Origin of the sequence: Virgibacillus subterraneus (assembly GCF_900110695.1) — a bacterium.
Taxonomy (GTDB): Bacteria; Bacillota; Bacilli; order Bacillales; family Amphibacillaceae; genus Lentibacillus; species Lentibacillus subterraneus.
This window is the reverse complement of record NZ_FOEH01000006.1, coordinates 57,672-115,342: the sequence shown is the minus strand read 5'-3', so window position 1 is coordinate 115,342 and position 57,671 is coordinate 57,672. Positions and strand designations below refer to the sequence as shown.

At 38.3% G+C, this 57,671-nt stretch carries 56 protein-coding genes, 1 pseudogene and 1 riboswitch (2 of these 58 cut by a window edge); of the genes and pseudogenes, 6 read left to right on the top strand and 51 right to left on the bottom strand.

Going from position 1 to position 57,671, the window contains the following annotated elements; all coding sequences use genetic code 11:
* From BMY13_RS15995 to BMY13_RS15940, 12 genes are all read right to left on the bottom strand, one after another.
* Positions 1-586, bottom strand: partial view of an RluA family pseudouridine synthase gene (locus tag BMY13_RS15995; protein ID WP_092494345.1) — the 5' portion only. Its footprint begins 317 nt before the window's first position; only the first 586 of its 903 coding nucleotides appear in the window; the start codon lies at positions 584-586; its stop codon lies off the left edge, out of view.
* A gap of 29 nt (positions 587-615) precedes the next feature.
* Positions 616-846 (bottom strand): excisionase family DNA-binding protein, encoded by a 231-nt coding sequence (locus BMY13_RS15990; RefSeq protein WP_092505816.1) that lies wholly within the window; start codon positions 844-846, stop codon positions 616-618.
* Positions 847-872: 26 nt separating this feature from the next.
* Positions 873-1,259: a UPF0158 family protein gene (locus tag BMY13_RS15985; protein ID WP_092505814.1), complete on the bottom strand. Its 387-nt coding sequence runs from the start codon at positions 1,257-1,259 to the stop codon at positions 873-875.
* Between the two features lie 36 nt (positions 1,260-1,295).
* The gene (locus BMY13_RS15980) at positions 1,296-1,574 is read right to left on the bottom strand and encodes a GNAT family N-acetyltransferase (RefSeq protein WP_092494348.1); all 279 of its coding nucleotides are present in this window, start codon (positions 1,572-1,574) and stop codon (positions 1,296-1,298) included.
* The gene (locus BMY13_RS15975; RefSeq protein ID WP_092505812.1) at positions 1,574-2,221 is read right to left on the bottom strand and encodes a transporter; all 648 of its coding nucleotides are present in this window, start codon (positions 2,219-2,221) and stop codon (positions 1,574-1,576) included. The genes BMY13_RS15980 and BMY13_RS15975 overlap by 1 nt, the downstream gene beginning before the upstream one ends.
* A gap of 154 nt (positions 2,222-2,375) precedes the next feature.
* Entirely contained in the window at positions 2,376-2,858 is a 483-nt protein-coding gene (locus BMY13_RS15970; protein WP_175476835.1) for a transposase, read from the bottom strand.
* A gap of 92 nt (positions 2,859-2,950) precedes the next feature.
* Positions 2,951-3,868 (bottom strand): heme o synthase, encoded by a 918-nt coding sequence (gene cyoE / locus BMY13_RS15965; RefSeq protein ID WP_092505808.1) that lies wholly within the window; start codon positions 3,866-3,868, stop codon positions 2,951-2,953.
* 361 nt (positions 3,869-4,229) lie between these two features.
* Positions 4,230-4,958: a DUF5694 domain-containing protein gene (locus BMY13_RS15960; RefSeq protein ID WP_245736131.1), complete on the bottom strand. Its 729-nt coding sequence runs from the start codon at positions 4,956-4,958 to the stop codon at positions 4,230-4,232.
* A 224-nt stretch (positions 4,959-5,182) separates the two neighbouring features.
* Entirely contained in the window at positions 5,183-5,443 is a 261-nt protein-coding gene (locus tag BMY13_RS15955) for a hypothetical protein (protein WP_092505806.1), read from the bottom strand.
* Between the two features lie 262 nt (positions 5,444-5,705).
* Positions 5,706-7,100: a hypothetical protein gene (locus BMY13_RS15950; protein ID WP_092505804.1), complete on the bottom strand. Its 1,395-nt coding sequence runs from the start codon at positions 7,098-7,100 to the stop codon at positions 5,706-5,708.
* 179 nt (positions 7,101-7,279) lie between these two features.
* Positions 7,280-7,420: a YpzI family protein gene (locus tag BMY13_RS15945; RefSeq protein WP_092494353.1), complete on the bottom strand. Its 141-nt coding sequence runs from the start codon at positions 7,418-7,420 to the stop codon at positions 7,280-7,282.
* A gap of 80 nt (positions 7,421-7,500) precedes the next feature.
* Positions 7,501-8,094, bottom strand: a complete 594-nt coding sequence (locus BMY13_RS15940; RefSeq protein WP_092505802.1) for a vWA domain-containing protein — start codon at positions 8,092-8,094, stop codon at positions 7,501-7,503.
* Between the two features lie 98 nt (positions 8,095-8,192).
* Between BMY13_RS15940 and BMY13_RS15935 the strand changes: the two genes are divergently transcribed.
* The gene (locus tag BMY13_RS15935; protein WP_092505800.1) at positions 8,193-8,699 is read left to right on the top strand and encodes a hypothetical protein; all 507 of its coding nucleotides are present in this window, start codon (positions 8,193-8,195) and stop codon (positions 8,697-8,699) included.
* A gap of 21 nt (positions 8,700-8,720) precedes the next feature.
* Here the strand turns inward: BMY13_RS15935 and BMY13_RS15930 are convergent, their stop codons facing one another.
* The 5 genes from BMY13_RS15930 to BMY13_RS19280 form a co-directional block, all read right to left on the bottom strand.
* On the bottom strand, positions 8,721-9,425 hold the full coding sequence (locus BMY13_RS15930; protein ID WP_092494356.1) for a hypothetical protein: 705 nt from the start codon (positions 9,423-9,425) through the stop codon (positions 8,721-8,723).
* Between the two features lie 1,184 nt (positions 9,426-10,609).
* Positions 10,610-11,203, bottom strand: coding sequence for a hypothetical protein (locus tag BMY13_RS15925; RefSeq protein ID WP_092505798.1), 594 nt, complete (start codon positions 11,201-11,203; stop codon positions 10,610-10,612).
* A gap of 344 nt (positions 11,204-11,547) precedes the next feature.
* Positions 11,548-12,549 (bottom strand): tRNA dihydrouridine synthase, encoded by a 1,002-nt coding sequence (locus BMY13_RS15920; protein WP_092505796.1) that lies wholly within the window; start codon positions 12,547-12,549, stop codon positions 11,548-11,550.
* 381 nt (positions 12,550-12,930) lie between these two features.
* The gene (locus BMY13_RS15915) at positions 12,931-13,020 is read right to left on the bottom strand and encodes a YjcZ family sporulation protein (RefSeq protein WP_092494359.1); all 90 of its coding nucleotides are present in this window, start codon (positions 13,018-13,020) and stop codon (positions 12,931-12,933) included.
* A complete protein-coding gene (locus BMY13_RS19280; RefSeq protein ID WP_139184834.1) occupies positions 13,013-13,219 on the bottom strand; it encodes a staygreen family protein in 207 nt (68 codons plus the stop codon). The genes BMY13_RS15915 and BMY13_RS19280 overlap by 8 nt, the downstream gene beginning before the upstream one ends.
* A 260-nt stretch (positions 13,220-13,479) precedes the next feature.
* Here BMY13_RS19280 and BMY13_RS19645 point away from each other — a divergent pair, with 260 nt between their 5' ends.
* From BMY13_RS19645 to BMY13_RS15900, 4 genes are all read left to right on the top strand, one after another.
* Positions 13,480-13,611, top strand: coding sequence for an alkyl sulfatase dimerization domain-containing protein (locus BMY13_RS19645; protein WP_245736130.1), 132 nt, complete (start codon positions 13,480-13,482; stop codon positions 13,609-13,611).
* Positions 13,612-14,230: 619 nt separating this feature from the next.
* Positions 14,231-14,467, top strand: coding sequence for a hypothetical protein (locus BMY13_RS19270; protein WP_139184833.1), 237 nt, complete (start codon positions 14,231-14,233; stop codon positions 14,465-14,467).
* 227 nt (positions 14,468-14,694) lie between these two features.
* On the top strand, positions 14,695-15,252 hold the full coding sequence (locus tag BMY13_RS15905) for a hypothetical protein (RefSeq protein WP_092505794.1): 558 nt from the start codon (positions 14,695-14,697) through the stop codon (positions 15,250-15,252).
* Between the two features lie 146 nt (positions 15,253-15,398).
* Positions 15,399-16,751 (top strand): hypothetical protein, encoded by a 1,353-nt coding sequence (locus tag BMY13_RS15900; RefSeq protein ID WP_092505792.1) that lies wholly within the window; start codon positions 15,399-15,401, stop codon positions 16,749-16,751.
* A 31-nt stretch (positions 16,752-16,782) separates the two neighbouring features.
* On the opposite strand, the gene BMY13_RS19265 is transcribed toward BMY13_RS15900, so the two are convergent.
* From BMY13_RS19265 to BMY13_RS15755, 31 genes and pseudogenes are all read right to left on the bottom strand, one after another.
* On the bottom strand, positions 16,783-16,962 hold the full coding sequence (locus BMY13_RS19265) for a hypothetical protein (RefSeq protein WP_139184832.1): 180 nt from the start codon (positions 16,960-16,962) through the stop codon (positions 16,783-16,785).
* 294 nt (positions 16,963-17,256) lie between these two features.
* Complete coding sequence (gene rlmD / locus BMY13_RS15890) at positions 17,257-18,657, bottom strand: 23S rRNA (uracil(1939)-C(5))-methyltransferase RlmD (protein WP_092505790.1); 1,401 nt, start codon at positions 18,655-18,657, stop codon at positions 17,257-17,259.
* Between the two features lie 110 nt (positions 18,658-18,767).
* Positions 18,768-19,676 carry a diacylglycerol kinase gene (locus tag BMY13_RS15885; protein WP_092494365.1) on the bottom strand — a complete coding sequence of 303 codons (909 nt, stop codon included), beginning with the start codon at positions 19,674-19,676 and terminating at the stop codon, positions 18,768-18,770.
* Between the two features lie 152 nt (positions 19,677-19,828).
* Positions 19,829-21,259: an Asp-tRNA(Asn)/Glu-tRNA(Gln) amidotransferase subunit GatB gene (gene gatB / locus BMY13_RS15880; protein WP_092494366.1), complete on the bottom strand. Its 1,431-nt coding sequence runs from the start codon at positions 21,257-21,259 to the stop codon at positions 19,829-19,831.
* Complete coding sequence (gene gatA / locus BMY13_RS15875) at positions 21,259-22,725, bottom strand: Asp-tRNA(Asn)/Glu-tRNA(Gln) amidotransferase subunit GatA (protein ID WP_092505788.1); 1,467 nt, start codon at positions 22,723-22,725, stop codon at positions 21,259-21,261. Before gatA ends, gatB begins: the two co-directional genes overlap by 1 nt.
* Before the next feature lie 12 nt (positions 22,726-22,737).
* Entirely contained in the window at positions 22,738-23,028 is a 291-nt protein-coding gene (gatC, locus tag BMY13_RS15870) for an Asp-tRNA(Asn)/Glu-tRNA(Gln) amidotransferase subunit GatC (RefSeq protein ID WP_092494368.1), read from the bottom strand.
* A gap of 155 nt (positions 23,029-23,183) precedes the next feature.
* Positions 23,184-24,704, bottom strand: coding sequence for a sodium/proline symporter PutP (gene putP, locus BMY13_RS15865; RefSeq protein WP_092494369.1), 1,521 nt, complete (start codon positions 24,702-24,704; stop codon positions 23,184-23,186).
* Between the two features lie 640 nt (positions 24,705-25,344).
* A complete protein-coding gene (locus BMY13_RS19565) occupies positions 25,345-25,485 on the bottom strand; it encodes a hypothetical protein (RefSeq protein ID WP_175476834.1) in 141 nt (46 codons plus the stop codon).
* A 12-nt stretch (positions 25,486-25,497) separates the two neighbouring features.
* A complete protein-coding gene (locus BMY13_RS15860) occupies positions 25,498-26,763 on the bottom strand; it encodes a helix-turn-helix domain-containing protein (RefSeq protein ID WP_092505786.1) in 1,266 nt (421 codons plus the stop codon).
* A gap of 235 nt (positions 26,764-26,998) precedes the next feature.
* Positions 26,999-28,546: an L-glutamate gamma-semialdehyde dehydrogenase gene (pruA, locus tag BMY13_RS15855; protein ID WP_092494371.1), complete on the bottom strand. Its 1,548-nt coding sequence runs from the start codon at positions 28,544-28,546 to the stop codon at positions 26,999-27,001.
* A 245-nt stretch (positions 28,547-28,791) separates the two neighbouring features.
* Positions 28,792-30,024, bottom strand: a complete 1,233-nt coding sequence (locus BMY13_RS15850) for a CamS family sex pheromone protein (RefSeq protein WP_092505784.1) — start codon at positions 30,022-30,024, stop codon at positions 28,792-28,794.
* Between the two features lie 13 nt (positions 30,025-30,037).
* A complete protein-coding gene (gene ligA, locus BMY13_RS15845) occupies positions 30,038-32,041 on the bottom strand; it encodes an NAD-dependent DNA ligase LigA (RefSeq protein ID WP_092505782.1) in 2,004 nt (667 codons plus the stop codon).
* A 14-nt stretch (positions 32,042-32,055) separates the two neighbouring features.
* Positions 32,056-34,266 (bottom strand): DNA helicase PcrA, encoded by a 2,211-nt coding sequence (pcrA, locus tag BMY13_RS15840; protein ID WP_425445166.1) that lies wholly within the window; start codon positions 34,264-34,266, stop codon positions 32,056-32,058.
* 21 nt (positions 34,267-34,287) lie between these two features.
* Positions 34,288-34,980, bottom strand: a complete 693-nt coding sequence (pcrB, locus tag BMY13_RS15835; RefSeq protein WP_245736129.1) for a heptaprenylglyceryl phosphate synthase — start codon at positions 34,978-34,980, stop codon at positions 34,288-34,290.
* Between the two features lie 658 nt (positions 34,981-35,638).
* Entirely contained in the window at positions 35,639-35,938 is a 300-nt protein-coding gene (locus BMY13_RS15830) for a YerC/YecD family TrpR-related protein (RefSeq protein ID WP_092505778.1), read from the bottom strand.
* Between the two features lie 21 nt (positions 35,939-35,959).
* Positions 35,960-37,024 carry a DUF3048 domain-containing protein gene (locus tag BMY13_RS15825; protein WP_092494376.1) on the bottom strand — a complete coding sequence of 355 codons (1,065 nt, stop codon included), beginning with the start codon at positions 37,022-37,024 and terminating at the stop codon, positions 35,960-35,962.
* A 48-nt stretch (positions 37,025-37,072) separates the two neighbouring features.
* Entirely contained in the window at positions 37,073-38,815 is a 1,743-nt protein-coding gene (locus BMY13_RS15820) for an adenine deaminase C-terminal domain-containing protein (protein WP_092505776.1), read from the bottom strand.
* Positions 38,816-38,977: 162 nt separating this feature from the next.
* Positions 38,978-40,225: a phosphoribosylamine--glycine ligase gene (gene purD / locus BMY13_RS15815; RefSeq protein ID WP_092505774.1), complete on the bottom strand. Its 1,248-nt coding sequence runs from the start codon at positions 40,223-40,225 to the stop codon at positions 38,978-38,980.
* Positions 40,226-40,243: 18 nt separating this feature from the next.
* Positions 40,244-41,767: a bifunctional phosphoribosylaminoimidazolecarboxamide formyltransferase/IMP cyclohydrolase gene (gene purH, locus BMY13_RS15810; RefSeq protein ID WP_092505772.1), complete on the bottom strand. Its 1,524-nt coding sequence runs from the start codon at positions 41,765-41,767 to the stop codon at positions 40,244-40,246.
* Positions 41,768-42,027: 260 nt separating this feature from the next.
* Positions 42,028-42,597 carry a phosphoribosylglycinamide formyltransferase gene (gene purN, locus BMY13_RS15805; RefSeq protein WP_092505770.1) on the bottom strand — a complete coding sequence of 190 codons (570 nt, stop codon included), beginning with the start codon at positions 42,595-42,597 and terminating at the stop codon, positions 42,028-42,030.
* Positions 42,594-43,613, bottom strand: a complete 1,020-nt coding sequence (purM, locus tag BMY13_RS15800; protein WP_092505768.1) for a phosphoribosylformylglycinamidine cyclo-ligase — start codon at positions 43,611-43,613, stop codon at positions 42,594-42,596. The genes purN and purM overlap by 4 nt, the downstream gene beginning before the upstream one ends.
* 27 nt (positions 43,614-43,640) lie before the next feature.
* On the bottom strand, positions 43,641-45,050 hold the full coding sequence (purF, locus tag BMY13_RS15795) for an amidophosphoribosyltransferase (RefSeq protein WP_092505916.1): 1,410 nt from the start codon (positions 45,048-45,050) through the stop codon (positions 43,641-43,643).
* A complete protein-coding gene (purL, locus tag BMY13_RS15790; protein ID WP_092505766.1) occupies positions 45,026-47,254 on the bottom strand; it encodes a phosphoribosylformylglycinamidine synthase subunit PurL in 2,229 nt (742 codons plus the stop codon). The genes purF and purL overlap by 25 nt, the downstream gene beginning before the upstream one ends.
* The gene (purQ, locus tag BMY13_RS15785; protein ID WP_092494384.1) at positions 47,238-47,921 is read right to left on the bottom strand and encodes a phosphoribosylformylglycinamidine synthase subunit PurQ; all 684 of its coding nucleotides are present in this window, start codon (positions 47,919-47,921) and stop codon (positions 47,238-47,240) included. Before purQ ends, purL begins: the two co-directional genes overlap by 17 nt.
* Positions 47,918-48,169: a phosphoribosylformylglycinamidine synthase subunit PurS gene (gene purS, locus BMY13_RS15780; RefSeq protein ID WP_092505763.1), complete on the bottom strand. Its 252-nt coding sequence runs from the start codon at positions 48,167-48,169 to the stop codon at positions 47,918-47,920. Before purS ends, purQ begins: the two co-directional genes overlap by 4 nt.
* Complete coding sequence (gene purC / locus BMY13_RS15775) at positions 48,166-48,879, bottom strand: phosphoribosylaminoimidazolesuccinocarboxamide synthase (protein WP_092505761.1); 714 nt, start codon at positions 48,877-48,879, stop codon at positions 48,166-48,168. Before purC ends, purS begins: the two co-directional genes overlap by 4 nt.
* Positions 48,879-50,180, bottom strand: a complete 1,302-nt coding sequence (purB, locus tag BMY13_RS15770; RefSeq protein WP_092505759.1) for an adenylosuccinate lyase — start codon at positions 50,178-50,180, stop codon at positions 48,879-48,881. The genes purC and purB overlap by 1 nt, the downstream gene beginning before the upstream one ends.
* Positions 50,177-51,307: a 5-(carboxyamino)imidazole ribonucleotide synthase gene (gene purK / locus BMY13_RS15765; protein WP_092494388.1), complete on the bottom strand. Its 1,131-nt coding sequence runs from the start codon at positions 51,305-51,307 to the stop codon at positions 50,177-50,179. Before purK ends, purB begins: the two co-directional genes overlap by 4 nt.
* Entirely contained in the window at positions 51,294-51,785 is a 492-nt protein-coding gene (gene purE, locus BMY13_RS15760) for a 5-(carboxyamino)imidazole ribonucleotide mutase (protein ID WP_175476841.1), read from the bottom strand. Before purE ends, purK begins: the two co-directional genes overlap by 14 nt.
* 232 nt (positions 51,786-52,017) lie before the next feature.
* Positions 52,018-52,117, bottom strand: a riboswitch (purine riboswitch).
* Positions 52,118-52,213: 96 nt separating this feature from the next.
* Positions 52,214-52,356, bottom strand: a pseudogene (locus BMY13_RS19795) (SDR family oxidoreductase); the annotation flags it as partial.
* A gap of 467 nt (positions 52,357-52,823) precedes the next feature.
* Positions 52,824-53,447 carry a DUF2179 domain-containing protein gene (locus BMY13_RS15755; RefSeq protein WP_245736128.1) on the bottom strand — a complete coding sequence of 208 codons (624 nt, stop codon included), beginning with the start codon at positions 53,445-53,447 and terminating at the stop codon, positions 52,824-52,826.
* A gap of 120 nt (positions 53,448-53,567) precedes the next feature.
* Here BMY13_RS15755 and BMY13_RS15750 point away from each other — a divergent pair, with 120 nt between their 5' ends.
* Positions 53,568-54,002 carry an Hsp20/alpha crystallin family protein gene (locus tag BMY13_RS15750; protein WP_092505755.1) on the top strand — a complete coding sequence of 145 codons (435 nt, stop codon included), beginning with the start codon at positions 53,568-53,570 and terminating at the stop codon, positions 54,000-54,002.
* Here BMY13_RS15750 and BMY13_RS15745 read toward each other — a convergent pair.
* The 3 genes from BMY13_RS15745 to fabG all read right to left on the bottom strand — a co-directional run.
* Positions 53,999-54,709, bottom strand: coding sequence for an MOSC domain-containing protein (locus BMY13_RS15745; protein ID WP_092505753.1), 711 nt, complete (start codon positions 54,707-54,709; stop codon positions 53,999-54,001). The two genes, BMY13_RS15750 and BMY13_RS15745, sit on opposite strands and share 4 nt — an antisense overlap.
* A 605-nt stretch (positions 54,710-55,314) precedes the next feature.
* Positions 55,315-56,808 carry a class I adenylate-forming enzyme family protein gene (locus BMY13_RS15740; protein WP_092505751.1) on the bottom strand — a complete coding sequence of 498 codons (1,494 nt, stop codon included), beginning with the start codon at positions 56,806-56,808 and terminating at the stop codon, positions 55,315-55,317.
* Positions 56,809-56,970: 162 nt separating this feature from the next.
* Positions 56,971-57,671, bottom strand: the 3' portion of a protein-coding gene (fabG, locus tag BMY13_RS15735) for a 3-oxoacyl-ACP reductase FabG (RefSeq protein ID WP_092505749.1). Its footprint extends 43 nt past the window's final position; the window shows 701 of its 744 coding nt (coding positions 44-744); its start codon lies off the right edge, out of view; it ends in the stop codon at positions 56,971-56,973.

Genomic DNA, 57,671 nt, shown 5'->3' with positions numbered 1-57,671 from the left:
TGCTTTCTTTCAGCCACGATGATATGTAGCCTTTCGATTTTTTTACTTCCCCTTCGACAAGTGCAACATATGTACGTTCTTTAACATTTTCCTTCCAGGCATCCTGCAAGGTCCGCTTAACTTTTTCATTTTTAGCGAACATCATAACTCCCGATGTATCCTTATCAAGACGATGTACAACAAATATTCGATTTGCGGGATCTTCACGGCGCACATACTCCATCAATTGATGGTGCGCAGTTCGTTCCTTTTCTTTTTCGGTGGCAATCGAAAGTAAACCAGCCTCTTTGTTGATGACAATGATATCTTCATCTTCATGAACAATATTCATGCCAATTAGTGCACTCTCTTTAACAGAAGCTTTATTTTTTAAGATGGTTACTTCCTGTCCTGGGTTCAGTTCATAATTGTATTGTGTTTCCATATGTTCATCAACTGTTATCTGACCGCGCGCAAGGATTGACTTAACTGAGTTCCGGCTGCGGTTGGGCATGACTTTTATCAGAAATTTTAAAAGCTCAATAGGCTCCTCAACTGTATATACAATTGATTTTCCGTTTTTCGTGGTTTGGTGGTTTTTGGGCATGGACAATTGCTCCTCTATGTAATTTATATCTAATCTTCATCCTTCACATCGGGGTCTTCCGGAAGTGGTTCATTCAGGTAATCTTGAATCATTTTTTTATAATTATCCATTTGCTCTAGATGTGTACTAAATTGATCCTTGTTAATAAGGAATCTATCTCCATCATAAACAGAACGTATACGACCTTGCAGTACAAACGTTTTGACTTTTGATTCTTCAATTGATAAATATTCAGCTGTTTCCTGGATGGTTAAGTACATATTATTAGTTCCCTTTTTTCAGTAGTTTATTTTTGATTAATCTTTTCATAGGGTATATTGAGGTCGTTCATCCAATCGAAAATGGCTTCCTTTGCATCACTTTGTTCAAAGGTATACCATTCATCTTCAATACCAAGTTGAATAACCTTTTCCTTGAAATTTCGAAATGGCTTTCTACGGTTCAGTACATCAATCAATTTCTCAGCTACAGCTGGTTCCTGTTTTTCTGCAAATCTATCCATTGAATCATATGCTTCATTTGATGTAATTTGTGGAATTGGTAAAAGATTATCAGTTGCGTCCTCGTCATCCCAGTCAATCCCTGGTTCTCCTGTTAATGATTCAGGAGCATCCATTAGAACTTGTCCTTTATTTGTGTCCAATACATAGTTTATTTCAAAGTCGTTATGCAAATACGCATTCGTTGATTAAATCCATGCTCTCTTCTCCTAACCCTCCAGCACATCGTGATATTCAGGCGTTTTCTCCATTTTATCTTTGGCATATGAGCATGTTGGGTCAATTTTCTTTCCCTCTTCTCTAGCATATGTAACAACTTTATCAACTAGCTTCCCTGCGAGACCTTGTCCACGAAGCTCATCTGATACATACGTATGGTCAACTATTAATACATTATCACCTGATGGCTCGAATGTGATTTCACCTAATGGGTTCTGTTCATCTTTGCCAACATAAAATTTGTTATTACCTTTTTTAATTTCAGTCATTAATTAGCCTCCTTTGAATTATGTTCCTGTCGTACCGATTGCTTCTTTTTTTTAAAATTATTAAAAAGTATATCTACCTTATTAAATGCCCACTGCAGTGCTAAACCTTGTATTGCAATCCCTATTATAGATATTCCTGTTAAAATCCAAATTGAAACCTGACCCTCGATTTCAAAGACACGATGACCGAAAAAAAGTAAATATCCCAATATTACATACAATGCATCATAGTATGCGACAATCGAGCTTTCCAAGTTCCAAATAATGAAGGATGCTGCAATCATTAATGAAAGAAGTATTGATACAATTAGTGATTTGGATTGAAAAGTAAGCTTTTCGGCATATGGCACAATGTAGTACTTGGCAATAGTTTTGATCCGAAATAAGTAGATGATCCTTACCACCCTGGCAACCTGGAAAAACTGATCAAATGGGATAATCGCTATCAGAAGAAATGGATTTTGTTTAATGAAGTCCCACTTTTTCTTTGCAGTCAGTAATCGAAAGAAGAAGTCAATAAAAAAGACACCCCATACAATCCAATTGATTGTTGAACTGTATGTGTTTTCAGTCCATAGTGTAATGATTGTCAGCATAACGAGCAGAATCATAATACTCTCATATGCTATTTTCGCCATTTTCTGCATAACATATCCCTCTTCTAAATTCCTCTTAACCTATTATATTAGAAAAAGCGAAGAAGTGTAACCTTGACAACTTTATGATGACAAACCTAAGGTCAATTAAAGTAAAAAACTTCGATAAACTCCAGTAATACTGGGTGCTTATCGAAGCAGGAACTCAGCGCAAACATGTTGAAGCCGGAAAATAAACTGAATCAGAATTGCTGTACCGCTCGTCCAATCCTAATTGCTGGCATTTTTTATAATGCTTGAAACCAATTTCTGAAACTTCCAGTGTCTTACAAATAGTATCTAAAGGATATTGACTCTGAAGAGCATCAATCGCTTGATATCTTTCTTCAATACTATGATGAGACATGCCAATAAACTTTTTTAGTATGTCTAATTCCGACGATAATTCCTCAATTAATTTATCCGGTGATGCTGAACTTTGCTCTCTATAAGGATGACCAATATTACGATCGAATGCAGAGGCACCTTCCTTGTGGTACTTCTTAATCCACACATAAATATTATCTCTATGACGAATTCCTAAATCGTTTAGCACTGCCTGAACAGGCTCATCTTTATCAAGTACACGCCTAACTGCCTCAAGTTTAGTTTTCTTTGTATACCGCTGATACTTTGGCTGCTTTCCCATAGCCTCTACCTCCATACTGTATATGTACTTTGTCCGTTCATATACTCATTGTAGCGCGTATGGTATGCAAATAATTGTGTAGCTAAGAATTATTAGCCAAACCATGGAACAGTAGCGATAATCATGATGATAAAGATAATCATTAAATAATTCACGGAGTACAGAAACATTTTATTAGCCCAATTTAAATCGTCCTTGGTAAAAAAACCGCTAATTCCAAGTGTCAGCCACCCAATATTTAACAGGGTTGCGATCACCATAAACGTTGTTCCCAATGAGGCAAGATAAAATGGTAACGGAAGTAAGCAGGCAGTATAGATAACTGTTTGCCGTTTAGTAATAGCGAGTCCATGTACCACCGGAAGCATTGCCACCCCTGCAGCCTTATATTCGTCATATTTCCGTATGGCGATGACAAACGTATGGGGGATTTGCCAGATAAATAAGATAAGAAACATGATAATCGGAACAGTATGATTAGCAGGCTCTAATGCAGCCCAGCCTATTAAAGGTGTTACTGCGCCAGATACACTTCCAATTACAGTATTAAGCGTATATTTACGCTTGGACCATATCGTGTAGAGAAACACATAAATAAACCAGCCAATGAAAGCATATAAAGCTGCTTCTATCGTTGTGAACAATAACAGGATTAAACCAACTACGGAAAAAATAATTCCCATTGTCAAAACAGCTTTTAACGAAAGATTTCCAGTTACTGTAGGGCGGTTCTTTGTTCTTTCCATTATCGTATCAATATCAACATCGTACCAATTATTGAGGATAAGTGCGCCAGCCATCACGCATGTACTGCCAGCCATTGTTAACAGGAACAATTCCCAACTTGCAGTAAAGGTCGAGTTAGTAAAATAAAGAGCAAGCCAGAACCCAGCAAAAACAGGGAGTACATTAAAAATTAATACTACCGCCTTAAAAAGTTCTTTTAAATCAGACAGAAAAGTATTGGGATTTTGTTGAGGCGATATAACAGTTTTCTCATCTTTCTTCATTTATATTTTCCTCCCAAGCCTTCAATTACATCTAATCCATTTTAACATTTATCATACCCAATCACATGGATGAAAACTGCAATTTAAAAACAGACAGGGATTCTAACGGATTCCGTTTCCTACCAAGACCAAAAATCACTTTTAAAAATAGCTATATTCGTACAACTAATTGCCCTTCTTTTGCAGTGTTATTAATAAAATCTCAGTTCAGTTAACTGAGATTTATCTTAGCAGTTAAGAAAGTATAAATCCTTTCTTACTGCATAAGTGCAACTAAGGCTTTCGCCATTAAGGCTTGGCGATAAGCCAAGTTTTCTAATATGTATTCTAAAATCAATTCTTTAAAAGGCAGTAGTGAAAATTAAAGATAGTTCATAGCTGATTTAACTTCAAACATTCCACTTTCTTTCAAAAATTGAGAAATCAAATATACGTGTGCGTGTCCAATTATTAAAATGATTCTATCCGAAGACGAGTTCGATATATTAGCTAAGTTAGAATATATTATTAAATTTCTTTGATACCACCATCTAAGCCAGTCAATACCCACATAATTCTCTTCACTCCCAATACGTGCAATTGCCATATTCATTTCGTGCCCTTTTCTAATGTTAGCTTCATTATTTGAATCTCTCATTAAATCTACTATACTTTTATCCGTTAAGTTAAAATCTCTATCTGATCGATATTTTTTGTCAATGTAGTCATATAATTCAGGTTGATTTGTTTTAGCCCAATCAAACACCTGACCAATTCCCATGTTTCCGACTGATTCCATCCAGTCAATCGCATAAACCTTTGGGTGATTCAGTTCAGAGGCAATTCTGAAACCATATTGATGAACTTCATCAACTTTCAATTTGATTTCATCATTCAAATACTTTTTATATTCTTCATTTAATTCTTCTTCTTCACCCTTAATCACCTCAAATGCTAATTTTGTAGGATTGAACATCTTTATTTTCTCTATAACACCTCTAATTTCCTTTTGCCTATTGTCATTCAATAAATCAGCCACTTTGATCCGATATAAGTCAGGTGTATATCGCATATGAAACGTTCCTAATATCATTATCTTGGGTTTTCCCACAAAAAAACCTCCTTAAAATATTATGTTTATTGCTCTTCAAAATAGACCTAAAAAATCGCTTAAATTTAACTAAACTGTTTCGTGAGCACAATAAAATCCACTCAGTACAATAAACATAATCCACAGAGATTTGTAAATGAAATCATAATTTTCTGAACCAGTAAACAAAATAAAAAACCGATTAAAATCTCGATCTTCTTTTTTAACTCTTGCTCCCCGTTACTTTAATTAGATTTTTTATTCATTGTTTTTAGTGCCTTGCTTTGATCACCTTTTTTAACATAAATTTTATAAACCTCTCCAAAAGTACTGTAAGAACCAACAACAGTTGCATTCGTATTTGAAGTTATAGAAACTCTATACTTAATAAGTTCCGATTCTAAAAGTGAAACAACCTTATAATAATCTTGTTGTTTTATCGTAGTATAAACCAGTGTCTTTTTACTTGAAAATAAGTATACGATTATATTTAAAAAGAATTGCAAAATTTACCCCCCATACTTATTGGATTATGTATACATACGAATAACCTTTTAAAATGTTTCAGCATTCAATAAGATGAGCCATAAAAAAACGCCAATAATTCCAATAATAGTTAGACAAACAAAAAACGACCACCAAATCAGCATACAAAATAATGGTCATTTTACACTACATTTATATTGTTTGTCATAGGATACGGAACCCGATACAGTAATTCTGTCTATTTATCAGAGGTCATCGTATTAGGCCATAATGTGTATTCTATCAAGCATTTTTTTGCAGGTTAATACACAGCTGCTGATAGGCGTCCGATTCGTGATTTAACCCTTTATCCCGATAGGCTTTAGATAACCATTGAAGTGGTTTTGGTTGAGTAGGCTTAAGCTCCATTTCCCAGCTAAAGCATTCAATTGCCTTATCCAACAGATTAAACTCATAATACAACTCTCCAAGAGTCTGCATTTGATCCAAATCATCACTTAGCCTTTCCATGGTATCAATTTTTCTAATTATCTCCAGATTTCCATGATTTTCTTTGAATGGTTTTAATAAATTCTTAATATATGCTACTTCATGGTTTTCCAATAACGAGACAACGTATTTATTAAGAAGTTTTTCAGCTTTTTCAGGGGATACGTTAATAACTGATTCCAATATAGTATTAAGCATTTCTGGATGTGAAGAATATGTTCTTGAATCAAGATGTTCAAGCAGTTCTCCAAAGGTTTGAATATGAGCATTACTTAGTTTGAAATCACGATTCTGCATCATATGGAAGACTTTTTCAATTTGGTGGGTTTTTACATATTTATTAAATAAATCTTGCTGTAGTGGAAGAAAGGCTGGTAACTGATTGTCTAAACGTTCTAAAATGAATTGTGCTTCATTTTCGTTTAAATACTGCTCCAGTAAATTTGCCAGAGACCTGTAGTAGTCAGTTGCAGGGGATATTGATAATTTGTAACAATACAAGGCAACCATATCAGTCCATCGTGATTCTTTTTCCAAATGGGTGATTAGCTGCTGGAACCGTTGATCATCATCTTTCTTGGAATAAAGAACTTTTTCAGCAAAGATTAAATCCTTCGCTACCAGCTCATCTAATTGGTTGTTATACTGGTCATCATATTTTTTAAAAATAGGATCATTGGAGACCTGTGTCACGAAACTGTGCTTCGGTGCAAAATCCATTAAAATACGAATAATCTGATAGCCCAGGAAGCCTTGGCCGTTACGGCGATAAACATAAAATATTGATTTGATCTCTTCAAATAGATGTTTTTTTGGAATAAATGATTCAAAGAAGGTAAGTATAAACGCTTTTTCTTGCGGAGTATAGTTTGTTTCGAGTTTCTTTAGCAATGGCTTAAAACCGATAATTTTACATGGGTGATTGGATGAAAGCAGCTTGTTGATAAACGGGTGTGGGGCGTTATAAACAATTCCTTTTGTAAATGCTCGCTCGATGAATGATTGTCGACGAAGCCGCTTTGCTTTTGCTGCAGTGAGGAAATTGTTTTTATAAAAGAACAGGTAATACATCTCATTGTTCTCACTAATCGCTTCGATAATTTCACTTTGCATATACAACGAAATTCTTTCTGGCTGCACTCGGACCTGTTTCTGCTGATCATAAATTAAAAATTGACCCATATCCATATCGCACACTCCCTAATCGCTTTCTCTAATTATAACATATGAAGACAGGTTCGTCGTCCCAGGCTAATGAACGGGACATAGGGGACAGGTTTATTGTCCCAGATTGCTACTATCTTTATAAGACAGACGCAGCTAGAACATAATAGGCGACCATCCTTTAGGACAATCGCCTGTTAATTTTATTTTTTGCCATCGTTTAATTTTTCGACTTCTTCAGGGCTAGCCATTTTTGTTGACCCTTTATAACGAAGACCAACATCCCGATCTGATTCCACGCGTCCGCTTTGTTTCAGCTTTTTTTCTTGACGGTCTCTTCCCATTATTAAGCACCTCCTATACTTAAAATGAGAATAGTGATGAAGATTTATTCATACCGAGAATATTATTTAGCACACAAAAATCAGTACTGTTTTTTCCTTCTATTCTCTGAAACCATCTCAGTAGCCATATCATACATTCTCTCAACACCCTTTTCAGAAGCTTCAAAGTTAAATGCATTTTGTTCAACAATTCCAATATTATTTGCTTCTTTCGCAGCATCAATATTGGCACCCATAAAAATAAATTCCCAGCTATATTTATCCTGTTGGTGTTTTATTAGTTCTTTAACTTTCTTATAGGAAAACTCACGGCTCGCATTTTCCATGCCATCAGTTGTAATAACAACTATAACATTGTCTGGTTGCTGCTCTTCACGGGCTCTCGATAACCTGTAACCCACATCCAAAATTGTCTTTCCCACTGCATCCAATAACGCTGTCGTCCCTCTTACATAATACTCGCTCTCTGTAAGCCTTACACTATTAGCATCAACACCATTCCATAATACTTCATATTTGTCATCAAACAGAACTGAAGTTAGAATCGTTTCCCCCTCAAGTTGGCACTGCTTATCAATGAAAGCATTAAACCCACCAATAGTATCACTTTCGAGCCCCGCCATTGACCCACTTCTATCCAACAGGAAAATAATTTCTGTTACAGTCTTATTCATATTTATCATCTCCTCAAATTTTTAATCTGTTATAATATTAACTGTGATTATCCGTGTTTTGGTCGCCTGATAAGCGACATATTTGGGAGGTGGACAATGTGCTTGATGAAAAGTTTTTTCTGGAAATGCAGAAGTATGTAGAGAATCATATAGGTATAATTCCAGTTGATGTTTGTGAATCCTCTGAGAAGGTTGACTACAGTATTCATAAAGAAATAGAACTTGTTGAATTAAAAGACTTTATTGAAGATAACCGTAAGCCTACACTCAAAGAAGTATTGTTTAACTTAATTGATGAAAAAGATACTAGTGACTCTGACATATACAAAAAGGCCGGAATTGATCGCAGGCATTTTTCAAAAATACGATCTAATCCTGATTACCAGGTTGGAAAAAACACCGTTATTGCCCTTGCTTTAGCTCTTGAACTGAATAAAGAAAAAACCGACAAGCTACTAAGCTCTGCCGGCTACTCATTGTCTGAAAGTGATACCTACGATTTAGTTATTCAATTCTGTATTGAGAAAAAGGTATTCAATATCCACGATGTAAATCAGGCGTTAGACTATTTTAGTTTAAAACCATTAACGGGTTTGCACTCCTAGGAAGGGACTAGAGAAATGGCCTTATTTACGGAAGATGGACAAAAACCTATCCAAAGTTCCTTTAGGTTTTGTCATCGATTTTTCTAAACGTTTGTTAAAATCACTTTGTAATCGCCATTCTTTTTTCTGTTCGTCCCGCATATTCTGTATCTCTTTTTGTAAGAATTCGCTTTTTTCTTTTTCTTGTTGCAGCAATGACTCATAGTGGCTATTCTGTTGTTCAGTTAATTTCTCAATTCGAGCAGTTTTTTGTGCCGAGTTTCCGATACCAGAACTTATAACGTGATGATCTTGCTGGAGCTGGGAAACCGTAGTTTTAAGTTGAGACATATCGTTTGTCAGTTGGACATTCATTTCACGTGTGGCTGCTAGTTCATTAGCTAAAAACATTAAAGACTCTTTTAATTGATTGAGATCTTGGGGTGAATTATCAGTTGTATCAGATATCGTTATCTCTGTTTCATTGAATCCTTCTAATCTTAATTTTTGTTGATTTACAAGATATGTAGCTGTTACGTCTAAGGGCTTGTCCGTATCGCGTATCGCTATAAGCGATTCGATGTCAGATCGAACGAAAATCCGCCGATCGCCATCTTTAAAAAACTCGTATCCATTACGCTCTAGTACTTGGCCATACTTTCTAACAGTGGGTGTCGCAATTCCCAGCTCGTCTGCTACTTCTTTGGTAGTATAAGATCGTTCATTTGGCTGTATATCATGTCGCATATCGGATCTCCTTTCTATTAAAATATGTGGGTTTTCGATAAGTTCACAAGTTGTATCGCCCGGCGATATGAAACGCACAAACGGGCAGACCAATACTATTTTTGATGAATTTAATAAAGACTTATCTTGTCTTATCTAAGATTCTAAATCGCTCCAGATCCCATTTTTTACGTCCATATCGCATAGCGCTATAAGCGATACGAAGATATCCAATCCCCAATATATTGCTCTTAAATTTAACCGAAATTTCTAGCAGGAAGGATTCCCCCCACTCCTTAGAAAGATAATTACAACTCATCTAGTTTGTATATATCATGTCATTTATTGAATCTCCTTAACTATTAAATATGAAGGATTTTTGATAAATTTGCAAGTATATCGCCTAACGATATGGAGGGACAAGAGGGACAGGTTCATCCTCCAAGCTTGTTATTTTCGGATGTATCTATCATGTCATATTTCGGATTCCCTTATCTGTTAAATTATGAAGTTTTCGAAGAGTTGGCGTACCATATCGCCCGCCAATACGACACACATAAATAGAGTCAACTACCTCATTTTTATTTAGGAAGAAATCTTGTTTTGTCCAAGTATCAGATCCTCTTGCAACTGGGGGTTACAGAAGATATGCTAGCCCATATCGCGTGTCGCTATAAGCAAATACGATAAGGGATAAGAAGCATAGGTTCATCCTCCCAGATGTTATATTCGGATGTATCTATCATGTCATATATCGGATTCCTATCTTTTAAGATATGAAGTTTTCGAAGAGTAGGTGTATCATATCGCGTGGCGATACGACACACTTAAAACGAGTTAACCGCACGTTTTTATAGGAACATCGGAAGTGTCCAGTCCGCCCCTCACCAGGCTGTACAAAGGATACGCCCGTCCATATCGCATATCGCTATAAGCGATACGGTAAGGGATAAGAGTGACAGGTTCATCGTCCCAGGTTATGGTTTTGGAAGGTGTTTACCCACATGTCCATTCCTTACCACAGCACTTTTTTACTTTTTGCAACTTCCACATATACATGGATCATTACGACCAGCTTTGATATTCTTTCTTATCAAAATCACATTTGACTCCTTGTCACTCCCTAAAGATTCAGACTGTTCTACTGGAAATAAATCGCTAGGTAATTATTTCGAAACTCTTTTAACATTCTATCCATTTATTTATCACCTCGGAATTTTTAATGCCGACTCTCCTTCATTCACTGCTATATGTTCACTTAAAATCATGTGCAGCTTCTCTTTCATTTCATCTGTGGTTACAATACAGCTTATAAAATAGAATTTTGTCTTAATCCTCAATTCATATCTATCATTAACCTCTTTTGAGGATCCATAGTATCTATGGTTTAAATCAATAGGGAGAAATTGAAACGACTTTATTTTTTTCCAAGTAACAAAGTGACTTCCACAAAGTACACCGTCACCAATTACCGCAAACAAGTTTATAAAACTATATGAATTGATAAGAAGGATAGTCATCAATGGATAGAAAGACCAATTAATCCCATCTAAAAATACTCCTAAGAAAAACATGACTATCACAAACACGAGATTAAGAGAGTAAGCAATGATTCCTATCTTTTGTTCAGGATATATCGGGAAATTCACTACTTTTTGAGGGTATTTTCTAATGGAAGCAATCTCTTCATTGGTTGTAGGTAAAATAATGTCTTGCCTCATTTTTATCATGACTTGAATAAACTTGTAGCTATAGTACCCAATAACAATTAAAAGTAATATATCAATAAATAACTTCAATCAAATCACCTCTTTGCTATGTAACGAACTATAAAGGACAAGAGGGACAGGTTCATCATCCCATATTGTTGTTTTAAAAGGGATATATCCCCTGCCCCCATGTCTCAATGTTTTTTTCAATCAGTATATTCAAAAATCATCTTTTTACTTTTTAATTCTTCACCGCCTTTGATAACCCTTTCTCCATTAACCGATAAATTACGTTTCATATACTCATCATTCTAAGAATCGAGTGAAGCAAATATCTTTTCATATGCTGTTCTAAATTATCTATGCAGCTTTTAAAGTAGTCATTTCCATAAGCTTCTAAGAGGGGCTCATTAGTGTACTAATTTCCAGATGATTTACAGTAAGTTTTTCTCACTCTGAGCCCCCGTCGCCTCAGCATTTTTTCGTTCAAAGTTATCGAGCAATGCACGCACTTCATCTGTTGACTCTGTACTCATTAATTGATTTCTCAACTCACCAGCCCCTGGAATCCCACGGACATATACCTTGAAAAATCGACGAAGAGGCTTGATCTGCCGTGGTTCTAATTTTGAATATTTATCATGAAAATCCAGATGCAACCTTAAGAGATCAAGTAATTCCTTACTACTATGATCTTTTGGCTGCTTCTCAAAAGCAAATGGATTTTTAAAAATACCACGCCCGATCATAACCCCATCGACACCGTATTCATGAGCGAGCTTCAAGCCAGTTTGTCGATCAGGAATATCCCCATTGATTGTCAAAAGTGTATCTGGTGCCACCTGGTCACGAAGTTTCTTAATCTCCGGGATTAGTTCCCAATGAGCATCTACATCACTCATTTCCTTTTTTGTACGCAGATGAATAGAAAGATTAACAATATCTTGTTTCAAGATGTGTGTTAGCCAGTCGTGCCATTCGTCTACATCAGTGTAACCAAGCCTTGTCTTCACACTTACGGGCAATCCTCCCGCTTTTGCTGCTTGTACTATATCTGCAGCAACTTCTGGACGACGAATTAGGCCACATCCCTTCCCCTTCTTTGCCACATTATGCACAGGGCAGCCCATATTGATATCTACACCCCTAAACCCTTGTTTCGCCATACCAATACTCATTTGCCGAAAGTATTCAGGCTTATCTCCCCATATATGGGCTACAATTGGTTGTTCATCCTCTGTGAAAGTCAAACGCCCACGCACACTCTGGATCCCCTCTGGGTGACAATAACTATCTGTATTTGTAAACTCTGTAAAAAACACATCAGGTCTGGCTGCCGCGCTTACTACGTGGCGAAAAACAATATCCGTCACATCTTCCATTGGTGCCAGTATAAAAAACGGTCGTGGTAAATCACGCCAAAAATTATCTACCATATCTTAATTCAAATCCTCTCACTATGGAATACTAGGTCAAACGCTTATTCCAAAATTAAAAAGCAAAAAAGCCCCTGCTTCTTTTACACTTATATCATGTTTAAGCACTTTATATCAAACTCATCAGAAATGTTTATTTTACAAGGTACTGTATATTTTAACTAGACACTCGCTGTACACCCGAAATAAACTTTTCCGAATCTCCATCTCAAACCCTCATTCCACCTTTGGAGTTAAAAAAGAGTTTTCCGATCACCCCTCATTTTTTCAATTATACCTATATAACATAAAAAATCAGCAAAAAATAAAGAGCCACTAAGAAGGCTCTTCATTAAGGAGGTTTGAATTCATTTTCAGGTTTATAGCGGGCGGTATCATGGTTTAGTAATAGAAGGATGCACCGACGATAATTAAAAGGATAAATAGTACGACAATTAACACAAAGCTGTCATTATATCCACATTTACTCATAAAGAGTCACCCCCTTTAAAAGTTGATAAAACATATTATTCGAATTTTTACTTTTCGTTTGGGCATACACAATGATCTTATTCTTTATAGATCTCTGCTTTAAAGCAAAAACTTCATCACGCATATCAGTGTTAATTTTCTCATGGTTCAACACATAGCCAATATCCAAAAATAATTCACTAGTAAAGTCAGAGTTCAATTCTTATAAACAACTACAACTACTATAAATGTGCCTTTTACACCCTCTTCGTCCCTCTGTCACAGTCAAACAACATACTCTCAAATTTAACTGATCAGGGGTGATTTTCCAGAAAAAAGTGTTCAATTCTATCAAGCGAAACTGTTCAATGTAGTCTTGCAGTTACAAGCTGTCAATCATGATGCAAAAGCAGTGTATCAAAAGTATATCGGCTGGATAAATTACTACCTGAAGTATCAGCCAAGAAATATGTGGAATATATGGGTGAAGAGGGACTTGTTATAGAGAAAGCTAAGCAGGATTTCAGGAACGGAGAATATCAATGGATAGCAGAGGTTACAAAACAGGTTATTTATGCAAGTCCAACTACGCTATGGTATTCTTCCGGCTAAAGGTTCGATTATTACTGAAGATGTATTAAATAATCTATCACTAGCGTATGTGATCTACTTACTTAGTATTCGAACACTCTAATATTAATATTATCCGGTTGGATGATTATATGAACATATAGTAAATATTGACTATTCACTCTAGTAAATATACGATTAATGTAATACATAACCATTAGTGCATTAGTTTGTATTTGAAACTGAAAAGAAATCATATCATCCTGATTTATTTATCTTATAGGAGAGCAAATTACATAAAGGATTGATGGTATTGAATACTAGAAGTGAAGCAATAGAGAAGATAAAACATTTTCTATAGACTGACGAAACATATTGCTTAGTTACAGGAACGATGAGAAACACCGACTCGTTTTGTAAGTACTCGCTAAATATTATAAAAATGGTAATTTTCTCTTTAGAACCAGTACCATGCCTAACGCTACTAATTTCTTAGAATCAAGTAAAAGACTTGAAACGCAAAGGATATTCATTGAAAGAGAACCGTCTCTATGTTGATACCATACAAAGAAGAACATGGTTAAAGACACCAAATCAAATAGATGTAGCTATCATTTATCCTCTAATGCCTTTGGAATAAGAATGGTTATTAACCGATATTATGGAGGATTTAAGGTTTAGACAAACACAAAAAGTATTCATCGTTAGTTCATTTGATACAGTTGATTTATCAAATCTTTCAGAGTATAGTCCTATTGAAGTCGCATATGATGTATTAGAAGAAGATCCAGACTATCATCAGCGTGTACTAGATAATTTAAACAAAAGAAGGCATTATTTTTCCGTGGAGACATCCTTCTCATCTCCAGAGCTACTGTACTGTATTCTCTTCTTTTGATCGTGATTAAAAACTTTAAAGAAAACTTAAAAAGGTTCTATTCAACCCAACCATCATTGATCTCAGGTAAAAATGCCAAGGTTATATCAACATCGGTTAATAATTCAATACTTTTATTAAATACATATAAAGTTCATATGGTTAATCTACAGTATAATTTTGGAGGCGATAACATTGGAAAGTACTGATTTTGCAAATAGGGAAAGCACTCACAAAATCATGAAAAAATGGGATTACGACAGGGAGAATATATTGATAAATATCCTGACTTATTTACTTTAGATAGGGTCTATGAACAAGACTTTGAAGAGTATGCAAATGTTGAACTAACTTTAATAGTAAATGAAACAAATGAAAACGCTATTAATTACTTATTAATGGAAAATCAGGTTATAGAGTATGAACATTTTACTAGAGACAATTATCATTTCTATAGGTTTTTCTATTCCATTAAACGTGGCTTTACTAATAATAACAAAGAGCGAAGATATGATTGGTTTGGAGCACTAGGTCCTGATAGCAATGACAACTCTATAAATATACCAAGATATAATTATATTATTGGATCAACACCAGTAGGAAAAATATTTGGCGACTCCAACTATCTATTGAAGGATAATTTTTATAAACTTGATAATGCTTGTTATCTGTCTTTAAACAATGGTAGAGAAATATATAGTTTAAAAGAATTCAGACAGAATGATTCTGGAGCCTCTCCAAAATATTACGAAGATTTACAGGGGATTTTTTGTTCAAAGTGGGAAGACAATAAACACGAATTTTAAATCACAAAAATATAGAATGGGAATTGGAAAGGAATCTTTCTTGATTGAAACCAATTATAAACAGGGTTTAAGTTATATCCCAGATTTCTTTTTAAAGGAGGAGACTGAATGGAAGTTTTCTATTTTAGACTTGGGTGGGTAATAATATGAAGACAAAAAGGAATGGTGAAAATAAGGACCTGTTAATTTCGTTTCAACAACTCATGGAAGACTTGGACGTTCCTGATTGGCTTCAGAGGAAGACGATCAAAATCCTCGAAATCAAAAAACAAATGATGACGGATGAAGTGTTATATCAGTACTTGGAGCAGTTAGGCAGATCAGAAACCAAGACACTTCCTGATGAATTAATGAATGAAGAATGGCTTCAGTCGGTGTATGCTTCTCACTCAAATTGGGTAGAAAAGGAAATCACCTTTCTTGAGGAGACGACCTATGAATCTTTCAATACACATCTAGTAACGACCCCACAATCTATCAAAGACATGACTGAGAATGCACAAAGGAGCTACATAGCTGTAAGTTCGTGTTTGTTTAATGTTTTCGCTCAAATAGATGATATTTTTTATCAAAAGAAAACAGTTAAGAGCCAAAGCAACGAGGGAAATCCTTCCATCCAAAGGAAACTTTTTCGTTTTTTAATAGCAGCGATTGGCTATCCCCTCATCATTTTCAGTTACATGTCTGCTATTGCTGCATTTACAACTTTTGACGAGGAAGGTCTGGTATTTTATTTTGTAATGCTTTTATTCATGGGAATGATACCATTTATAATTGGATTGTTCCTAGTTAGAGATGTTACACTGAAAAATTTCTATAAACATGCCATGTTTCGAATTTATTGTTATTTTGCGTTAGTGGTTCCATTTGGTTTATATATCTTTATCAATCTGATGGAATGGAAAGAAAATTTATTGGAGGAACCTGATTTCATATTTTTACGTCTTGTTTCTGATCAATGGGTAGGGGCACTTCAATCGTTGATCCTCGTCATCATTATACTGCTGGCAGGTCCTATTACCGTTTGGAGAAAAAACAGGAAAAAATTCCTTATATCTATTAGTATCTTTTTCCTCATGTTTGCCATATTGCAGTACGTCACGATTCATGATTATCAGGCTATTGGAAAGGATGGAGTGGTACAATCTGCCTTTGGTTCCAATCAGACTTATGACTGGAACAAGGTAGAATCGGTTTACTTATCTGGAAAAACAGATTTCCCTCCTTTAGCAGGAATTGCAAGAAGCAAAGAATTTAAATGGTCCTTCCAATTTGATATGGAGAATGGAGATACTGTTTCGTTTGAGTCATTTGGATACAGAGAAGGACCGATCGAGGACTCTCTAAAAATTAAAAATAAGATAAAAACGGAAAACATTCCGATGCAAATTGATTCATTAACGGAAGAAGATCGTGCGTTTGTAAAAATAGACATGGATTATCTTGAACCGGAATTAAAAGATAAATTTTTCAAGCTTTTTGAAATAGACAGCTTTTAATAGACATAGCGGCCGATTTGTATACTATTCTTTACTTGAGAGTACTTTTTGCGGATATAAACAGCGGTGATTTTTGCAGATAGATTGAACCACTTGTGCATATACGATAGTGTCTGACTATCAGCCTCTTTATCAGTTCGGGCAAGTGTTCAGACGTTTCAGCAAAACGTAATGTTCGTAGGATTGATTCTAGCTCTTTATACGTACGCATGAAGAATCACCTCCCTCCATAATTTCCATGTACTTAGTTAAATCTCTTGTGGGAGGTTTAATATCTAATCAATAAGATGATTCATGGTGAAGTGCTTGTATTTCTTGCACTGGTTTTACAGTTTTAACAGGGCGTTGTGCCATTAAATATTTTGTCATGTCTTGAAATTCAGAAGCGCTGTAAAGCTTTTGTTTTACACACAAAGCTTGTAGAATTCAAAAAACTCACTCCAGAGATTTTGCATAAGTTGATTGAAAAGAATGAAATTAAAGCAGATGGGACTCCGAGAATCTTTTATAGATTCTCGGACCCAACTGCATAATCTTTCACCCTTTCTATTAACGCACAGCACTCCACATGCCCTGTCTGTGGAAACATATCTACTGGCTGAACTTCTTGTGTAGCATATCCTCTATCCTCCAGCACGCGTAAATCCCGTGCTAATGTTGATGGGTTGCAGGATACATACACAATTCGCTTTGGCTGCATTTCAGTCATTGCTTTAAGAAGTTCTTCATCACAGCCTTTTCGTGGTGGGTCAACGACGATGACATCCGGGTTTAATCCTTGCATCTTCCACCATGGCATGACCTTTTCTGCTTCACCAACGTAGAATTCTGCGTTCGTAATTCCGTTTAACTTGGCATTCTTTTTGGCATCGCTGATTGCTTCTGGCACAACTTCGACACCGTATACCTTCCTCGCTTTTTGGGCCATAAATAACGAGATCGTTCCAATACCGCAATAAGCATCAATTACAGTATCTTTTGTTCCAATGTCAGCATATTCTAATGCCTTATCATACAGTTTCCTGGTTTGTGCTGGGTTTACTTGATAAAATGATTTTGCTGAGATAGCAAAGGTGATTTCACCAATTTTATCGTGAATATATTCATCGCCCCAGATTACTTTTGATTTATCACCCATGATGACATTGGTCCTTTTATGATTAACATTATGAACGACAGATTTTATATGGGGAAACTCACTAGTAAGCTCCTTCACCAACTCATCCTGATGTGGCAATTTATCTGTCCGCGTTACAAGTACGACCATAATATCCTTTGTCTCTTCACCCGTCCTCACCATGATATGGCGAAGAACTCCGTTATGCTCTTGTTCGTTATAAGCTTTGATGCCAAGTCTATTGGTAATGTCTCTTACAGACTTCACAACGTCATTAATCACTTCGTTATGTGTAACACATGTTTCCGTGTTTTCGATAATCCGGTGGCTGCGTTTTTGATAAAATCCAGTTATGAGTTCACCGTTTTTTTCGCCAACTGGAATTTGCACTTTGTTTCGATAATGTAATGGATCATCCATGCCGATAATTGATTTTACTGGCACATGTTCAAGATGCGCAATTTTTTTCATCGCATTTTTCACTTGGTTTTGTTTCATTTCAAGCTGCAGCGAATAACTCATATGCTGAAGGCCACACCCATTGCAATGGACATGACAGACAGGTTCGATCCGGTCTGGACTTTCTTTGGTTAGTTCAAGTAATTTCCCGAAACCAAAATTTTTATTTACCTTAACAACTTTTACTTCCCCTTCTTCTCCTGGTAAAGCCTGAGGGACAAATAATGGATAGCCATTAATTTTTCCGACACCATTCCCTTCATGGGTGAGGTCCTCGAAGTTAAGCGTAATTGTTTCATTCTTTTCCACTGGTGCTGTGTGTTTAGCCATTGGTACCTTCCTTTACGTTCATGTATGTGATTATTATCTTATCATAACCTGATTGAATATTTACATTATAAAACCCTTGATGTTATCTATATACATCAAGGGCTTAGCATCTAACTTTTCTGTGATTCTACAAACTTATCCGGTACAAAAAACTCAATATGCTGTTGGAGATTCTTAAATTCCCCTGGCAACATTCCGCCAAACTCACCGTCTATATTTAACTGCATTTTTTCATCCGTATCGACTTTTACTTCTTTTGCCTTCACGTAAATTACATGGCTGTCTTCAAGGTGTGCACCGCGAAGGGCCAGGCTTGCAATTCGAATGAATTCTGCGAGGTTAGCTTTTTTCAAAATCAGCAAATCAAAATAACCATCGTCAAGCTTGGCATCTGGAGCAAGCTTCTCAAAGCCTGCAACCGAATTGGAGTTTGAAATTAGAAAAAGCATAATTTCTTCATCAACAATATTGCCGTCATATTCTATTTTTGCTCGTATCGGCTTCAAGGAAGGAAGCATCTCAATTCCCTTCATATAATAGGCCATCTGTCCGAGCATTGTTTTTAATTTGCTTGGAACTTCATAGGTTAACTCAGTAAGTTTACCGCCACCTGCTATATTCATGAAGTATTGATCGTTTACGCGACCAATGTCCAGCAGCATCGATTGATCATACAAAATAACATCGACCGCTTTTTTAATATCGCGAGGGATACACAATGCCCTGGCAAAGTCATTTGTCGTTCCCATTGGGATAATCCCAAGCTTAGGGCGATATTCTTGTTCTGCCATTCCATTTATAACTTCATTAATAGTACCGTCACCGCCTGCAGCTACAATTAAGTCAAAGCCTCGTTCAACAGCAGTTCTCGCTGCGTTTATAGCATCACCCTCACTAGTTGTAGCGTGGGTGGATGTTTCATACCCAGCAACTTCAAAACGCTCTAATACGGGCGCTAATTCTTTTTTAAATGCTTCACGACCTGATGTTGGATTATAAATGATCCGGGCTGTCTTCATTGTGGATCCCTCCCCCCTGCTGTTCCAAACTAATCTATATTTAAAATACATCAACATTTATCATAGCCCTTTTTAGCAATTTTGAAAAGGGGTTTTACAGAATATTATAGACTACTGTCACCCATTTGACAGTAGTCTATATGCAAATCGTATTATCTTTTATCCATTTCGGCTGCAAGTATTTTGTTGACCATAGGTGGATTCGCCTGTCCTTTGGTAGCTTTCATTACCTGTCCAACGAGAAACCCTTTCGCACGTTCTTTACCGTTTTTGTAATCGATAATTGACTGCTCATTTTCATCGAGAATTTTTGTAATGATTTCAGTTAACTGACCTTCATCGGAAATTTGTACAAGACCTTTCTCTTTAACAATCTTTTCCGGGTCGCCACCATTTTCAACTAACTCCGCGAAAACTTTCTTGGCGATTTTTGACGAAATCGTTCCGTCCTCTATAAGCTTGATCATTTTGGCTAGTGATTCTGGTGTTAGGGCAAGTTCATTTAATTCTTTTGAATGTTTATTCATATAACCTGACACTTCGCCCATCAGCCAATTTGATGCTTGTTTAATATCAGCATTATGATCCACTGTTACCTGAAAGAAATCGGACATTTCCTTGGAATTCGTTAACACTTCAGCATCATATTCCGGTAATCCAAGCTCATCTATATAGCGCTTTTTACGTGCGCCTGGAAGCTCGGGAATCTCCTGGCGAATTCGTTCTTTCCATGCTTCATCAATATATAATGGTACAAGATCTGGCTCGGGAAAATAACGATAATCATCCGAACCTTCCTTAATACGCATTAGGACTGTTTCTTTTGATTTCTCATCATAACGGCGTGTTTCCTGTAAAATTTCACCACCAGCTAAAAGAACCTTTTCCTGACGTTTTTCTTCAAATTCCAGTCCTTTTTGTACAAAGTTAAAGGAATTCAGGTTTTTCAATTCTGATTTTGTGCCGAATTCCTCCTGCCCTATTGGACGGATGGATAAGTTGGCATCACACCTTAGTGATCCTTCTTCCATTTTACAGTCGGAGACACCGGTATATTGAATAATGTTTTTCAGTTTTTCCAAGTATGCATACGCTTCTTCTGGCGATTGCATATCTGGCTCGGACACAATTTCTACTAACGGGGTCCCCTGACGGTTAAAGTCAACCAGTGAATAGCCGTCATCCTGGTGATTTAATTTACCTGCATCCTCTTCAATATGAAGACGGGTAATTCCAATTCGTTTCTTTTCTCCATTTACTTCAATCTCAATCCAGCCGTTTTCACCGATTGGCTTATCAAACTGGGAAATTTGATATGCTTTTGGATTGTCCGGATAAAAATAGTTCTTACGGTCGAATTTTGTATCTGTTGCAATTTCACAATTAAGTGCAAGCGCAGCCTTCATAGCAAAATTTACCACTTCTTCATTTAATACGGGAAGAACACCGGGATACCCAAGATCAATTGGATTAACATTTGAATTCGGCTCTGCGCCAAATGCATTAGGACTTGGACTGAAAATTTTGGAGTCTGTTTTTAACTCAACGTGTACTTCTAGACCAATAACTGTTTCGAAATTCATTATTTTGCACCTCCCAGTTGAGGTCGTTTTGTGTGATGGTCTGTTGCTTGTTCATATGCATACGCTGCACGATAAACGGTACTTTCATCAAAATGCTTCCCTATAATTTGTAAGCCAAATGGAAGGCCGTTTTCCGAGAATCCACATGGTACAGAAATTCCGGGAACACCAGCAAGGTTTACTGGTATGGTCAGAATATCGTTTGCGTACATTGTTAATGGATCATCAACTTTTTCACCAATTTTAAAGGCAGGTGTTGGTGTTGTTGGTCCAATAACAACATCATAGTCTGCAAAAATCTTATCAAAGTCATTTTTGATTAATGTACGAACTTTTTGTGCTTTCTTATAATATGCATCATAGTAGCCTGAGCTTAATGCGAATGTTCCAAGCATTATACGGCGTTTAACCTCTTCTCCAAACCCTTCACTACGGGAATTCTTGAACATATCAATCATATTATTGGAATTCTCCGATCGCACACCGTATCGTACACCATCAAAGCGTGCAAGGTTTGCAGATGCTTCTGATGAGGCTAATAAATAATAGGTTGCAACTGCATATTTAGAATGTGGTAATGATACTTCTTCCCACTCAGCGCCCAGGGATTCGTACACTTTCAACGCATTCATGACAGATTCTTTTACCTCAGGCTCAACACCTTCAGCAAGATATTCTTTTGGCACAGCGATTTTAAGACCTTTTACATCACCGGTCAGTGCCTTGGTGTATTCAGGAACATCAATATCCGCGCTGGTTGAATCCATCTTGTCATGACCAGAAATAACTTCCAGTACCCGTGCGTTATCTTCAACGTTCCGTGTGATTGGGCCGATTTGGTCCAGAGACGACGCAAATGCCACCAATCCAAACCGTGACACTCGTCCATATGTAGGCTTTAACCCAACAACTCCACAAAATGCGGCAGGCTGACGAATCGAACCACCTGTGTCAGAACCTAAAGAGAACAACACTTCTCCTGCAGCTACAGATGCTGCCGATCCGCCACTTGAACCACCTGGAACATGATCAGTGTTCCAAGGATTGCGAGTTGCCATGTAGCTGGAATTTTCATTTGATGAACCCATCGCGAATTCATCCATATTCAGCTTACCTATTGTTACAGCCTTTTCGTTATTCAGCTTTTCAACAACATTTGCATTGTAAAGCGGGTCATCAAAGTTTTTCAAAAATTGACTTCCACATGTGGTACGCAATCCTTTTGTTACAATATTATCCTTGATACCGCTTGGGATACCAAATAAACGCGCTGCAGTATCTGGAGCAGCATCCAATTGCTTTGCCTGACTGCGTGCTTGCTCTTCATCCAATGTCAAAAAGGCCTGTACCTGATCATCGACCTCATTTATACGATCATACGACGTGTCAACCAGATCTTCTACTGAAATTTCTTTGTTATGTAGCATTGTTTCTAATTCTTTTATGCTATGGTCAAATAACGACATGCTGTTCCCTCCTTACTCCAAAATCGATGGTACACGAAAATAACCGTTCTGCTTATCAGGAGCATTCTTTAATGCATCCTCTTTTGATATCCATTCTTTAGGCTCGTCCTTGCGAAGAACATTTTTCAAATCCATAACATGCGTCGTAGGCTCCACACCTTCTGTATCCAATTCATTTAATTGTTCAGCATATTCTATGATTGAACTGAGCTGGTCCGTAAACAGATCTGCCTCATCTTCTGTAACTGCAAGTCTTGCTAAGTGGGCAACATGCTTTACTTGATCCTTTGAAATATCTGCCATAAATGACACCTCCATGAAAGGTAGTTTTTATTATTTTAATCGATTTTATATTTTAAAAGACACTATTGATAATAGCAGAAACCTTCTTGTGTAATCAACTAAACAGAAAAAACCACTTCCCTCATTAAGGAGGAAAGTGGCTTTTGACAGATCAATTATTCGTTAAATGTTGCTTCAGCCTTATCAAAATCAGCTTCAATTTCTGGTGAAGGCTTTCCTAATTTACTAACTAATACTGCAACAATTAAGTTGAGTATGAAACCAGGAACGATTTCATAGAGGTCGAATATTCCACCTTCTAAGAATTCACCCCAAACGATAACTGTAACAGCACCAACAATAATACCTGCTAATGCACCGTTTCGAGTAAAGTTTTTCCAGAATAGTGCTAGAATAACAGTTGGTCCGAATGCTGCACCAAATCCAGCCCATGCATAACTCACGAGCTCCAGTACAGAACTGTCTGGGTTCATAGCAATGAGAGCTGCGATTAGAGCAATTCCAAGCGTAGCGAATCTGCCAATCCATACAAGTTCTTTGTCAGAAGCTTCACGACGGAAAAGAGCTCTGTAAACATCTTCTGCAACAGCAGATGATGATACTAACAACTGCGAGTCAATTGTACTCATAATAGCTGAAAGGATCGCAGCTAATAAAATACCCGCAATAATTGGGTTGAATAAAATTTGAGAAAATGCAATGAAGATTTTTTCTGGATCCTCAAGCATTTGGAAACCATTTTCAGTAATTACACTAATCCCAAATTCAGATAAAACGCCAACATCTTGTGTATGAATAAATGCCAAGCCGACAAAACCTGTAAATATTGCGCCATAAAGCCCAAGGATCATCCATGTCGTTCCTATAAAACGTGCTTTTGGAACATCCTTATGTGAACGCAATGCCATAAAACGGACAAGTATATGTGGCTGGCCAAAGTAACCAAGTCCCCAAGCAAGAGAAGATATTATTGCCATAATACCAACTCCTTGCACCATTGTTAAATGGTCAGGGCTGATTTGTCCTACTGCATTAACTGCAGTGCTCCAGCCACCCATTTCATTAAGGGCAACAATTGGAACTAGAATTAGTGCTAGAAACATTAGAATACCTTGAATAAAGTCAGTCCAAGTAACAGCTAAGAAACCACCTAATAATGTATATGAAACTACTACTAATGTTCCTATCCATAATGCTGAGTTGTAAGATAACCCAAATGATGCTTCAAATAGTTTAGCTCCGGCCACCATTCCTGATGAAGTATAAAAAGTGAAGAATAATAAAATGACTAAAGCAGAGATAACGCGTAGTACGTGAGACTTGTCTTTAAAACGATTCTCTAAGAAGTCTGGAACTGTAATAGAGTCATTGGAAACCTCTGTATAAATACGTAGACGTTTCGCAACAAATTGCCAGTTTAAGTAAGCACCTATTGCCAACCCGACTGCAATCCACGCTGATCCCATCCCTGATGCATAAACAGCACCCGGTAGACCTAGTAGTAACCATCCACTCATATCTGAGGCACCCGCACTTAATGCTGCGACTCCTGGTCCAAGTGAACGCCCGCCTAGCACATAGTCAGATAAATCGTTTGTCATACGGTACATTACAATACCAATAACAAGCATACCTATTAAATAAACAATAAATGTAATCAGTGTTTCAAGACCCATCTACTTTTTCCTCCCTTCTGTGAACAATGTAATAATTGAAAGTAAAATCAAAATCGGCATAGGTATAAATAACCAAAGCCACGATGCACCTGAAATAGCGTATTCCATTGGCGCACTCCCCTTTCTGAATTTTTTTAATTGTGCTACATTTCAATAATAGCACAAATATAATACTTTCACACCACAATAATTTTTACAACAGTGCTAGGTTAATTCTAAACCTTTAGATAATTGTGTTATCTTTTCGATGTATTGCTATTATAGGACTTATAGAGCATTTTAAAATGTGAAAAAATTTCAGATTCATGGATTGCTAAATACATTTTTTTTCTTAAATAGGAGGTAATTTGGAATATATTGGAATAAAAAGCCGATATGAGGCGATGTGGTTTTTGTTTTGAGATGTTTTTTTGATTTTCTTTCCGTTGATGTTCGCGCTCTTCTGTCGATGTTCTCGCTCTTCTGTTGATGTTCTCGCTCTTATGTTGATGTTTTGTTTTTATAATGATATTCCTTGTCTTATGCAAATAGTTCAAATTTATTTCTAAACAAAAAAGACCTGAAATAGCTTCCACACTATTTCAGGCAAGTTCATCATATAGTAATAGGGTAAAAAAATTACTTGCTAGCTCTTCGTAATTTAGAAGAGACTTGAATCATGGCTAATTGAAAATACACTTGGTTCTCTTTCCATAGTAGTGTCAGCTGGGCTATCTTGTGCGACAGCGAATCCCGCAACTAAAAGAGCTCCAAAAGCAAAAGTTGCCATTAGCTTTTTCATTTTATCCCTCCTTTATAAGCTTACTAACTCTTCATATGTTATATTAGCTAGTTTATAATACTTCACAGCATCCTTATATCTGTTATACCCCTCGAAATGTTTCGCAACCATATTAGTATAAATCACTAAGTTGGCATAGTCTTTATGTTTTTTTAAGTAAGGTATGAATTCATTAATTACCAATGATTCGAATTTATCCTTTTCCTTCTTAATCGCATAATCGTATGTGTAAATAATGTAATAAAATAATTTATACGCATCGTACATATTTTTTGTTTCAAGTAATTCTAAACTTCTGCTAATCATACGTTTTGTTTGCTCAAAATTGTATACATTATAATACTCTTTAATTAATGAAGTCGCTGCAGCAACTCTCTCTACTAAAACAACTTCCTGATCATCCACAACCTCTTCATAAAAATGAATTGCTTCTTTTGTGTCACCTTTTGTGGAGTGAAGATAACCTAAGTTTTGATTAGCAAGTTGAATAATCTGCTTGTTTTGGCTTAGTTGACCTAAATGTTTAGCCAGATTATAGTTTTTAATTGCTTTATCATACATTCTAATTCTACGATATGATATTCCTAATACAATATGACATTGGGCACAACGGATAAAGTTATACTGCTTTCGAAAGATATCGATAGCTTTTTCTGCATATTCAATTACTTCAAGAGTATTTCTTAATTTACTGTGGGTTACGGCAATTGTATACTGCAGATCTGCTATCTTTTCTTCTGATAATTCAAGCTGGTTCAATTTCTCTTCTGCAATCTTATACATTCGCATTGCCTGGTTAAATTCATTTTTGGCTGTATTATAGTTACCTTTAAACTTATACCAATAGAACTGGTGCAAACTATCAAAGGTCCCGGACATATCAGCCAGTCTATTAATCTGAGTTAATGCTTTTTCATATTCGCCTAGTATTAAAAAATACCTTATCTTATGAATCTCAAACATTATTAAACTGTCTGAGTGATGTTCATACATTAAACTATTTAATTCTTTGTATGTTTTTATTAATTCCTCTTTGTCATTAACCTCAAACAGCATTTCATACCATTGCTGGCACTTGTCCCTAATTGTTTCATCTGTTTCGTTATTCAGTTGAATTCCAAGACGAGTACACAATAGGCTTATTACATTTGAGCTTGCCTCTGTTTTTTGGTTCTCTATTTTTGATAAGTATGCAAATGAGACAATTCCCTCAGCTAGTTCTGCTTGAGTCATTTCCTGTTTAATGCGGTGTAATTTGATATATGGACCTATTTCCATCTTTATACCCACCTCACTAGCTGAATTTAAACAAATATTATTTAAGCTTTCTATATTTCTATAATAACATATTTTCAAATAATTCATATTGGGAAAGTTGAGGGGTTTATATAGCAATTAACACCTTAAAAACTTGCCAACTTTCCTGTAATGAGGAAAGTTCGACATAAAAAGCCCTTTTATGCGCATTTAAGCGCAAAAAAAGGGCTTTGTCGAAAATTGTAAGCCTATTTACTTAGAACATTTCAGATGTCGTCTTACCTTGCATGTGGTGGATTAGGTAATCCGGACCACCGGCTTTTGAGTCTGTACCTGACATGTTGAAACCGCCAAATGGCTGGTATCCAACAATTGCAGCTGTACAGCCACGGTTGAAGTAAAGGTTTCCGACATGGAAGTCTTTACGCGCCTTTTCCTGGTGAACACGGTTGTTCGTGATTACTGCTCCAGTTAAACCGTAATCTGTGTTATTAGCAATTTCGATTGCTTCATCAAAGTCTTTTGCTTTTGTTAATCCAACAACTGGTCCGAAGATTTCCTCCTGCATAATGCGTGCTTCAGGATCAAGATCAGCAAATACAGTTGGATTTACAAACCAGCCTTTGCTATCATCGCCATCTCCACCAACAAGAAGTTTACCTTCTTTTTTACCAATTTCAACATAACTCATAATTTTATCATATGCACCTTGGTCAATAACTGGACCCATAAAGTGTGAGTTATCATGTGGATCACCAGCAGACTTTTCTTTTGTTAATGCTGCTACGCGATCTTTTACCTGATCATATACATCTTCATGTATTACAGCACGTGAACATGCTGAACATTTTTGGCCAGAGAATCCAAATGCTGATTGAACAATCGATTGGGCAGCAAGTTCAAGATCTGCTTCATTATCCACAACGATTGTATCTTTACCGCCCATTTCGATGATGGTACGCTTAAGCCACTTTTGACCCGGCTGTACTTTTGCAGCGCGTTCAAAGATACGGGTACCGACATCGCGAGAGCCAGTAAAGCTAATGAAACGAGTCCGTGGATGATCTACAAGATAGTCACCTACTTCACTTCCAGGTCCAGGAATATAGTTGATTACACCTGGAGGCATCCCTGCTTCTTCAAGTACTTCCATCAATTTATATGCAATAACAGGGGTTGTACTAGCTGGTTTTAATAATACAGTGTTACCTGAAACCATTGAAGCAACAGTTGTACCTGCCATAATTGCAAAAAGGAAATTCCATGGTGAAATAACCACACCAACACCTAATGGGATGTAATTGTATTGGTTATATTCGATTGGGCGACTATTAATTTCAACGCCATCTTTAAATTTGAGCATCTGACGTCCGTAATATTCCATGAAATCAATTGCTTCTGCTGTATCAGCATCCGCTTCTTTCCATGGTTTTCCGCCTTCTTTTATTAAATGTGCAGTGAATTCATGCTTACGGCGTCTAACAATTGCCGCTGAACGAAAAAGAATATCTGCACGGAATTTCGGATCTGACTTTCTCCACGTTTCAAACGTTGTGTCAGCAACTTTCATTGCCTGTTCAGCCAGTTCCTGATTAGCTTTTGATACATAACCCACAACTTCATCTTTTTTTGCAGGGTTTACTGATACGATCTTATCATCTGTTGTAATGCGTTCCCCACCAATGATTAATGGGTATTCTTTACCAAGATCAGCTTCAATCTTTTTAAGTGCTTCTAGCATTGCACTTCTATTTTCTTCTACGGTAAAGTCTGTAAAAGGTTCATGCTTGTAAGGTACTACCATGAAAAAACCTCCTTGAAATTCTCTATTACTCCATGATTGCGTTTTCATATAAAATGAGGGATGGAGCTTTCCCATCCCTCATTTTAACCGAATAGCCCAAACACTTCAACGAATCTAGTTTATTTATTTAGAAACCTTGGCTTATCGTTAAAGGTGTTTTTATAAAAACGTACTTCACTCTCTTAGAATCCCTTATACTTTGGAGGCCAAGCCATATTTATACAGTAAAAAAGTATTATACTTTTTTACTTATCAAAAATATGGACAGTTGGTTCGTCTGCTCCTGCTTCCCGGTATATAATACTCTCCATTTTATTATTCGATTTGATTTTGACTTCGAGATCATAATAGTCCGAGAACATTTCTTTAACTAACTGGTACGTATACTGTGTAAAGCCTATGACTTCCCCTTTCCCATAAAACTCCAGCGGTATTTCAAGAGTAAGTTTTTTTAATTCTTCATTCTTGTAGAAGCCTTCACCGATAACACCCACATAATTTGGAAAGAATTCTTCAATCCTAGTACCGAAGTTTTGTACCAATTGTTGATGATCATAATATTTTTCTTTACCTTCATCAGAAGGGAAAAGAATATTTTCTTCATTTACTGTTTCCCATTCCCCAATCGTCATGTCACTGCCCTTTACACCTGTTTTGGCAACATAGCTTCCAGATACAGGTGACCCTTGGTCTTCCTCTCTGTATAGGGTGATAAGAATTGGTATTTCAGCTAAGCCATCCATTTTACGTACGCGTTCAAGAACTGTTTGTGCGATTTCTTTTCCTTTTTTAAGCATCGTAGATTTTGGGATTTCATGATGATAACTTGTTCCGCCAATTTCTGTTTGAAAAGTATATATTGACTTCATTGCTATTCCAATAGACATTCCAACTAATTCAACCGAATTATCTTCATTCTTCTTAAGAAAATTTTGTTCTAGAATGTGAGTTAGATATTTTGGATTATTTTCTTGCTGTTTTTTCGAACCATCATCTTTAATTGATGGGTTAAATGCCAAGGAGGACTCATATCTTATTTCCTCCTCCTTAGATTCAATTTGCTTCTCAGTTGCTTCCGGATAGCTTTCTTTAAAGTTAGCAACCGTATCCACTATTTGTTTTTCTGTCATTTTGCGATCCAGCCAATTGTACATCATATCCTCTTCAAGATATTGACCTTCTTCAAAAAAGTACTTTTCCGGGTCATAATATTCCTTCGAAAGGCGTCTTAATCCTTGTTCCATCTCATCAATATCGAGTCGATTACCCATCTGATTAACGATAACTCCACGAGATGCACTTGGTCGATATGGTAATATTGTTCGGTATTCCTCTTTAGAGAACTGATTGCTTGAGACGATGGATGTATTTTCTTCTGATTCATCTTCTTGTTTAACAACCTCATCATCATTGATGCTTGGGCTACAGCTCGTTAAGACCAGTAGGGTACCTAACAACCAAACAATAATTTTTTTCAAAGCGCTCCACTCCTTAACTATCTAGGACATCTCTAAGTTGTTCTTCGGTCCAAATCGAAATCTCGAGCTTCTGAGCTTTTTCTAATTTCGATCCGGCTTCTTCCCCCGCTATGACAATGTCCGTTTTTTTGCTCACACTACCAGTCACAGACCCGCCAAGTTGTTCGATAGCATTTTTTGCTTCTGTCCGTGTGAATAGCTCCATTTTGCCTGTAAGAACTACCGTTTTCCCCGAAAAAGGAGTATCCTCAGCAATATCTTGTTTCTTCGGTCCTTTGTACTCCATATTTATGTCTAATGTATTTAACTCACGAAGGAGATCTTTGACTTCTTCTTCGGCAAAATAACGGACAATTGAGTCAGCCATCACTTCACCCATTTCATTTATGTTAATGATATCATCAAATGTTGCCTGTTGTAAGGCTTCCATTGTTTCAAAATGGGCTGCAAGTGTTTTTGCTGCTTTCGAACCAACGAAACGAATTCCTAATCCAAAAAGCAAACGTTCCAGCGAGTTATCTTTTGATGCATCGATTGCTTTTAATAAATTATCAACCGATTTCTCGCCCATCCGTTCCAATTCCAGCAGGTCAGCCCGCTCCAAACGATAGAGATCAGCAATCGTTTGAATCAATTCTTCCTGAAATAGTTGAATGATTACCTTTTCCCCTAGGCCATCAATGTTCATTGCATTACGGGAGACAAAATGGATTAGTCCTTCTTTTAACTGTGCAGGGCAGTTTGGATTAATACAGCGTAATGCTACTTCCTCTTCCAAGCGAACGAGTTCACTACCACATGCAGGACATTCATCCGGCATATGAAATTCCTGTTCATGACCTGTTCGCTTATCCTCCACAGAACGAATAACTTCTGGAATAATGTCTCCAGCTTTTTTAATAACAACAGTATCACCGATGCGAATGTCCTTTTCGCGAATTAAGTCTTCGTTATGCAACGATGCCCGTTTTACGATTGTTCCAGCTACTTTTACTGGTTCTAATATTGCCGTAGGGGTGACCACACCAGTTCTTCCAACACTTAATTCTATATCATGCAGTGTCGTTACTACCTCTTCTGCAGGGAATTTATATGCTATTGCCCAACGTGGACTTTTCGCCGTAAATCCAAGTTCCTCTTGCTGTGTCAAATTATCAACTTTTATCACGATACCATCAATTTCATAATTTAAATTTGGCCGTTCATTTTCCCAATACTCTACATATTCAATGACTTCATCGATGGTTTCGCACTTTTTCCACTCCGGATTGGTCTTAAATCCTAGCTTCTTCAAATAATCCAGACGTTCACTATGGGATTCCAATGTACCTGCATCCCACTCTCCGACACCATATAAAAATATATCCAGATTCCTTTTTGCTGCAATTTTTGGGTCAAGTTGCCGCAGTGAACCTGCTGCAGCATTCCTTGGGTTGGCAAATGGTTCTTCTTCTTTTTCTTCGCGTTCGTTGTTTAATGCAATAAATGACTTATGTGGCATAAATGCTTCCCCACGTACTTCGATTGTTTCTTTTTCTTTAATCTTAAGCGGAATACTGCCAATAGTTTTAAGATTACTTGTAATATCCTCGCCAATTGTTCCATCACCACGAGTGGCACCGCGAACAAACTTGCCATCTTCATATAATAATGAAATGGCAAGTCCATCTATTTTCAGCTCACATACATAAGCTATAGCGTCATCCGTCCCTTGACTGGCACGTCGGGCGAAGTCACGCAAATCAGTCGCATTAAAGGCATTACCCAAGCTCAGCATTGGCACATTATGCCGTACCTTTTGAAAAGCATCCAACGGTTCACCGCCAACACGCTGTGTAGGTGATTCAGGTGAAATTAGTTCAGGAAATTCTTCCTCTAAATTACGCAATTCCTGCATTTTTTGATCATATTCTGCATCAGGTACACTTGGATTATCAAGTACATGATATTCATAATTGTATTGATGAAGCATTTCTGTCAGCTCATTAATTTTCTCTTGTGCTTGTGGTTTATCCATTAACAAGCACCTCCTTATTCTTTCGTAATTGGAGCGAATTTGGCTAACACACGTTTGATTCCCGTTGGTGCTGGAAAGGCGATATCCATTTCCATTGCTTCTCCTTCACCTTGAACCTTAACAACAGTACCAACACCCCACTTATTGTGTTTCGCTTTGTCACCTGGTCCCCATGATTCGCTTTCTGCACCAGTCGTATGCTGCATTTTTTCGGCACGTCGTTTAACAGGTGAAGGTTTATCTGGTGATTTTGAAATAGAACCATACATAGTAGCACGAGCCTGCTCAATTCCGTCTATGAGCTCTTCCGGAATTTCATTAATGAATCGGCTAATGGGATTCATATTTGTTCGGCCGTATAAGGTACGCATTTTTGCATGTGTTAAGTATAGCTGTTGTTCAGCTCGTGTAATTCCAACGTATGCTAAACGGCGTTCTTCTTCCATCTCATCATTATCAAACATCGATCTGCTGTGTGGAAACACATTCTCCTCCAAACCGATTAAAAAGACGACAGGAAATTCTAGGCCTTTGGCAGCGTGCAATGTCATTAAAGTAATCTTCTCTTCATTTTCAGAGTCTTCCTCATCATCAACACGATCTAAATCAGCTATCAATGCTAAGTCAGTCAAAAATGCAACAAGTGTCTTATCCTCACTAACCTTTTCGAAATCCTGTGTTACTGTTTTGAATTCTTCCAGGTTTTCAATACGACTTTGTGATTCTATTGTTCGTTCATTTTTCAGCACCTGTTCATAGCCTGTACGCTGTAAGATTGCTTCAACCATATCTGTCGCTGTTAAAAATTCCTGCTGCTGTGAGAGTGTTTTAATTAAATTACCAAATTCCGCTAGCGCATTTGCAGCCTTTTTTGGAACACCGGTAAAATCAACTTCTTTTACCGCTTGATAAAATGAAATATCATGCTGCGCGGAATAGGCACGCAATCTTTCTACAGATGTTTTTCCAATACCCCGTTTGGGTGCGTTAACCACACGTTCAAAGCTCAAATCATCATCAGGGTTTGTAATCAGCCGTAAGTAAGCAACCATATCCTTAATTTCTTTACGATCATAGAACTTTGTTCCGCCCACCATTTGATAGGCAATATTCGACTTCATAAAAGTATCCTCAACAGCACGTGATTGGGCATTTGTTCGGTATAATATCGATATATCATTCGGTGAAAAGCCTTCCTCACGTATTAATTCCTGGATTTTATCCGTTACAAATAATGCTTCCTCTTGTTCGGTTGCACCTTGAAAATAATGGATATTCTTGCCTTCTGCATTCTCAGTCCAAAGATTCTTCGGTTTCCGTCCTGAATTATGCTCAATTACTTTATTCGCTGCAGAAAGAATTGATTTAGTCGAACGGTAATTTTGTTCAAGAAAAACAGTTCTTGCTGACGGATAGTCTTTTTCAAATGACAAGATATTTGCAATATCAGCTCCACGCCAGCCATAAATAGATTGATCAGAATCCCCAACAACACATAGGTTCTGAAAACGATTTGCCAGCTGCTGCACTAAATAGTATTGGGCATGATTCGTATCCTGATACTCATCCACATGAATGTACTGAAATCTGCGCTGGTAATATTCCAATACTTCCGGAATCCTTTTGAATAAATGGATTGTCTGCATTATCAAATCATCAAAATCGAGTGATTGATTCTTTTGCAAGGTTTTCTGATATCTGTCATATACCTGTGAGACTTGCCGTTCGAAAAAGTCACCGACATTCTTGCTGTATTCCTCAGGTGTTATTAATTCATTTTTTACTGAACTAATCGATCCCAGCATTGCACGCGGCTCAAACTTTTTCGGATCAATATTAAGATCTTTTAGCGTTTGTTTGATAACAGATAATTGGTCACTGCTATCAAGAATAGTGAAGTTACGGCTATACCCTATCCGATCAATATCTTTTCGTAAAATACGTACACACATCGAGTGGAAGGTTGATACCCAAATTTGGCCACTTCCCATTCCAACAAGTTTATGTACACGTTCCTTCATTTCGCGTGCTGCTTTATTTGTAAATGTTATCGCCAGGACACTTTTTGGCGAAACTTCTTTTTCACGAAGCAAATAGGCAATACGGTGTGTAAGCACTCGTGTTTTACCACTTCCCGCTCCTGCCATAATAAGTAATGGTCCGTCTGTATGTTTAACAGCCTGTTGCTGTTCCTTGTTTAATCCACTTAGTAAGTCACCCATCATTTGACTCACAATGACACCACCTTAATCCATATCGTTAACTGCTTTAACAGTTTTTAATGCTTTTTTTATATCTGTATAAATGCTATTTCCAACTATTATCGTATCGGCATGTTCTTTCATTTCACGAGCTTGGAAACTGTTTTCAATACCTCCACCATAAAATAGTTTTGTGTTACTTAGTTGTTCCTTCACCTTTTTCACAAGTGACGGATCGCCATATGTACCACTGTATTCCATATAGAAAATCGGTAAATGGAAAACGCGCTCAGCCATGTATGCATATGCTGTCACATCGTCTTCATCTGGCATTTCACAGTTTGTTTTCGTAAAAGCCTTGGCTTCTTGATTTAAAATACAATAACCCTCTACAAACATTTCATTCCAGTCCATAATATCCTTATATTCCTTGATTGCTTGATGCTGCAAATCCATCATCCATTTTTTCTCGGTACTGTTGACAACCATTGGAATGAAATAGAAGTCAAATCCCGGTGTAACAGCATCCATGTTGGATATTTCTAAAGCACATGGAACTGTATGCCGGCGCACTCGTGAGAGCAAATCCAGCACTCCATCCAATGTAACATTATCAGTTCCTCCAACAATAACCGCGTCTGTACCAGATTCACATATCATATCCAGGTGCTCGTCCGATATTTCTTTAGCAGGATCCAGTTTAAATAAATGCTTCCATGTGTTCAATGTATAATTCAACGTCAAAATCCTCCATATTCAAAAATTGGATCAGCTCATTCAGCGTTATAGTATATCATTCTTAAAGTATACCAAAAATCAGGCATAGAAATTAGGATAAAGTTTAATGTTTTTGGGTTTTTTTAAGAAGGAGGCTAATAATGGGGAAAATAAGGATGGCTCTCTAACCACGCAGTTGGAATATACTCGCTTTCACCACTCTGGGTACAAAGGCGACATTTGCTCAATCTAACGCTTTCACAGTGTCTTCCTTAGCCGTGGGCTCACAGGAGTCTCGCATATTCCAACTGCTTGTTTAAATGGTTTCAAAATCTTGCTTTTTTCCGTCACAATATATATTTTGATTTATCAAGATAAAGAGGGCAAAGTCAAGCGCAGGAAACACTCGAAGACTCTTGCTCGTCACCGGCTAAAACCGGTCACGTCCTGTGACCAACGCCGGTACTAGAACATCCTGTTCATCGAAGCAACAGCTGAAGATCCCGCAGGAAGCGGTTTTTGCTTTCGAGGAAGCTGAAGCGTTGCCCTAAGGTGCGCGTAGTGTATTTCCGGAGCGGTGCTATAGCACTTAATTCTCTTCCACATTATGTCGCAGTCATTCATTAGAAACAATCTCTCAGAGAAAAATGCCGCTACCTCAACGAGATAGCGGCATTTGTTATTCTTCCTCGTCCATAATCCGATCTAAAACCAGCTGATAACCATCACTGCCAAAGTTAATACATCGCCGAACACGTGATATAGTAGCGGTTGAGGCATTCGTTTCCTTTTCGATAACATTGTATGTGTGACCTTCAGTTAACATTTTTGCAACTTGCAATCGCTGGGCAATAGAGTGTATTTCTGACATTGTTGCAATATCATCAAAAAATTTATAGCATTCCTCACGATTCTTAAGTGACAGAATAGCATCAAACATTTGATCTAACTGTTTTCCGCGTAGCTTATCAATTTGCACAACGAAACCCCCTGATTCATACTAATTCGATATATTTACAGATTGATCGATTCCTGGGCTTGATGGAACAACGTTGACCCATGTTTTACCTTGAACAAATTCAACTGGCTGACCATCCTTTACAGGGATTATTCGCCCGTCACGATTCTCCCATTGTACCTCCTGAACCTTTCCTTTATGAATAAGATACCCATTGCCGCCTGAAGTTATATCAATTGCTCGACGACCTGCGTCATCAATAACTTCATGATATGTCTCCACAATAAATATATTGTCAACCTGTATTGGCTCTTCAGAATTCAATTCAACAGTTTTCTTCCGATCGCTGTATCGTGTATATTTTTCATTTTTTTCATCATATTCATATTCAACAATTTCCATTGGGCTGTCAGAATACACAATTTCAACATGATTTGCTGCCTCACCTGAAATGTTTTTCGTTTTATCTTCTGATAAGAACGGTAGTGGCTTGTATGAATGTTTAACATCATATCCTTTTTGTGATGCTACGTCATATACTGCTCCAAATTGCAAATACGAATTATGCGGTGCACGTCGGAAAGATTCCCGTTTGAACAAGTGGCCGTCATTATCGTAAATAGCGCCATCTAAGTGTTCAATACCGCGCTTTTTAATCATATCATTTACGAAATTCGCTGCACCGTGATAAATATATAACGCGTCATACCTATCTGCCATTTCAAAATAATATTCACGCGCACTTCTTACCGGACCCACAACATCTGGCTTTTCGCTTTGAAACATAGCCAGTAAACGAGTGATTTTTCCTTCTGCCAAAAATTCAAACACTACATCTGCACTGGAAAGACCGGTTTGCGGTCGAGCTTTAGTATGATTATTAATCATAACACTGACTATGCGATCATTTACTTTTTGATCTGTTTTAATTCCTGTTAGTGGGAATGTATTTGATTTTTCAGCTTCCTTAGGATCCGGTACCTGATCTTTCTCTTCCACTGCGTTATCTTTTGTCCCATTATCTTCAGCTTCCTGCTTTTCGTCTGAACAAGCTGCAAGCAAGACGAACATTAACAATAACAGAAGGTAAAATAGTGCCTTCTTCATATCCCCACCTCTTTCTACTAAAATACTTATACTTTAATTCATTATACGCTATCGCATGTTAGCTGGGAAGAGGACTTCACGTTTCTTAACGTCCATAATTCCTTGTTGTGTAATGCGAATGTATGGAAGATGGGTTGAAGACAGGAATAAAATCGAATATATTGGGTCAGTAAAACGATAGCCAAATTCTTTCAGCAAGCTTTTTAGCTGCTTTTCTTTTTCCATTAATTCCTTCATTTCCCCAGCAAACATGCTTCCTGCCAACCGAAGTGGCAATTCAAAAATAATTTCACCTTGATGCACCAATACAATTCCTCCACCAAGCTCTTTAATGCGTTCCCAAGCAATAAGCATATCAGGTTTACTTTTACCGATAAAAACAAGATCACCTGTTGTCGAGAAGGAGCTTGCTAATGCACCTAATTGATTTGTAAATCCCCTAATCGCAGTATTGACACGCCATTTCCCTTTTCGATCTACTAATAAAAGAAATGCGTCATCGTATTTGTCTGATATTACATCAAGTGTTACGTCAGTTTCAATAGGATATGGATTAATAATTACCTCATTTACCATCTTTAGGCCGATTGGCACTGAAAATTGCAAGTCCTCCATCGTTAGATCCCAATCAAAAGTAAGTGGTTCTATTTCATATTTTCCCCAGTTAATTCTGGAAGTGTTGTTCTGTTCCTCATTATCTTTTAAAATCCATTCGCCCTTTGCTAAAACGCTTATTGGATGCGGGTTTGATTTTCCTTTAATAAAGTTAATGTTTGCAATTCGGCCTGGCGCAATACTTCCTAGCTCCTCATGCAACCCATAATGCTTAGCGACATTAATTGATGCCATACAATATGCATCCGCAACAGGAATACCCTTTTCAATGGCAATTTCTATACAAACATTCATTACTCCATTTTCATAGAATGAAGGGGTTGCTCCATCAGTTGTCATGGTAATATTATCAAAGGTTTGCAGGTTCTCTGCAAGAATTTCATCTATCAATTTTGGCAAGTCAGGGCGGATGGATGAATATCGCAAACCGACCTGATAGCCAAGCTGCAAACGTTTAATCGCTTCTTGTCCAGTCATTGCTTCATGTTCTGCAGAAATACCCAGCAATTTCATCTTCGTTAACGTCTTTTCGGAAGCCCCAGGCAAATGTCCTTCCATTGGCTTACCTAACCTTTTGGCCTCTTGAATCCAGTATAGCAGACGATCATCACCTGCAAGCAGACTTGGCCATGATGTCAGTTCTCCGCCTTGCAGGACTGATTCATGCTCCAACCAAGATAGTACATTTTCCGTACTGAAAAGCTCTTTCTCATCTTGCAATGCCGTTTGCGAATCGAACCGGGCCCACCAATACATCGAAATAGGCAGCCTATTAAACTCCTCTAATATAGAAAACGCTTTCTTTTTATCTAACAAAAAATTCCACATTAAGTTGTCGTTTATCAATGTAGTTGTTCCATATTTAGCCGCGTGAAAAGCAAGAGACTCCGGATTATACAGCTGGTATGGATGTGCATGCGGCTCCATGTATCCAGGTACAAGAAATAATCCTTCACAGTCTATCACTTCGGTAGTTATATTATTTTCAGGAAGTTTATCACCAACATAGACAATGCGATCGTTAAATATCCAAATGTTCGCACGTAACCATTGCTTCGTATATGTGTTTAAATATGTTCCATTTTTTAAAAGAATTGTTGGTGCAACTTTTCCATCTAGAACAGCAACATGTTCTCTCAGTTCACGGTTTCTCCAGTAATATCCATTTTGTAGCATATAGCAACGCTCCAATATATAATTTTTTCCATCTTAACATATTTTTCGCTTTAGAACTGTAAAGTTTTTGTATATTAAATTGAAAGTTTTGTGACGAGGGAGGTGAGGATGAACGAAAGCCCAAGTGCATATTTTGCTATCTTGGGCTCATTCCATTTTTACTTATTTTTTTCCGATATCTCTTCGATAAAAAAATTCATTTGATAAGGCAAGAGAATCTAAACATTTATATGAATCTTCTACTGCGTTTGATAAGTTCGAACCTTTTGCCCCTACTAGAAGAACTCTTCCACCCTCTGAAACAAGGCCTGAGTCTGTTTTCCTTGTTCCGGCCTGAATAACAAATCCGCCTGCGCATGGCTGTATTCCAGTTAGCGGAATTTCCTTTTTATATGAACCTGGATAGCCCTTTGCTGCAACTACAACTCCTGTACAGCTTTTTTCTTCCCATTCTAGAGCTGGATCCTCTCCATTCATCACATCCAGAAAAACTTGCAGGAGGTCATTTGTTAATAACGGTAGTACTACTTGGGTTTCAGGATCACCGAAGCGCATATTGAACTCGATTACTTTTGGTCCATTTTCAGTCATCATCAAACCTGCATACAGGATTCCTGTGAATGGTCGTCCTTCATCCATTAATCCATCAGCTGTTTTTTGAAGAATTTTGTCTACTGTATAATCCAAGGTTTCTTGTGAGATATCCTGGACGGGAGCATAAGCACCCATACCACCGGTGTTTGGCCCTTGATCATTGTCATGTGCCCGTTTGTGGTCACGAGCTGGAATCATCGGATACACGTTACTTTCATGGACAAATGCCATTAGCGAAAATTCCTTCCCAATAAGGCATTCTTCAATTACTACTGTAGCACCCGCTTCAGCAAAAGCTTTATTGACCAGCATTTCGTCAACAGCTTCAATTGCTTCCTTATCAGTTTCAGCAACAACAACCCCTTTTCCAGCTGCAAGTCCGTCCGCTTTAACTACAATCGGTGCACCTTTTGTTTCAATATATTTTTTCGCATCATAGGCATCAGTAAAACTAGCATGTTCAGCTGTTGGAATATCATATTTTCGCATAAATGATTTCGCAAAACGCTTACTACCTTCTAATAAAGCTGCTTCCTTTGTCGGGGCAAAAATAGACAGGTTTTCTTCCTGAAATCGATTAGCAATCCCTGCCAGTAATGGGTTCTCTGGTCCGACAATCGTGAGGTCGATAGCATTTTCTTTTGCAAATTCAACTAGACGATCGATATCCATTTCTGAAATATTAACACATGTGGCTAATTCAGCAATTCCTCCATTACCTGGAGCCGCATATAACTGATTGATATTATTGTTTTTGGCTAAATCAATCACGATACTGTGCTCACGTCCGCCTCGTCCGACAACTAATATATTCATTAATAACACCCTTTATGTTTAATGTTTAAAATGCCGCATCCCTGTATATACCATGGAAATTCCGTATTTGTTACACATATCAATCGATTCCTGATCACGCTTGGATCCGCCTGGCTGAATTACTGCTGTTATGCCAGCTTTTGCTGCTATCTCAACAGTGTCTGGCATTGGGAAAAATGCATCTGATGCCATTACTGCATCTTTTGCCTTCTCTTCAGCCTGTTCAAGCGCAATATCTGCAGCTCCTACGCGATTCATTTGCCCTGCACCAACACCAACCGTTTGCAGTCCTTTAGCCAGAACGATTGCATTTGACTTCACATGCTTAACTGCTTTCCAAGCAAATAACAGGTCCTTGATTTCATCCTCAGAAGGTTTTTTATCCGTTGGAAATGTAAGGTCCTTTTGTTCTACCTCTGCGTCATCATTACTTTGAATTAACACGCCGCCTTTTATCGTTGTCAGCTTGTGATAGGTTGACTGCTCATTAACCATTGCCAATTCAAGCAATCTTATATTTTTCTTATTCGTTAAAACAGCTAGTGCGTCGTCGGTAAATTCCGGTGCAATAACAATCTCCAGAAAAATTCCGCTCAATTGGGTTGCTAACTCAACATCAATTTTACGGTTGCAAGCAACAATCCCTCCAAAAATAGAAACAGGATCAGCTTCATATGCCTTGGAGAAAGCTCGGTTAATCCCCTCTGCAACACCAATTCCACATGGATTCATATGCTTCACGGCCACTGCAGTAGGGCTTCCATATTCAGCAATTATTTCAAGGGCTGCATTTGCGTCCTGTATATTGTTATAGGAAAGCTCTTTTCCATGTAATTGTTTTGCTGAAGCCAGACTCATTGCGGTTTCAGTTGGATTTTTATAAAATGCGGCTGTTTGATGTGGGTTTTCTCCATAACGTAAGGTCTGCGCCTTTTCATATGTAACGGTATAATTCTCAGGAAAAGCATCCTCGGTAAAATAACTAGCAATCATTGAATCATATTGTGCTGTATGCCGAAATACTTTTGCAGCAAGCTTTTTCCGTTCCATTTTGTCTAACCTATTCTCTTGTAAAGATTTCAGAGTGCTATCGTAGTCATCTGGATCGACAACAACCGTTACATCCGCAAAACTTTTTGCAGCAGCACGTAACATTGTAGGTCCACCAATATCAATGTTTTCAATGACTTCTTCTTCAGTTACATCCAATTGATCAAACGTTTGTTTAAATGGATAAAGGTTAACCACCACCATATCAATTAGATCAATGTCACTTTCTGTAAGCTGCTTCTGATGATCAGCATTATCGCGTTTCGCAAGTAACCCCGCATGAATTATCGGATGCAATGTTTTTACACGGCCACCCAGCATTTCCGGAAAACCTGTTACATCTTCTACTGCAGTAGCCTGAATACCTGCTTCAGTTAATTTATTCAGCGTACCACCTGTTGAAATAATTTCATAATCTAAATCAACTAGACCTTTGGCAAAATTGGTAATATTAGCTTTGTCAGATACGCTAATAAGTGCTCTTTTTTTCATATGGTTAGCTCCTCACTTATTGGATGTTATGTTCGTTGTGGATGCTTGTCGCTCGAGTTCGGGTGCTTGTCGCTCGAGTTTCGGTGCTTCTCGCTCGAGTTCAGGTGCTTCTCGCTCGGGTTCAGGTGCTTCTCGCTCGGGTTCAGCGGCTTGTCGCTCGAGTTTTGGTGCTTCTCGCTCGGGTTCGGGTGCTTCTCGCTCGAGTTCGGGTGCTTCTCGCTCGAGTTGAGCGGCTTGTCGCTCGAGTTTACTTCCTCACACTATTCCTTCATCAACCTATTGATAATTTTTGGGTACAACCTGTGTTCCACTTGCTGGATTCTATCTTTCAACGTGTCTTCTGTGTCATCGCTGAAAACTTCTACCGATTCCTGTGCGATTACCGGTCCAGTATCAATTCCTTCATCAATATAGTGAACAGTTACACCAGTATTACTAACACCTGCTTTATAGGCTTGACCAATAGCATCTTTTCCAGGGAAATCTGGAAGCAATGACGGATGAATATTAATTATCTTATTTTCATAGCCGTTTAATAGAGTTGGTCCAACAATTCGCATGTATCCGGCTAAAAATATCCATGAGATGTCTGCTTGTTGCATCCTACGTACAACTTCCTTCTCGTAATCGGATTTAGAAGCATACTTCTTGGGGTCAAAAACGAACGTCGGGACACCGAACCTTTCCGCTTTTTCTAGTACACTGGCACCAGGTTTATCACAAACAAGTAGCGAAACATCACACAGAAGGTCGTTTTTTTCCATGATTGCCTGAAAATTACTGCCTGAACCTGATGCGAATACAGCAGCTCTTATCTTATTCTTATTCATGATGTAAAATGCACCCCTTCGTTTGATGTAACCTTCCCTATAACGGAGGCTGTTTCCCCTTGTTCCTGTAAGCAATTTAATACGTCATCAACATCTTCCTGAGCAATGACGATTGCCATACCAATTCCCATGTTAAATACGCTGTACATATCCTCATCAGGAATATCACCCTGCTTTTGCAAAAAAGAAAATATCGCGGGACGTTGCCAGCTTGAATGATTAATCTCTACTCCAAGTCCTTCAGGCAACATGCGTGGCAGATTTTCGTAAAAACCTCCACCTGTAATATGTGAAATTCCTTTGATTGATATTTTTTTCATGACAGCAGAAACTGCCTTTGCATAAATCCTGGTAGGAGTTAACAGTGTATCTCCTAGTGACTCTGACAGCCCTTCATATATTTTCGTTAAATCAAGATCCTCTACTAGTTTCCTTACCAATGAATAGCCATTCGAGTGAATTCCACTTGACGCCAATCCAATAATGGCATCACCAGAAGTAATTTCGTCCCCTGTAATTAAACGGGACTTTTCAGCAATGCCTACTGTAAAACCTGCCAAGTCATATTCATCATCACTATACATACCGGGCATTTCAGCAGTCTCACCACCAATTAAGGCTGCACCTGCATCAACACACCCATTGGAAATTCCAGAAACAATTTGCTCGATCATTTCGGGGTTGTTCTTACCGCATGCTATATAGTCCAGGAAAAATAACGGCTGTGCACCTTGTGCAACAATGTCATTGACACACATAGCAACAAGATCTTCGCCAACTGTATCATGCTTTCCTAATTGGAAGGCCAGTTTCAGTTTGGTTCCGACGCCATCGGTCCCTGAAACCATAACAGGTTCTTTGTAATTGAATGAGGATAGCTCAAACAAACCAGCAAATGCCCCAATACCGCCCAGTACTTCCGGCCGGGATGTTTTGGCTACATGCTTTTTCATTCGTTCAACGGCTTCATATCCCTTATTAACATCGACACCGGCATTTTTATAAACGTTTGACATGTTTGACACATCCTCCAGTAAAAATTATTAACATCTCGTATAAGAAATTTCAGTTTGACCGCTTTCTTTTACAGGATAATTTCCTGTCATACATGCAGCACAAATTCCTTGATGGAGTGTTTTATCTTTTATGATTGCTTTTTCTAATCCATCAATCGATAAATAAGAAACACTTTCAGCACCAATAATTTCACAAATTTCATCAATGGAGTTGTTCGCTGCAATTAACTCTTTTCGTGTTGACATGTCAATACCGTAATAGCACGGATTTTGAATAGAAGGTGAAGCAATTCGAACGTGAACTTCTTTCGCACCGGCTTCTTTGAGCATTTGAACAATTCGTCTGCTTGTCGTTCCGCGAACAATTGAATCATCTATCATCACAATACGTTTTCCTTCAACAATTCCACGTACTGGTGCAAGCTTCAGTTTCACACCTTGTTCACGCAGCTCCTGGGAGGGCTGGATAAATGTTCTTCCAACATAACGGTTTTTGATGATTCCCATCTCATAAGGAAGTCCGCTTTCTTCGGCAAATCCAATCGCAGCAGAAATGCTGGAATCCGGAACACCAATTACCATATCTGCCTCAGCAGGAGACTCCTTGGCAAGCTCCATTCCCATCCGTTTTCTGGAAGCATGAACATTCACTTCATTTAAGTCACTGTCCGGTCTCGATAAATAAACATACTCCATCGCGCACATTCTACGTTGCTCACGCATTGCAAAACGGGTTGATTCTACTCCTTTATCACTAATCGTTACAAGCTCCCCTGGTAACACTTCACGGATAAAAGTAGCTCCGATTTGGTCGAATGCGCACGTTTCAGATGCAACAACATAAGCATCTCCAAGTTTTCCAATCGATAAAGGCCTGATTCCGCTTGGGTCAAGCGCGGCAAACATTTTATCTTCTTTTAAAATTAAATAAGCATATGCTCCAACAACTTTATTTAGCGCACTGGAGATAGATTCCTCATTCGTTTCCATACCATTTCGTCTTATTAAATGAGCAAGTACTTCTGTATCGGAAGAAGTTTGTAAAATACTTCCTTCGTCCTCAAGCTCTCCTCGCAGTTTTTGTTCGTTCATGAGATTCCCATTATGTGCTAAAGCCATACTCCCTGTTTGGGAACGGAACAGTAATGGCTGGACATTTTCGACTCCCTTTCCACCTTGTGTGGAGTAACGAACATGCCCAACAGCCACATTTCCTGTCAGTTCGGAAAAATTCGCATGCTTGAACACGTCGTTGACTAAACCCAACCCTTTATGGGCTTTTAATTCCATGCCATCATTTACAACAATCCCAGCACCTTCCTGTCCGCGATGCTGCATCGAATGCAGTCCATAATACGTAAGTTCTGCTGCCCTTTCATGACCCCAAATTCCAAATACACCGCATTCTTCGTTTATGCCTTTGATTTCAGCAAGCATGGAATAGCTCCTTTCCATAATTCGTGAAGTGCTCTAGCATCTTCCTCAATAACAACCCTGTCTTTGGTTCGGACGATAAATTGAGCATTAGCCGTTACAGATCCAACCTCTGTTGCATGATCGATTATGTTTTCAAACTGCTCTTTATCCTCAGGTTTAACAGTGACAAGAAATCTCGATTGTGACTCGCTGAATAATGCAGCAGTTGGATTTCCAGAGACTTCCACATCTACTCCTAGTCCTTTTTCGTTAAAAGTACCCTCAGCTAGCGCTACGCCCAATCCTCCCTCAGCCAAATCATGGGCTGAATGAACAATGCCTTGCCGGATGGCTTTCAGCAACTGCTTCTGACGTTCCGCTTCTATTTGTAAATCAATTGATGGAGCTTTTCCTTCGTATTTTCCTTGAATAATATTCTGCAGCTCACTGCCGCCAAACTCAGCCTTTGTATCGCCAATCAAGTAAACGGAGTCCCCTGCCTGTTGGAAAAAGCTTGGTGTAAGATGTTCTAGCGATTCGATTAATCCGACCATCCCAACGACCGGCGTCGGAAAAATTGAATTTCCTTTAGACTGGTTATATAATGATACATTGCCGCTTATAACTGGCGTATCGAGAATTCGGGAAGCTTCACTCATCCCCTCAACACTCTTTTCCATTTGCCAAAAGACTTCCGGATTAGTTGGGTTGCCAAAATTTAAGCCATCCGTTAAGCCTAATGGACGAGCTCCCGAACAAACTAAGTTCCGTGTCGCCTCTGCAACCGCAATTTTCCCGCCAGTTTCTGGATCCAGGTAAATATAACGGGAATTACAATCGGTCGTAATTGCTAAGGCTTTATCTGTTCCTTTAATACGTACAACAGCTGCATCCGATCCAGGCGTTACAACTGTGTTCGTTTGAACCATTGAGTCGTATTGGTCATACACCGATTCCTTGCTTGCGATAGTAGGCTGCTGCAGAAGTTGTTTTAACATTTCAGCATGATTTTCGACTTTGGGAATTTCGTTTTTCATTTCTTGAAATGCTTTCACATATGACGCTTTCTTTGATGGCATCTGATAAACTGGAGCTTCCTCTGCAAGTGCATCAACTGGAATATCTGCAACAAGTGAGCCATGCTGTTTAAGGCGAAATACCTTTTCCTTAATAACCTCACCAACTGCTGTTGCCGCAAGTCCGTATTTTTCGAATATATCAATAATTTCCTGTTCACCTCCCTGTTTCACAACAAGCAGCATCCGTTCTTGGGATTCAGAAAGCATTAATTCATATGCATTCATATTTTGCTCGCGCTGCGGTACAAGGTCCAAATTCATTTCCAATCCAGTCCCAGCCTTACTCGCCATTTCGCTTGCAGACGATGTAAGTCCTGCCGCTCCCATATCCTGCATTCCTACTAATGCATCAGAATGGATAACTTCCAGGCATGCCTCAATTAATAGTTTTTCCATAAAAGGATCGCCAACCTGTACTGCCGGACGATCTTTATCCGAATCCTCAGCTAAGTCACCTGAAGCAAATGTTGCGCCATGGATACCGTCTCTTCCTGTTGCTGCTCCAGCATAAATTACTGTATTCCCAACACCTGATGCGATCCCCTTTTGAATTTCATCGTGATTTATCAATCCAATACACATTGCATTTACAAGCGGGTTATCCTCATAGCTATCATCAAACTGCACCTCTCCACCAACAGTTGGAACACCGACACAGTTGCCATAACCTGCAATGCCATGAACGACTTCCTGGAACAGGTACTTAACACGGTCTGTTGTCAGATTGCCAAAGCGCAATGAGTTCATCAAAGCAATCGGCCTTGCTCCCATTGAAAATACATCTCGGATAATACCGCCAACTCCAGTGGCAGCACCTTGGTATGGTTCAACTGCCGATGGATGATTATGGCTTTCTATTTTAAAAACAACCGCCTGATCATCCCCGATATCGATGACGCCAGCACCTTCACCTGGCCCCTGCAGAACATGGGGACCCTTAGTTGGGAACTTACTTAACAGTGGCTTTGACGTTTTATAGCTGCAATGTTCCGACCACATGACGGAAAATATTCCAGTCTCGGTAAAGTTCGGTCTACGTTTTAGAATATTTTTTACCATGTCATACTCTTGGTCACTTAACCCCATATCCAGGTATAACTTTTCCTGTTCGATTTTCACCGGGCTGATATTACCTGTTAACAGCATAGGATTCCCTCCAATTTTTGACTACTGACTGAAATAATCTAAGTCCATCATCACTGCCCAACAGCTCTTCAACTGCCCGCTCCGGATGTGGCATCATACCAAGAACATTACTTTGTTTATTGGTAATTCCGGCAATATCTGCAACCGACCCGTTTGGATTATTTTCGTACGTAAAAACGATTTGATCATTTGCTTTTAAATCGGCTAATGTCTGTTCATCGCAAAAATAGTTTCCTTCACCATGAGCAATTGGAAAACGAACGATTTCTCCCTTTTCATATCCTGTAGTAAATTGGGTTTGATTGTTCGCCACAACCAATGGCTCCTGATGGCACATGAATGCAAGATTTTTATTACGGAGCATTGCCCCTGGCAAAAGCCCTGCTTCAAGTAAAATTTGGAATCCATTACAAACGCCTAAAATCGGCTTGCCTTTTTCAGCATGTGCTTTAATCTGCTGCATCACATTTGACGTTGAAGCAACCGCACCTGAGCGAAGGTAGTCTCCATACGAAAATCCACCAGGCAAAAGAACTCCGTCATAGTTTTCGAGATTGCTATTTTCATACCAGACTAAATCAGCATCTGCTTTCAGAACATCTTTGGCAGCATGATACATATCACGATCACAATTTGAACCCGGAAAAACGATTACAGCAAACTTCACGATTGGACAGCCTCCTCCACATTAAAGCGATAATCTTCAATTACCGGATTTGCCAAAAGTTTGTCGCACATTGCTTTGACACGTGCTTCAATATCAGCATCATCTTCCATGTGCAATTCAATGTACTTACCCACTCGAGCTTCTTCTACTTCCGGAAATCCTAATGAATGTAACGATGTTTGAATTGCCTTCCCCTGAGGGTCAAGCACACCTTGTTTTAACGTAACGTGCACAGTAACTTTTTTCATGATTTTGCCTCCAATCGCTGAAAAATTTCCTGATATACTTCGAGCAAATCACCAGTACCTTGGCGAAATACATCCTTATCCAATTTTTCATGTGTAGTACTATCCCAAAGTCTGCATGTGTCTGGCGAGATTTCGTCTGCAAGCACAATACAGCCACTTGCTAAGCGTCCAAATTCAAGTTTAAAATCTACCAATTCAACTTCTATTTCCTTGAATACCGCAGTTAACTGCTTGTTTATTTCCAATGCTTTCTCTTTTATTTCCTGTAGTTCAGTGGATGTGACATTACTTAAGTAAAGCGCGTGCTCATCATTAATTAACGGGTCACCCAATTCATCGTTTTTATAAAAAAGTTCAATAATCGGCTGGTTAAATTTTGTTCTCTCTTCAATCCCCAGACGCTTTGTAATACTTCCTGTTGCCAGGTTACGTACAACAACTTCCAATGGAATGATTTCTGTTTGATGGACAAGCTGTTCTGTTTCACTTAATCTTTCAATAAAATGAGTCTGAATATTTTTGTCATGAAGAAGTGGAAAAATAAGTGACGATATATCATTGTTCAATTGACCTTTGCCTGTAAACGACGCCTTCTTCTCTCCATTAAAAGCTGTTGCATCGTTTTTGTAAGCCAGCACTAGTTGTCCTGGTTTATCCTTTGCCTGGTAGACACGCTTTGCTTTTCCCTCATATAACAGATCAGCTTTCATCATTTCACCTCAAGTCCGATTCGGTTGAAAATTGCATCCACATTTTTAAGGTGGTACGTATAATCAAAACAATCATCGATTTCAGCCTGTGACAGTTTCGTACTAATCTGTTCGTCAGCCTCAACCAACTGCTTAAAATGAGTTTCAGTCTCCCATGCATGCATTGCCTTTGGCTGTACAATGTCATAAGCAGCTTCACGAGCCATACCTTTTTCAATTAATGCCAGAAGCACACGCTGTGAAAAAATAACGCCATGTGTTTTATCAATATTACGTTTCATGTTTTCCGGGAAAACGGTTAGCTTTTTAACAATGTTAGAAAAGCGATTCAGCATATAGTTCAAAGCAATTGTTGAATCTGGCAAAATTACGCGTTCTGCTGAAGAATGGGAAATATCGCGTTCATGCCATAACGAAACATTTTCGAATGCTGTTACCATTTGACCACGTAAGACCCTGGCCATCCCGGTCATGTTTTCTGATCCAATTGGGTTACGTTTATGCGGCATTGCGGAAGATCCCTTTTGACCCTTAGCAAAGAACTCTTCAACCTCGCGCGTTTCTGTCTTCTGCAGGCCACGGATTTCAGTAGCAAATTTCTCGATTGATGTTGCAGCAAGCGTGACTGCAGATACATATGCAGCATGACGATCACGTTGTAATGTCTGAGTTGAGACAGGTGCTGGAGTCAGACCAAGTTTTTCACAGACATACTGTTCAACGAATGGATCAATATTTGCATAAGTGCCAACTGCACCTGAAAGTTTCCCGAACTCCACGCCTTTTGCAGCCATTTCAAAGCGCTCCAAATTTCGTGTCATCTCCTCATACCAAAGAGCCAATTTCAAGCCAAATGTTGTAGGCTCAGCATGGACGCCATGTGTTCTTCCCATCATGACAGTATGTTTATGTTCGATAGCTTTATTTTTCAGTATTTCAATAAATGCATGAAGGTCTTTTCGGATGATTTCATTTGCTTGTTTCAATTGATAGGATAGTGCCGTATCTACTACATCTGTAGAGGTTAAGCCGTAATGCACCCATTTGCGTTCATCACCAAGCGTTTCTGACACAGCACGCGTAAATGCAACAACATCATGTCGTGTTTCCTGTTCAATTTCATAAATCCGCTCAAGGCTAAATGATGCATTTTGACGAATCTTTTTCACATCCTCAGCTGGAATAGCTCCCAGTTCACTCCAGGCTTCACATGCTAAAATTTCCACCTCAAGCCATGCGTTGAACTTATTTTCCTCTGTCCAGATTGCACCCATTTCTTCTCGTGTATAACGTTCAATCATTTTTTTGCCTCCTCATATGCAGTAAGTCTTGCACGGACATCATCCTGTGTTTTTTCAATAAAAGTAATGTGCCCCATTTTACGTTTAGCCTTCACGCCTTCTTTCCCATACAAATGAACAAAGCCGTTATCCAGTCCAGGCAACATTCGTAAAACATCATTCATATCGTCACCAAGTATATTTACCATTCCAGCAGGCTGCAGCAATGTAATTGGCATTAGACTTAACCCGCAAATTGCTCGAATATGCTGCTGAAATTGTGAAATATTACATGCTTCAATGGTGTAGTGTCCAGAATTGTGCGGTCTTGGTGCCATTTCATTGAGAAAAATATCTTCATCCTTAACGAACATTTCAAGCGCAAATGTACCGACGATGTTCATTTTTTCTGCAAGTACTTTTGCAGCATCGACAGCTTTTCCATTAACGGTTTCACTAATCAGCGCTGGTACCGTTGTTTGATATAAAATGTGGTCTTGATGCTTATTCTCTGCAATTGGAAAAAAAGTAATATCACCTGACTTTGTACGGGTGAAAACGACTGAAATCTCTTTATCAAACGGTATCCACTGTTCGATAATGCATGTGCTATTTTGATCAGCAAATTCACAAGCTGCCGTAATATCGTCTATTGAATTTAGTTTAAGCTGTCCTTTGCCATCGTAACCGCCACTGCATGTTTTAATTACTGCTGGAAATGACATAGTTTTCAAAGCTTTATTCGCATCTTCACCATTTGAGACTATTGAAAAATCAGGTACTGGCAAGTTTGCATCCTTCATGATTGTTTTCTCTTTTTCCCGGTTTTGGGTGACTTCCAAAGGGTATGCTCCTTGTGGCAGTTTACCATGCTGCTCGATATATCCCGCAGCATCAAGATCAACATTTTCAAATTCATATGTCACAACATCACTTAGTTCTGATAACTTCTTAATACCATTCATATCATCATAGGGTGCAGTGATTTGCTGATCTGCTACCTGAGCAGTTGGACAGTTTGGTGTTGGATCAAGGACTGCAACTTTATATCCCATATATTTTGCAGCAATTGCCATCATACGCCCAAGCTGTCCGCCGCCAATGATTCCGATTGTTTGAGGTGGGATGATTACCTTATTCTTTTGCAAGATCTTCCCTCATTTCTGCAACATTTGCTTGTAATTCTTTACGATATGTCTCCAGTCTTTCTGCTACCTTTTCTTCAAAAGATCCAATAATTTGGGCGGCAATAATTCCTGCGTTTTTCGCACCTGAATCGCCAATTGCAACCGTTGCAGTTGGCACCCCGCCAGGCATCTGCACGATAGAAAGAAGCGAATCCAGACCATTTAGTGCTTTACTCTGGATCGGAACACCAATAACAGGTAACGTCGTTTGAGCTGCAATCATTCCAGGTAAATGCGCTGCACCACCTGCTCCAGCAATGATTACCTTCAAACCACGTTCGCGTGCGGATTTGGCATACGTAAACATTTCATCTGGCGTACGATGAGCTGAAATCACATCCTTCTCATATGGAATGTCTAGCTTACTCAACATATCGCAGGCATGCTGCATTGTTTCCCAATCTGATATACTTCCCATTATCACACCAACTTGAACCATCAAATCCCTCTCTCCCTGCTTAGAAAACTTGGCTTATCGCCATGCCTTAACTGCTAAATTAGAAAACTTGGCATTCGCCAAGCCTTTGGGCGAATTGCCTTAGTTGCACTTATGCAGTAAGAAAGGAGTTATACTTTCTTAACTGCTAAAAAAGTCTATTCCTCTCCCTCAAAAACTTGAGAGAAGATGAATAGACTTTTTTCACGACATCTTAAAACGGATCGTTGCTATACAACGATTCATCCTCCCTCATAGTCCAGCATTTATGGTGCTTGGTAGAAACTTTTGAGCCATATTCTCAAAAATATATGAGGAACCGTATTTATTTGTTGGTTTTAGCATATCAAACCAGCTTCTAAAATGTCAATAAAATATCGAACAATAGCGAATAAATATAATTTAATGTTCGGATTTTATTGATGAATACCTTAGGAACTCACCATTTTCCTGCCATTAACATGGATAACCTGGCCAGAAATACAGGAAAAACATCAGAAGCAAGATAAACATATGCAGACGCTAGTTCATACGGTTGACCTGCTCGTTTCATAGGTACATCAGTGCCAATTTTTTTGCAATGTAGTCATCAACAAGATGGAAATACCTTTCCGTCTCAACACCAGGTTCACTGAATCAGCCTTCTATATAATTACAATCGAATGAGTGATACGAAAAGTGGCATTAAAAAGCTATTTTCAAATAAATTCTTGCTTTTGCCATACAATGAAGCTTCACAAGTAGTTGATGTAAGACTGGGAACCGATTCGTAGTATTTAGTGAGGTTCGCTGACCACGCAGTGCGCACCAAATAGGGCGAATCGCCAACCGCCCTAAGGTGCGCATAGTGGTGTATTTCCGGAGCGGTATCATAGCACCAATTATTTTTTCATATTACGTCGCAGTTTATATCAATAGAAACAATCTTTTAGAAAACTGCCTTAAAAAATAAATAATAAGTGACACTTTTTCCATTCGAGATTCGATTGTAGTTATAGAAAGATAATCGAACAGGCTGCAACCTGTTCGATTATCTACTTATTATTCTTTTAAATCTTCATCATTTTGCTTTGGGGGCTGCTGTTCCTCTTGCGGTTTTGCTTCACCTGGATAGTTCTTTTTTTGATTAAACAGTCGGCCTTTTCGTACTTGTTTAACCCAGAAACCTCCGTTAATCTGTTTTGGTTCATACGAAATAATAAATGCTTTGGGATCTATTGTCTTAATTGTTTCATATAGTATCAGCTCATATTTTCTTGGTGTCAGAATTTGCATGGCAAGACGATCGCCTTCCATTCCATAGGCAAACCAGCTTGTCACGCCATACCCTTTGTCCCTTAGCTTTCTTGTGAATTCGATATTCGGATCGGACGAGATAACATTAACGGTAATATAGCCTAATGCAAGCTTTTCCTCAATTTTTGTACCGACTATAACGCCAATTCCAAAACCAAGCGCATACGCAATAAGGTTTTGTATTTCATTTAAATTATCCAAAACCAGTCCAAGTCCAACAACATAAATAACCACTTCAAACATGCTAACAAATGCCGCTATATACCGTCGACCTTTTAGTGTCAGGATCATGCGAATTGTTGATAACGATACATACACTATATTTATGATAAGAATGATTGCCACCATGATATATGCATTTTCCAGCAACATTAACCCTCCTAGATCTTCTTACTGCAGAAATACGTTACTTTCAATAATACTCACCTTACGCCTAGCTAATGCATACATTATAAAGTAATTCTATCCAACTTTAAACGAGGTGTCTAAATGGATCCTTTTAAACAAATGTCTGATTGGCGAAAGAACATGGATCATTTTTTTGGTGATCAATTCTGGAATGAATTTGAAGGGGTTATAAGACCTACTATTCCACAGATCAATATTTATCAGTATGACCATGAACTTATATGCATTGTTAATATCCCAGGTCTAACCGATTTAAACAAAGTTGATATCTTTGTAGATTACGCAAGATTGGAACTTAAAGGTGCTATAGACATTTCCTATACAGGTGGTACTGTGGTCAAAGAAGAAATACTTCAAGGTGTGTTTGAACGTGAAATAACGTTACCATTTCCCGTACGAAGAGATAAAATAAACGCAACATATAAAGATGGTTTGGTATTTATTCAGCTGCATAGACTCATATCGGATGAAAGCGGTCGGAACAAAGTGAACGTTCAAATAGTAGAGCATGATTAGACTTTGTTCGGCCCAAACACACGCTTTTCAACTGATGAACTCTTACCTTTCAGCCTCTTATTTAGTGTGTTTTTCCAACTATATGCTAATAACTCACATGAAGCAAGTTCATCAGCTGCTTTTAAATCTTCTTTGTTAAAATGCATGACTTCGTTGCAGGCAGCAATTGTCCAATGAGGATATGGCCGTTCGAGTAATTCAAGTTCCAGTCCTGCTTCGGCATATCCTTCCTGCAGCACTCGAAAATACCAGCCTGTCCGCCCACTATTTTGTATACGTAGTGCAAAATCCATTATACGAAAACGACGCGCAGGCTTCCAGCAAGGCTGCCTCGGCTGCGCAACCTGAATAATGCTTTCACCGAATTGGTACGTATCACCTATGCAAATAGTGAATTCATCTGCATTATCCAGTGATAAATTTTCACCCATTGCACCGATTCCAATTGAATTTAATTCTAAATCCTTCTGCCAATAGAAATAATGCTCTTTTGGATAAGCAAATACAGCTTTTTCTGGGCCACCGTGGTTTTTATTGTCCGCCACTTCATCTTCAACAAATCCAGCGTCTCCAAGCCATATTCTGTCGTCTGATTCACTTTTAAACATGCCAGTCTCCCACAGCCTATCCATGCGATCTTCTGCATGAGCATCTCCTAAACGCTTTACTTTTCCAGTTAATAATTTATCTACATAAGGTCTAGTCATAACGCCACGTCACCTCTTTTTATTTACATTGTATCTTTATTGATGAAAAAATGAAAATAGCACGGAGCCATATTTTGGATTTTAGTAATTCAGTTGGTATAGATGGATGTTCTGGATTTCTGCGATCAAACTTGCGGGGGTCCTCGTTCGTGGGTCTCTGCGAGGAATTGCTATCCCGTTTTTCAACAGGAGTCTCAAAAATTCCAGTCTCAAAACGCCAATAAAAAAGCCTAAGCAGTATTAGAACTCTTATTTGGCATCACTTATCAACCTGGGATCTGATATATCAACCTGAAATACGATATATCAACTTCAATTGTCAGATATCAACTTGGAACATGCTATATCAACCCAAATTGTGTTATATCAACTTAGAATACAGTATATCAACCTCAATTGCAGGATATCGACTAAATTCACTGAATATCAACCCAAACAGGGGTACGAACGAAAAGCTTGATTGTTCATTTGCGGAATGTGAGGTGCAGCCCTGCTATCAACAGTTCCCCTCCTTGCTATTTCACATAGAAAAAGCGGTTCAATTAAGGGGGCAATCACGTGTTGTACTCCCAATTAAACCACTTTAATCAAAATTCCGCGTTTTTTTAATTCATTTCCATTACTTTTTCTTTCAATACGACCTTATTAATTTTTCCAACATGAGTTTTCGGTAATTCTTCTAATAATAGAAACTTCCTGGGCACTTTATATCTAGTCAATTTATTCTCACAATAGATTTTCAATTCTGTTTCAGTCATTTTTTCAGTGGGCACAACAAATGCTACGACAATTTCTCCCCACTTATCATCAGGTAAACCGAGAACTGCAGCTTCACTTATATTGTCATTAGATTCAAGCCAATGTTCAATTTCCAGTGGATAGACATTCTCTCCCCCGGTAATAATCATGTCTTTCTTACGTCCAACAATATATACATAACCCTCTTCGTCTTGTCTTGCTAAATCTCCAGTATGCACCCAACCATCAATAATCGTTTGATCTGTTTGTTCCTGCTTATTCCAGTAATATTCGAACGAATGATTCCCTCGTATCAGGAGTTCACCAACCGTTTCACCACCAACTCTTTCTCCCTTCTCAGTGATAATCTTTATATAATTGAAAAGCATAGGTTTCCCAACTGACCCCACCTTTCGTTCCGTGTCAGCAGGATCTATATAAAAATTATTCGGTCCCGCTTCTGTTAAGCCATAACCCTCTTTAAATGGAATTCCTTTTTCCCGAAAAGCCTTGTAAATATCGTGGGGACATGGTGCACCACCAGAGAGGAATACTTTCATTTTTGGAAAACTTGCTTGTTGGAATGCTTTAGTACGAATCATCATGTGATACATCGTTGGTACACATAAAACGATCGTACATTCATATGTAATTAGATCATTGACTGCTGTAGATGCTTCAAATTCTGGTGAAATGACAACCTTTCCACCAACAAGCATTAGTGGTAAAGATAATGCGTTTAGTCCGCCTGTATGAAACATCGGCAGGCAAGTTAATGTTATGTCTTCGTTTGTTAAGTTCCAGCTGATTATGGTGTTCATTGCATTCCACAAAATTGACCGATGTGACAAGACGGCCCCTTTTGGCTGGCCAGTCGTTCCACCAGTATAAATCATGGCTAGTGCGTCCGTTTCATCCGGTTCGTGTACCTCTGATAAAGTACTAGAGGTCTGCAAGCGATCGATATAATTATTATTATCAATTTCTATTAAGATATTATCTATTTCAGTCTGAGTTAAATTACCCTGAAACTGTGGGTCAATACCTATTAATTTTGGTGAACAATCCTGGATTACGTAACGTAATTCATCAATTGATAGCCGCCAATTCAATGGTACAAATACTGATCCAATTTTCATACAAGCAAATATGAAATCAAAATAACTAATATGGTTGGAGGCTAACAATGCAATTCTATCACCCTTTTGAATATCATTCTCGATAAAATATTGTGCTAAACGCTCCGCTCGTTCATTAAGCTGTTTATATGTCCAGGTGTGATTTGTTTTTGCATCAACCACGGCCTTTTTTTCAGGAAATAAATCCACCCGACTCTGAAACCAATCTAATGCACAATGCATTACTACCCCTCCATTGCATCTCTAAGTATATTACAGTAAGTATAGAAGGTTGGAGTTACATGATGGTTACAGTTAAACACCCTCTTTGTGAATGCTATAAGAAAAGATTTATACCTTCTTACTGCCAAAAAGAGCGTTCCAATACTGGAACACTCCTCTGTCTTACATCATAATTCCACCATCAACGTGCAGGACATGGCCATTAACATAGTCTGCTTCATTTGAAGAAAGGAACAAGTAGGCGTTAGCTATATCCTCTGGACGCCCTAATCGTCCCATTGGAATTTGTTCCTTCATTTGATTAATCACTTTATCTGGCACGCCAGCAACCATTCCGGTTTCCGTGAACCCTGGAGCAACTGCATTGACATTTACCCCTTTTCTTGCAAGCTCTTTTGCCCACGTCTTAGTCATGCCAATAATTCCAGATTTAGCTGCCGCATAATTAGTCTGCCCGACATTTCCATAGGTGCCGGATACGGATGAAGTATTGACTATTTTTCCTTTTCCCTGCGCAGTCATGGACGGCAGGACAGCCTGCGTACAATGGAACACACCATTCAGATTTACATCAATTACTTGCTGAAATTGTTCTGGTGTCATTTTTGAAAGCATCGCATCTCTTGTAATTCCAGCATTATTGATTAATATATCAACCTTTCCATAAGTCGATAATACTTCGTCGACCATCGCATCAACGCTTTCTCGATCAGCTACATTTACTTGAACGAATGTACATTTCATACCTTCTGATTGAAGTTCACCTTCTCGCTCTTCACCACTAGCTTCATCAAAGTCAGCAATAACAACCTGCGCCCCTTCATTTGCAAAAGTTCTTGCTGCTTGTAAGCCGATGCCGTTTG

What these genes read in the sequence shown, in the direction of transcription:
- BMY13_RS15990 (WP_092505816.1), bottom strand. Translation starts at nt 846, where the DNA reads ATGTACTTAACCATCCAGGAAACAGCTGAATATTTATCAATTGAAGAA.
- BMY13_RS15980 (WP_092494348.1), bottom strand. Translation starts at nt 1,574, where the DNA reads ATGACTGAAATTAAAAAAGGTAATAACAAATTTTATGTTGGCAAAGAT.
- BMY13_RS15975 (WP_092505812.1), bottom strand. Translation starts at nt 2,221, where the DNA reads ATGCAGAAAATGGCGAAAATAGCATATGAGAGTATTATGATTCTGCTC.
- BMY13_RS15970 (WP_175476835.1), bottom strand. Translation starts at nt 2,858, where the DNA reads ATGGGAAAGCAGCCAAAGTATCAGCGGTATACAAAGAAAACTAAACTT.
- cyoE (WP_092505808.1), bottom strand. Translation starts at nt 3,868, where the DNA reads ATGAAGAAAGATGAGAAAACTGTTATATCGCCTCAACAAAATCCCAAT.
- BMY13_RS15950 (WP_092505804.1), bottom strand. Translation starts at nt 7,100, where the DNA reads ATGGATATGGGTCAATTTTTAATTTATGATCAGCAGAAACAGGTCCGA.
- BMY13_RS15945 (WP_092494353.1), bottom strand. Translation starts at nt 7,420, where the DNA reads ATGGGAAGAGACCGTCAAGAAAAAAAGCTGAAACAAAGCGGACGCGTG.
- BMY13_RS15940 (WP_092505802.1), bottom strand. Translation starts at nt 8,094, where the DNA reads ATGAATAAGACTGTAACAGAAATTATTTTCCTGTTGGATAGAAGTGGG.
- BMY13_RS15930 (WP_092494356.1), bottom strand. Translation starts at nt 9,425, where the DNA reads ATGCGACATGATATACAGCCAAATGAACGATCTTATACTACCAAAGAA.
- BMY13_RS15920 (WP_092505796.1), bottom strand. Translation starts at nt 12,549, where the DNA reads ATGGTAGATAATTTTTGGCGTGATTTACCACGACCGTTTTTTATACTG.
- BMY13_RS15915 (WP_092494359.1), bottom strand. Translation starts at nt 13,020, where the DNA reads ATGAGTAAATGTGGATATAATGACAGCTTTGTGTTAATTGTCGTACTA.
- BMY13_RS19645 (WP_245736130.1), top strand. Translation starts at nt 13,480, where the DNA reads ATGGGTGAAGAGGGACTTGTTATAGAGAAAGCTAAGCAGGATTTCAGG.
- BMY13_RS19270 (WP_139184833.1), top strand. Translation starts at nt 14,231, where the DNA reads ATGGAGGATTTAAGGTTTAGACAAACACAAAAAGTATTCATCGTTAGT.
- BMY13_RS15905 (WP_092505794.1), top strand. Translation starts at nt 14,695, where the DNA reads ATGGGATTACGACAGGGAGAATATATTGATAAATATCCTGACTTATTT.
- BMY13_RS15900 (WP_092505792.1), top strand. Translation starts at nt 15,399, where the DNA reads ATGAAGACAAAAAGGAATGGTGAAAATAAGGACCTGTTAATTTCGTTT.
- BMY13_RS19265 (WP_139184832.1), bottom strand. Translation starts at nt 16,962, where the DNA reads ATGCGTACGTATAAAGAGCTAGAATCAATCCTACGAACATTACGTTTT.
- rlmD (WP_092505790.1), bottom strand. Translation starts at nt 18,657, where the DNA reads ATGGCTAAACACACAGCACCAGTGGAAAAGAATGAAACAATTACGCTT.
- BMY13_RS15885 (WP_092494365.1), bottom strand. Translation starts at nt 19,676, where the DNA reads ATGAAGACAGCCCGGATCATTTATAATCCAACATCAGGTCGTGAAGCA.
- gatB (WP_092494366.1), bottom strand. Translation starts at nt 21,259, where the DNA reads ATGAATTTCGAAACAGTTATTGGTCTAGAAGTACACGTTGAGTTAAAA.
- gatA (WP_092505788.1), bottom strand. Translation starts at nt 22,725, where the DNA reads ATGTCGTTATTTGACCATAGCATAAAAGAATTAGAAACAATGCTACAT.
- gatC (WP_092494368.1), bottom strand. Translation starts at nt 23,028, where the DNA reads ATGGCAGATATTTCAAAGGATCAAGTAAAGCATGTTGCCCACTTAGCA.
- putP (WP_092494369.1), bottom strand. Translation starts at nt 24,704, where the DNA reads ATGGGTCTTGAAACACTGATTACATTTATTGTTTATTTAATAGGTATG.
- BMY13_RS19565 (WP_175476834.1), bottom strand. Translation starts at nt 25,485, where the DNA reads ATGAAAAAGCTAATGGCAACTTTTGCTTTTGGAGCTCTTTTAGTTGCG.
- BMY13_RS15860 (WP_092505786.1), bottom strand. Translation starts at nt 26,763, where the DNA reads ATGGAAATAGGTCCATATATCAAATTACACCGCATTAAACAGGAAATG.
- pruA (WP_092494371.1), bottom strand. Translation starts at nt 28,546, where the DNA reads ATGGTAGTACCTTACAAGCATGAACCTTTTACAGACTTTACCGTAGAA.
- ligA (WP_092505782.1), bottom strand. Translation starts at nt 32,041, where the DNA reads ATGGATAAACCACAAGCACAAGAGAAAATTAATGAGCTGACAGAAATG.
- pcrA (WP_425445166.1), bottom strand. Translation starts at nt 34,266, where the DNA reads ATGATGGGTGACTTACTAAGTGGATTAAACAAGGAACAGCAACAGGCT.
- BMY13_RS15825 (WP_092494376.1), bottom strand. Translation starts at nt 37,024, where the DNA reads ATGAAGAAGGCACTATTTTACCTTCTGTTATTGTTAATGTTCGTCTTG.
- BMY13_RS15820 (WP_092505776.1), bottom strand. Translation starts at nt 38,815, where the DNA reads ATGCTACAAAATGGATATTACTGGAGAAACCGTGAACTGAGAGAACAT.
- purD (WP_092505774.1), bottom strand. Translation starts at nt 40,225, where the DNA reads ATGAATATATTAGTTGTCGGACGAGGCGGACGTGAGCACAGTATCGTG.
- purH (WP_092505772.1), bottom strand. Translation starts at nt 41,767, where the DNA reads ATGAAAAAAAGAGCACTTATTAGCGTATCTGACAAAGCTAATATTACC.
- purN (WP_092505770.1), bottom strand. Translation starts at nt 42,597, where the DNA reads ATGAATAAGAATAAGATAAGAGCTGCTGTATTCGCATCAGGTTCAGGC.
- purM (WP_092505768.1), bottom strand. Translation starts at nt 43,613, where the DNA reads ATGTCAAACGTTTATAAAAATGCCGGTGTCGATGTTAATAAGGGATAT.
- purF (WP_092505916.1), bottom strand. Translation starts at nt 45,050, where the DNA reads ATGCTTGCTGAAATCAAAGGCATAAACGAAGAATGCGGTGTATTTGGA.
- purL (WP_092505766.1), bottom strand. Translation starts at nt 47,254, where the DNA reads ATGCTGTTAACAGGTAATATCAGCCCGGTGAAAATCGAACAGGAAAAG.
- purS (WP_092505763.1), bottom strand. Translation starts at nt 48,169, where the DNA reads ATGAAAAAAGTTACTGTGCACGTTACGTTAAAACAAGGTGTGCTTGAC.
- purC (WP_092505761.1), bottom strand. Translation starts at nt 48,879, where the DNA reads ATGAAAGCTGATCTGTTATATGAGGGAAAAGCAAAGCGTGTCTACCAG.
- purB (WP_092505759.1), bottom strand. Translation starts at nt 50,180, where the DNA reads ATGATTGAACGTTATACACGAGAAGAAATGGGTGCAATCTGGACAGAG.
- purE (WP_175476841.1), bottom strand. Translation starts at nt 51,785, where the DNA reads ATGGTTCAAGTTGGTGTGATAATGGGAAGTATATCAGATTGGGAAACA.
- BMY13_RS15750 (WP_092505755.1), top strand. Translation starts at nt 53,568, where the DNA reads ATGGATCCTTTTAAACAAATGTCTGATTGGCGAAAGAACATGGATCAT.
- BMY13_RS15745 (WP_092505753.1), bottom strand. Translation starts at nt 54,709, where the DNA reads ATGACTAGACCTTATGTAGATAAATTATTAACTGGAAAAGTAAAGCGT.
- BMY13_RS15740 (WP_092505751.1), bottom strand. Translation starts at nt 56,808, where the DNA reads ATGCATTGTGCATTAGATTGGTTTCAGAGTCGGGTGGATTTATTTCCT.